This window comes from Sphingomonas sp. PP-CE-1G-424 (assembly GCF_004341085.1).
In the GTDB taxonomy this organism is placed as follows: domain Bacteria; phylum Pseudomonadota; class Alphaproteobacteria; order Sphingomonadales; family Sphingomonadaceae; genus Sphingomonas.
The window spans coordinates 56,112-99,239 of the sequence record NZ_SLXW01000008.1; the positions used below are offsets into that span (position 1 = coordinate 56,112).

54 protein-coding genes are annotated in these 43,128 nt (G+C 64.6%); 35 read left to right on the forward strand and 19 right to left on the reverse strand.

What is annotated here, in order from left to right:
* Positions 1-111: 111 nt before the first annotated feature.
* Positions 112-1,365, forward strand: coding sequence for a right-handed parallel beta-helix repeat-containing protein (locus tag C8J43_RS18755; protein WP_133032153.1), 1,254 nt, complete (start codon positions 112-114; stop codon positions 1,363-1,365).
* Positions 1,366-2,202: 837 nt separating this feature from the next.
* Here C8J43_RS18755 and C8J43_RS22590 read toward each other — a convergent pair.
* Positions 2,203-2,328 (reverse strand): hypothetical protein, encoded by a 126-nt coding sequence (locus C8J43_RS22590; RefSeq protein WP_279388847.1) that lies wholly within the window; start codon positions 2,326-2,328, stop codon positions 2,203-2,205.
* Entirely contained in the window at positions 2,325-2,909 is a 585-nt protein-coding gene (locus C8J43_RS18760; protein WP_133032154.1) for a TetR/AcrR family transcriptional regulator, read from the reverse strand. The genes C8J43_RS22590 and C8J43_RS18760 overlap by 4 nt, the downstream gene beginning before the upstream one ends.
* A gap of 106 nt (positions 2,910-3,015) precedes the next feature.
* Between C8J43_RS18760 and C8J43_RS18765 the strand changes: the two genes are divergently transcribed.
* From C8J43_RS18765 to C8J43_RS18780, 4 genes are all read left to right on the forward strand, one after another.
* A complete protein-coding gene (locus C8J43_RS18765) occupies positions 3,016-3,795 on the forward strand; it encodes an SDR family oxidoreductase (RefSeq protein ID WP_133032155.1) in 780 nt (259 codons plus the stop codon).
* A 35-nt stretch (positions 3,796-3,830) separates the two neighbouring features.
* Positions 3,831-4,052 (forward strand): hypothetical protein, encoded by a 222-nt coding sequence (locus C8J43_RS18770; RefSeq protein WP_133032156.1) that lies wholly within the window; start codon positions 3,831-3,833, stop codon positions 4,050-4,052.
* Positions 4,049-5,053 (forward strand): NADP-dependent oxidoreductase, encoded by a 1,005-nt coding sequence (locus C8J43_RS18775; RefSeq protein WP_133032157.1) that lies wholly within the window; start codon positions 4,049-4,051, stop codon positions 5,051-5,053. Before C8J43_RS18770 ends, C8J43_RS18775 begins: the two co-directional genes overlap by 4 nt.
* 70 nt (positions 5,054-5,123) lie before the next feature.
* Entirely contained in the window at positions 5,124-5,978 is an 855-nt protein-coding gene (locus C8J43_RS18780; protein WP_133032158.1) for an alpha/beta hydrolase, read from the forward strand.
* A 298-nt stretch (positions 5,979-6,276) separates the two neighbouring features.
* On the opposite strand, the gene C8J43_RS18785 is transcribed toward C8J43_RS18780, so the two are convergent.
* Entirely contained in the window at positions 6,277-8,796 is a 2,520-nt protein-coding gene (locus tag C8J43_RS18785; protein ID WP_165899687.1) for a PAS domain S-box protein, read from the reverse strand.
* Positions 8,797-9,202: 406 nt separating this feature from the next.
* Between C8J43_RS18785 and C8J43_RS18790 the strand changes: the two genes are divergently transcribed.
* The 5 genes from C8J43_RS18790 (at position 9,203) to C8J43_RS18810 (ending at position 12,422) form a co-directional block, all read left to right on the forward strand.
* A complete protein-coding gene (locus C8J43_RS18790) occupies positions 9,203-9,466 on the forward strand; it encodes a hypothetical protein (RefSeq protein WP_056052519.1) in 264 nt (87 codons plus the stop codon).
* A 13-nt stretch (positions 9,467-9,479) separates the two neighbouring features.
* Positions 9,480-9,998 (forward strand): methyltransferase domain-containing protein, encoded by a 519-nt coding sequence (locus C8J43_RS18795; protein ID WP_133032159.1) that lies wholly within the window; start codon positions 9,480-9,482, stop codon positions 9,996-9,998.
* Positions 9,995-10,258 (forward strand): hypothetical protein, encoded by a 264-nt coding sequence (locus tag C8J43_RS18800; protein WP_133032160.1) that lies wholly within the window; start codon positions 9,995-9,997, stop codon positions 10,256-10,258. Before C8J43_RS18795 ends, C8J43_RS18800 begins: the two co-directional genes overlap by 4 nt.
* A gap of 45 nt (positions 10,259-10,303) precedes the next feature.
* Complete coding sequence (lysA, locus tag C8J43_RS18805; protein WP_133032161.1) at positions 10,304-11,536, forward strand: diaminopimelate decarboxylase; 1,233 nt, start codon at positions 10,304-10,306, stop codon at positions 11,534-11,536.
* A gap of 142 nt (positions 11,537-11,678) precedes the next feature.
* Positions 11,679-12,422, forward strand: a complete 744-nt coding sequence (locus C8J43_RS18810) for a dienelactone hydrolase family protein (protein ID WP_133032162.1) — start codon at positions 11,679-11,681, stop codon at positions 12,420-12,422.
* Positions 12,423-12,569: 147 nt separating this feature from the next.
* On the opposite strand, the gene C8J43_RS18815 is transcribed toward C8J43_RS18810, so the two are convergent.
* Entirely contained in the window at positions 12,570-13,085 is a 516-nt protein-coding gene (locus tag C8J43_RS18815; protein WP_056052510.1) for a MucR family transcriptional regulator, read from the reverse strand.
* Between the two features lie 376 nt (positions 13,086-13,461).
* Here C8J43_RS18815 and C8J43_RS18820 point away from each other — a divergent pair, with 376 nt between their 5' ends.
* From C8J43_RS18820 to C8J43_RS18840, 5 genes are all read left to right on the forward strand, one after another.
* A complete protein-coding gene (locus tag C8J43_RS18820; RefSeq protein ID WP_133032163.1) occupies positions 13,462-16,305 on the forward strand; it encodes a pitrilysin family protein in 2,844 nt (947 codons plus the stop codon).
* 45 nt (positions 16,306-16,350) lie between these two features.
* The gene (locus C8J43_RS18825; RefSeq protein ID WP_060525867.1) at positions 16,351-16,650 is read left to right on the forward strand and encodes a hypothetical protein; all 300 of its coding nucleotides are present in this window, start codon (positions 16,351-16,353) and stop codon (positions 16,648-16,650) included.
* Positions 16,651-16,740: 90 nt separating this feature from the next.
* A complete protein-coding gene (locus tag C8J43_RS18830; RefSeq protein WP_243645677.1) occupies positions 16,741-18,654 on the forward strand; it encodes a CocE/NonD family hydrolase in 1,914 nt (637 codons plus the stop codon).
* Positions 18,655-18,791: 137 nt separating this feature from the next.
* The gene (locus C8J43_RS18835) at positions 18,792-21,302 is read left to right on the forward strand and encodes a DegT/DnrJ/EryC1/StrS family aminotransferase (protein ID WP_133032165.1); all 2,511 of its coding nucleotides are present in this window, start codon (positions 18,792-18,794) and stop codon (positions 21,300-21,302) included.
* Positions 21,299-22,390 carry a glycosyltransferase gene (locus C8J43_RS18840; RefSeq protein WP_279388848.1) on the forward strand — a complete coding sequence of 364 codons (1,092 nt, stop codon included), beginning with the start codon at positions 21,299-21,301 and terminating at the stop codon, positions 22,388-22,390. Before C8J43_RS18835 ends, C8J43_RS18840 begins: the two co-directional genes overlap by 4 nt.
* 9 nt (positions 22,391-22,399) lie before the next feature.
* Here C8J43_RS18840 and C8J43_RS18845 read toward each other — a convergent pair whose 3' ends face one another.
* Entirely contained in the window at positions 22,400-23,104 is a 705-nt protein-coding gene (locus C8J43_RS18845) for a murein L,D-transpeptidase catalytic domain family protein (protein WP_133032166.1), read from the reverse strand.
* A 200-nt stretch (positions 23,105-23,304) separates the two neighbouring features.
* Here C8J43_RS18845 and C8J43_RS18850 point away from each other — a divergent pair, with 200 nt between their 5' ends.
* Complete coding sequence (locus C8J43_RS18850) at positions 23,305-23,910, forward strand: L,D-transpeptidase family protein (RefSeq protein WP_243645678.1); 606 nt, start codon at positions 23,305-23,307, stop codon at positions 23,908-23,910.
* A 107-nt stretch (positions 23,911-24,017) separates the two neighbouring features.
* Here C8J43_RS18850 and C8J43_RS18855 read toward each other — a convergent pair whose 3' ends face one another.
* Together C8J43_RS18855 and ykgO are read right to left on the reverse strand one after the other, a co-directional pair.
* Positions 24,018-24,632, reverse strand: a complete 615-nt coding sequence (locus C8J43_RS18855) for an HAD family phosphatase (RefSeq protein WP_133032200.1) — start codon at positions 24,630-24,632, stop codon at positions 24,018-24,020.
* Positions 24,633-24,636: 4 nt separating this feature from the next.
* Positions 24,637-24,762 carry a type B 50S ribosomal protein L36 gene (ykgO, locus tag C8J43_RS18860; RefSeq protein ID WP_003046794.1) on the reverse strand — a complete coding sequence of 42 codons (126 nt, stop codon included), beginning with the start codon at positions 24,760-24,762 and terminating at the stop codon, positions 24,637-24,639.
* 157 nt (positions 24,763-24,919) lie between these two features.
* On the opposite strand from ykgO, the gene C8J43_RS18865 reads away from it, so the two are divergent.
* From C8J43_RS18865 to C8J43_RS18885, 5 genes are all read left to right on the forward strand, one after another.
* Positions 24,920-25,534 carry a DUF4136 domain-containing protein gene (locus C8J43_RS18865; protein ID WP_060525863.1) on the forward strand — a complete coding sequence of 205 codons (615 nt, stop codon included), beginning with the start codon at positions 24,920-24,922 and terminating at the stop codon, positions 25,532-25,534.
* A complete protein-coding gene (locus C8J43_RS18870; protein ID WP_133032167.1) occupies positions 25,531-26,667 on the forward strand; it encodes a M14-type cytosolic carboxypeptidase in 1,137 nt (378 codons plus the stop codon). The genes C8J43_RS18865 and C8J43_RS18870 overlap by 4 nt, the downstream gene beginning before the upstream one ends.
* Positions 26,668-26,827: 160 nt before the next feature.
* Positions 26,828-27,514, forward strand: coding sequence for a 2,3-diphosphoglycerate-dependent phosphoglycerate mutase (gene gpmA / locus C8J43_RS18875; protein WP_056052480.1), 687 nt, complete (start codon positions 26,828-26,830; stop codon positions 27,512-27,514).
* Positions 27,515-27,693: 179 nt separating this feature from the next.
* The gene (gene purE / locus C8J43_RS18880; RefSeq protein WP_056052477.1) at positions 27,694-28,149 is read left to right on the forward strand and encodes a 5-(carboxyamino)imidazole ribonucleotide mutase; all 456 of its coding nucleotides are present in this window, start codon (positions 27,694-27,696) and stop codon (positions 28,147-28,149) included.
* A 25-nt stretch (positions 28,150-28,174) separates the two neighbouring features.
* The gene (locus tag C8J43_RS18885) at positions 28,175-29,242 is read left to right on the forward strand and encodes a 5-(carboxyamino)imidazole ribonucleotide synthase (RefSeq protein WP_133032168.1); all 1,068 of its coding nucleotides are present in this window, start codon (positions 28,175-28,177) and stop codon (positions 29,240-29,242) included.
* Positions 29,243-29,514: 272 nt separating this feature from the next.
* Here C8J43_RS18885 and C8J43_RS18890 read toward each other — a convergent pair whose 3' ends face one another.
* Genes C8J43_RS18890 through C8J43_RS18900 form a run of 3 tightly spaced genes read right to left on the reverse strand, consistent with a single transcriptional unit; the run spans position 29,515 to position 31,393 of the window.
* Positions 29,515-29,778, reverse strand: a complete 264-nt coding sequence (locus C8J43_RS18890) for an AlpA family phage regulatory protein (RefSeq protein ID WP_347812520.1) — start codon at positions 29,776-29,778, stop codon at positions 29,515-29,517.
* Positions 29,778-30,260, reverse strand: a complete 483-nt coding sequence (locus C8J43_RS18895) for a hypothetical protein (protein WP_133032170.1) — start codon at positions 30,258-30,260, stop codon at positions 29,778-29,780. The genes C8J43_RS18890 and C8J43_RS18895 overlap by 1 nt, the downstream gene beginning before the upstream one ends.
* A complete protein-coding gene (locus C8J43_RS18900) occupies positions 30,257-31,393 on the reverse strand; it encodes a phosphoadenosine phosphosulfate reductase family protein (RefSeq protein ID WP_133032171.1) in 1,137 nt (378 codons plus the stop codon). Before C8J43_RS18900 ends, C8J43_RS18895 begins: the two co-directional genes overlap by 4 nt.
* Here C8J43_RS18900 and C8J43_RS18905 point away from each other — a divergent pair.
* A complete protein-coding gene (locus C8J43_RS18905) occupies positions 31,367-31,753 on the forward strand; it encodes a hypothetical protein (RefSeq protein WP_133032172.1) in 387 nt (128 codons plus the stop codon). The genes C8J43_RS18900 and C8J43_RS18905 overlap by 27 nt on opposite strands.
* Positions 31,754-31,828: 75 nt before the next feature.
* Here C8J43_RS18905 and C8J43_RS18910 read toward each other — a convergent pair whose 3' ends face one another.
* From C8J43_RS18910 to C8J43_RS18945, 8 genes are all read right to left on the reverse strand, one after another.
* Positions 31,829-32,089, reverse strand: a complete 261-nt coding sequence (locus C8J43_RS18910; RefSeq protein ID WP_133032173.1) for a hypothetical protein — start codon at positions 32,087-32,089, stop codon at positions 31,829-31,831.
* Positions 32,089-32,355 (reverse strand): DUF2312 domain-containing protein, encoded by a 267-nt coding sequence (locus C8J43_RS18915; RefSeq protein WP_133032174.1) that lies wholly within the window; start codon positions 32,353-32,355, stop codon positions 32,089-32,091. The genes C8J43_RS18910 and C8J43_RS18915 overlap by 1 nt, the downstream gene beginning before the upstream one ends.
* A gap of 1 nt (position 32,356) precedes the next feature.
* Positions 32,357-32,605 (reverse strand): hypothetical protein, encoded by a 249-nt coding sequence (locus tag C8J43_RS18920; protein WP_133032175.1) that lies wholly within the window; start codon positions 32,603-32,605, stop codon positions 32,357-32,359.
* A complete protein-coding gene (locus C8J43_RS18925) occupies positions 32,602-32,787 on the reverse strand; it encodes a hypothetical protein (RefSeq protein WP_133032176.1) in 186 nt (61 codons plus the stop codon). The genes C8J43_RS18920 and C8J43_RS18925 overlap by 4 nt, the downstream gene beginning before the upstream one ends.
* Positions 32,784-33,251 carry a helix-turn-helix transcriptional regulator gene (locus C8J43_RS18930; RefSeq protein WP_133032177.1) on the reverse strand — a complete coding sequence of 156 codons (468 nt, stop codon included), beginning with the start codon at positions 33,249-33,251 and terminating at the stop codon, positions 32,784-32,786. The genes C8J43_RS18925 and C8J43_RS18930 overlap by 4 nt, the downstream gene beginning before the upstream one ends.
* Positions 33,248-33,445, reverse strand: coding sequence for a hypothetical protein (locus C8J43_RS18935; RefSeq protein WP_133032178.1), 198 nt, complete (start codon positions 33,443-33,445; stop codon positions 33,248-33,250). Before C8J43_RS18935 ends, C8J43_RS18930 begins: the two co-directional genes overlap by 4 nt.
* Before the next feature lie 90 nt (positions 33,446-33,535).
* Positions 33,536-34,021: a hypothetical protein gene (locus C8J43_RS18940; RefSeq protein WP_133032179.1), complete on the reverse strand. Its 486-nt coding sequence runs from the start codon at positions 34,019-34,021 to the stop codon at positions 33,536-33,538.
* Between the two features lie 250 nt (positions 34,022-34,271).
* Positions 34,272-34,538 (reverse strand): YdaS family helix-turn-helix protein, encoded by a 267-nt coding sequence (locus tag C8J43_RS18945; RefSeq protein ID WP_133032180.1) that lies wholly within the window; start codon positions 34,536-34,538, stop codon positions 34,272-34,274.
* Positions 34,539-34,622: 84 nt separating this feature from the next.
* On the opposite strand from C8J43_RS18945, the gene C8J43_RS18950 reads away from it, so the two are divergent.
* The 5 genes from C8J43_RS18950 (at position 34,623) to C8J43_RS18970 (ending at position 37,102) form a co-directional block, all read left to right on the forward strand.
* Positions 34,623-35,105, forward strand: coding sequence for a helix-turn-helix transcriptional regulator (locus C8J43_RS18950; protein ID WP_133032181.1), 483 nt, complete (start codon positions 34,623-34,625; stop codon positions 35,103-35,105).
* Positions 35,102-35,992 carry a hypothetical protein gene (locus tag C8J43_RS18955; protein ID WP_133032182.1) on the forward strand — a complete coding sequence of 297 codons (891 nt, stop codon included), beginning with the start codon at positions 35,102-35,104 and terminating at the stop codon, positions 35,990-35,992. Before C8J43_RS18950 ends, C8J43_RS18955 begins: the two co-directional genes overlap by 4 nt.
* 25 nt (positions 35,993-36,017) lie before the next feature.
* The gene (locus C8J43_RS18960) at positions 36,018-36,368 is read left to right on the forward strand and encodes a hypothetical protein (RefSeq protein ID WP_133032183.1); all 351 of its coding nucleotides are present in this window, start codon (positions 36,018-36,020) and stop codon (positions 36,366-36,368) included.
* A gap of 88 nt (positions 36,369-36,456) precedes the next feature.
* Positions 36,457-36,723 (forward strand): hypothetical protein, encoded by a 267-nt coding sequence (locus tag C8J43_RS18965; RefSeq protein ID WP_133032184.1) that lies wholly within the window; start codon positions 36,457-36,459, stop codon positions 36,721-36,723.
* On the forward strand, positions 36,695-37,102 hold the full coding sequence (locus tag C8J43_RS18970) for a hypothetical protein (protein WP_133032185.1): 408 nt from the start codon (positions 36,695-36,697) through the stop codon (positions 37,100-37,102). Before C8J43_RS18965 ends, C8J43_RS18970 begins: the two co-directional genes overlap by 29 nt.
* Positions 37,103-37,473: 371 nt before the next feature.
* Here C8J43_RS18970 and C8J43_RS18975 read toward each other — a convergent pair whose 3' ends face one another.
* The gene (locus C8J43_RS18975) at positions 37,474-37,737 is read right to left on the reverse strand and encodes a hypothetical protein (RefSeq protein WP_133032186.1); all 264 of its coding nucleotides are present in this window, start codon (positions 37,735-37,737) and stop codon (positions 37,474-37,476) included.
* Positions 37,738-38,103: 366 nt separating this feature from the next.
* Between C8J43_RS18975 and C8J43_RS18980 the strand changes: the two genes are divergently transcribed.
* The 8 genes from C8J43_RS18980 to C8J43_RS19010 form a co-directional block, all read left to right on the forward strand.
* Positions 38,104-39,771 (forward strand): AAA family ATPase, encoded by a 1,668-nt coding sequence (locus C8J43_RS18980; RefSeq protein WP_133032187.1) that lies wholly within the window; start codon positions 38,104-38,106, stop codon positions 39,769-39,771.
* A 165-nt stretch (positions 39,772-39,936) separates the two neighbouring features.
* Positions 39,937-40,341 carry a hypothetical protein gene (locus C8J43_RS18985; RefSeq protein WP_133032188.1) on the forward strand — a complete coding sequence of 135 codons (405 nt, stop codon included), beginning with the start codon at positions 39,937-39,939 and terminating at the stop codon, positions 40,339-40,341.
* Positions 40,322-40,942, forward strand: a complete 621-nt coding sequence (locus C8J43_RS18990) for a hypothetical protein (RefSeq protein ID WP_133032189.1) — start codon at positions 40,322-40,324, stop codon at positions 40,940-40,942. Before C8J43_RS18985 ends, C8J43_RS18990 begins: the two co-directional genes overlap by 20 nt.
* A 190-nt stretch (positions 40,943-41,132) precedes the next feature.
* A complete protein-coding gene (locus C8J43_RS18995) occupies positions 41,133-41,345 on the forward strand; it encodes a hypothetical protein (protein WP_133032190.1) in 213 nt (70 codons plus the stop codon).
* Positions 41,345-41,512 carry a hypothetical protein gene (locus C8J43_RS22025; protein WP_165899688.1) on the forward strand — a complete coding sequence of 56 codons (168 nt, stop codon included), beginning with the start codon at positions 41,345-41,347 and terminating at the stop codon, positions 41,510-41,512. The genes C8J43_RS18995 and C8J43_RS22025 overlap by 1 nt, the downstream gene beginning before the upstream one ends.
* Positions 41,497-42,147 (forward strand): DUF3164 family protein, encoded by a 651-nt coding sequence (locus tag C8J43_RS19000; RefSeq protein ID WP_243645679.1) that lies wholly within the window; start codon positions 41,497-41,499, stop codon positions 42,145-42,147. Before C8J43_RS22025 ends, C8J43_RS19000 begins: the two co-directional genes overlap by 16 nt.
* Positions 42,148-42,152: 5 nt before the next feature.
* Positions 42,153-42,515 (forward strand): HNH endonuclease, encoded by a 363-nt coding sequence (locus C8J43_RS19005; RefSeq protein WP_236698729.1) that lies wholly within the window; start codon positions 42,153-42,155, stop codon positions 42,513-42,515.
* Positions 42,516-42,643: 128 nt separating this feature from the next.
* Positions 42,644-43,128: hypothetical protein (locus C8J43_RS19010; protein ID WP_133032191.1), on the forward strand; the 485-nt coding region annotated here is incomplete at its 3' end.

Here is a 43,128-nt window from a genome sequence, read left to right on the forward strand (position 1 = left end):
CAGGCACCGTGACGGGCTTGTCATTTGCCGACGCTTCGACATGACCTTAGCCTCGAAAGGGAAGCTTTAAGGCCGCAACGGGTCGGCAGCGACCGCCGAAGGGACTGTGACGTGATCAGAATTTTGCCAGCTATTCTGCTCGTTGCTTCATTCCCTGCGCACGCGGCGGTCTTCTACGTTGCCCCCGATGGCAATGACCAAGCCTCCGGGGTTTCGCCGGGAACACCGTGGCAAACCGTCCAGCGCGCGCAGCAAAGTGCGCAAGCCGGCGATACGGTCTACTTTCGTGGAGGACGCTATGTCGTCACGTCAGGCGTCAACCGCTGCGCCACGCGCACGGACACCGTGAATGCGGTGATACTGGACAAAAGCGGCGGCGAAGGAAGGCCGATCCGCTACTGGGCCTATCCCGGCGAGACACCCGTGTTCGACTTCTCTGCGATGAAGGACGACTGCCGAGTCAAGGGGTTCGACGTCACCGGGAGTTGGCTTCACCTGAAGGGGCTGGAGGTCACTGGCGTCCCGCAGCAGCCGGACAATCACCTGAACCACGAGTCATGGGGCGTCTGGAACAGCGGCAGCCACAATATCTACGAACGGCTCAACCTCCACCATAATATGGGACCCGGGCTTTTCATTCAGGATGGGGGCTATAACCTGGTGCTGAACACCGACTCGCACCATAATTACGATCCCTACACCTCCAACGGCGCCGGGCAGAGCGCCGACGGCTTCGGCGCCCATATCAAGGCCGGCCACCCGGGCAACGTCTTCCGCGGTGACCGCGCATGGGCCAATTCGGATGACGGCTTCGACCTGATCAACGCCTTTTCGCCGGTGACGATCGAGCAGTGCTGGGCATGGCAGCAAGGCTATCTTCCCGGCACGCGCAGTCCTCTAGCGGCAGGCAACGGCAACGGTATCAAGGCGGGCGGTTATGGTGGACGATATACTCCGAATGCCGTCAAGCACATCGTCCGCTTCTCGGTCGCCTTCGACAACAAGGCGGCGGGATTCTACGCCAACCATCATCCGCTGGCGTTGGACTTCATCAACAACACGGCCTTTTCCAACGGTGTCCAATACGACATGCTGGGTATAGCGGCCGACGGCTATCCCATTTCGCTCGGCAATATGCGTAATAACATTGCCTATGGTACCGTCCTGACCTCACATACTGACGGGCTGAAGATGCCGCACAACTCCTGGACCTTGCCGATTCGCGTGACGCGCGCAGATTTTCAGGATGTTTCGGACCATCATTGGGACGCGCCACGGCAGGCCGATGGCAGCCTCCCGGCACTTCATAGCTTCCACCTGCGCGCCGAAAGCCCGCTGAAGGGTTTGGGCGCGTTCAACGAATAATAGCCGGCCGTGCCTGCGAGTATCGTACGCACTCGAAGCGTGGCGGCATAGTAAAGGGCTTTGCCATTCGTTCCGCGATGCAACGGCGCCCATTTGCTCCAAACAGTTCGGCAGAAACGTGTTTCCACCAGTTTGCCGCGGGCCCGTAGTCCGTCCCGGAAGCCTCCGCCTCGTTAAGCGCTCCATTCAAAATGGCGGGCGAAATCGCTGTGCAGGCAACAAGCTGCCGACGGATAAAGGGTTGGAGATCGTACCAGTTTTCGCTTCTACTCGGCTGGGGATCGTATCCAACGAGCGGGTCCCGACTAAGGCAGAGTGTCCGACCGTCTGCGCTTTTGGCCTCGGCTTTGAATCGAACACTTTCGCCGTTATCGACAAATGAGAACCCGATAGCCCCCGAACTGTCATGCCATTCGAGTCTGGCCTCTTTCGTCAGCCAACAGCCAAGATCAAGCATAGGAACGTCGCGACAGTCCTCGACAGATCGCACCACGGTAAATCGGCCAAAATGCTCTTCGCTCTTTTCGTAATGCGTTTCGCCATCGTGATAGCTCGGAGGCTCATACCCACGGCTGGAAGTCTGGCCGTATCCAACCTGCGCGCTCAGTAACGCGCTTAGGACAGCCGCACAGGTGGACAGTCGGCCGACCGCCGAAAGTGATAGCTTCTGCGCCATTGGTATCTCCCCGCCCGCTTTATTGTATTAGTGCCGGAAGGTTGATCCCATCCTAACGCTCGATCGCAGAGCTGCGTCGTTCATCTGGATCTGACCGCAATCCAGACGCGAGATCGCGACGTCCGCCTTGGGCGCAGCAGCTCGAGCCGCGGTGCGCGAGGTTAGCGACATGCACCCCGCGAGCAGGCGGGGCCATAGTCGCCGATCGGCGGATTGCGGTTGGTCGCCAGCAATGCCGCCAACTGGTCATGGCCATCGAAATCCGCCTGGTCGTTCGACACATTCACGTGTGCGCATCCTGTTCGTGATCGGCATGGACGGCGGGCTGCGTCGCTGCGATCCAAGCCCGGGTTTCGCGCAACACCTCATCCGACAAAGCGGTGTCGTCGACCGCGCGTGACAGCACGACGGCGCCGACCATCGCCGCCCACCGGCCGATTGCGGCCTGGCGGCGTTCGGCATCGCCGTCGCCCGGCAGACCGCGTGCGAAGCGGTCGATGTGCGCGTTCAGCCCGTGCGTCATGGCCGCACGCGCCTCAGGCGTCTGGTGGCGCATCAAGCCGGCGAGACTGGCCATCGGGCATCCCTGGTCGGGGTTCTCCCGGTGCAGCGGCGACAGATAGGCGTCGGTCCACGCATCGATATCGGCCATGCCGGCGCTCTCGCCCGCCAGCGTATCCGCGATCGTCGCGGCGATCAGGTCGTCCTTCGAAGCGAAGTGACCGTAGAAGCCGCCATGAGTCTGCCCAGCCGCCTTCATGACATCGGCAACCGTCACCGCCGCAAAGCCGCGGTCGCGGAACAGCCGGCTGGCCTCCTGCAGGATGCGGCGACGGTTTTCGACCATCTGCTCGCGACTGACCTTCATCGAAATAATCTCCGGCTCTCTGTTGACGTTTCATGATGGCTATCACATTTAGCTATTCATGACGTCTGTCATTAATATAGCGATCCGTTTCGAAAAGGGCAATCCGATGACCAAACCAGCCATCCTCATTACCGGCGCCTCCACCGGCATCGGGGCGACCTATGCCGATCGTTTCGCCCGCCGCGGCCATGACCTCGTTCTGGTCGCGCGCGATGCCGCCCGTCTCGATGCCCTAGCCGCGAAGTTGAACGGCGAGACCGGCGTCGCGGTGGACGTCCTGCCAGCCGACCTGACGAACCTCGACCAGATGGCCGTCGTGGAGGCGCGGCTGCGCGACGACGACCGCATCGGCATCCTCATCAACAATGCCGGCGCGGGGCTGGGGGGCAGTTTCGTCGATCAGCCGACCGAGGCCGTCGATCGCCTGATCGCGCTGAACACCACTTCGGTCGCGCGGCTCGCGAGCGCAGTGGCACCGCGGCTTGCTGCACGCGGCGATGGCGCGATCATCAACATCGGTTCGGCGGTAGGGCTGGCACCCGAATATGGCATGACCGTCTACGGCGCGACCAAGGCGTTCGTGCTGTTCCTGTCGCAGGGACTGGCGCTCGAACTGGGGCCGAAGGGCGTCTACGTCCAGGCGGTCCTGCCAGCGGCGACGCGCACCGAGCTTTGGGGCCGCGCCGGTGCCGACGAGGCATCGCTGCCGCCGATGATGGAGGTGGGCGAAATGGTCGACGCGGCGCTCGCTGGCTACGATGCGCGTGAAGCCGTGACGATCCCGCCGCTGCACGATGGCGATCTTTGGGACGCGTTCCAGACTGCGCGACGGGCGATGTTGCCGGGCTTCGGGGATATCCATCCCGCACCGCGCTACGCCGCGTAATCGCCTCGAACGCCTCCACACGAAAGATCCGCACCATGTCGGAATCTCGCCTCTTCTCGTCCTATGATCCGGACTGCGTCACGCTCGTCAATCGCTTCGTCCTGGCGCCGCCGACCCGCAACCGCGCCGGTGCCGGTCTGGTGTCGACCGACCTAGCGCCTCTTGCGCAGATCGATCCGCAGACGCTCTATGGCGGCGGCGCCAAGGGCTATACCGATCATCCCGTTGCGGCGGCCAACCGGGAGTGCGCAGCATGAAGGCATATCAGCTCGAACGGTACGGCAAGGGGCAACGGCTGATCCTGGTCGAACGGCCCGATCCGGTACCCGCATCCGACGAGGTGCTGGTCGAGATCCACGCCACCGCGATCAACCAGCTCGACGGCAAGATCCGCGACGGCGCGTTCAAGCCGATCCTGCCCTACAAGCCACCGTTCGTCCTCGGGCATGATCTCGCCGGCATCGTCACGGCGGTCGGGGCGGGCGTGCGTCGCTTCAAGGTCGGCGATGCGGTCTATGGCCGCCCGCGCGACGGGCAGATCGGCACCTTTGCCGAGCGCATCGCGATCCACGAAGCGGATCTGGCCACCAAGCCCGCCGGCCTGTCGATGGCGGAGGCGGCGTCCATACCGCTCGTCGGCTTGACCGCATGGCAGGTGCTGGTCGAGCGCACCGGCCTGAAACGCGGCCAGAAGATCCTGATCCACGCGGGCTCAGGGGGTGTTGGCACGATCGCGATCCAGCTCGCCAAGCATCTTGGCGCGACTGTCGCGACGACCGCGAGCGCTGCCAATGCCGATCTGGTCAGGCGCCTCGGCGCGGACATCGTCATCGACTACAAGACGCAGGACTTTTCCGAGCCGCTGTCCGGCTACGACGTCGTCCTCAACAGCCTGGACGCGAAGACGCTCGAAAAGTCGCTCAAGGTGTTGAAACCGGGCGGCAAGCTGATCTCGATATCGGGACCGCCGGACCCGGCATTCGCCAAGGCGCAGGGATTGAACCCGGTCATACGGCTCGTCCTGCGCCTGATGAGTGCGAAAATCCGGCGCAAGGCGAAGCGGCAGGGCGTCGCCTATTCGTTCCTGTTCATGCATGCCGATGGCGAGCAGTTGGGCGAGCTTGGCGCGCTGATCGAGCAGGGTTCGATCCAGGCCGTCGTCGATCGCATTTTCCCGTTCGAAAGCCTCAACGACGCGGTGGATTATGTCGATTCCGGCCGCGCCAAGGGCAAGGTGGTCGTGACGGTCCGCCCGTGACGGCCCGCCTGCGATGGACGTCGATCCCCACCCAGCCCATGCTCCCGACTAAAAAACCAAGGACTCCACGATGACCAAGACGCGATCGGCCCGGGGTGCGTGGGCGAGCGTCGCCACGCGAGCGGTAGTGGCTGCGGGTACCCGCTTTGCCTATCGGCAGATTGGCGGGGGAGGCGGCGTTCCCCTCGTGCTGCTCAACCACTGGGGTGCCAACCTCGACAATTTCGATCCTTCGATCGTCGAGGCGCTGGCCGCCGACCGGCCGGTATTCGCGTTCGATTACCGCGGTGTCGGCGCGTCGGGCGGCGAGGCACCGCTCACGGTCTCGGCCATGGCGGACGACATGCTCGCGGCGATCGACGTGCTCGGGCTCGATACGATCGACCTGATGGGCTTCTCGCTGGGCGGCTTCGTCGCGCAGGATATGGTGCTGAAGCGCCCGGCGCTTGTCCGCCGGCTGATCCTCACCGGCACCGGGCCGGCGGGTGGTACCGGCATCGATAAGGTCGGCTCGGTATCGTGGCCGCTGATCGTCAAGGGCATGCTGACGTTCCGCGATCCGAAGATGTTCCTGTTCTTCACCGCGAGCAAGCCCAGCCGTCGCGCGGCACAGGCGTTCCTCGCGCGTCTGAAATCCCGCAAGGCCGACCGCGATACCGCCGTCACGCCGAAAGTCTTCCTGCGCCAGCTGAAGGCGATCACGGCCTGGGGAGCGCAGTCCGCGCAGGATCTGGGTGCCATCCGCCAACCGGTACTCGTCGCCAATGGAGACCACGACATCATGGTCCCGAGCGAGAACTCGCGGGATCTCGCGCGCCGCATCCCGGATGCCGAACTCGTCCTTTACCCTGACGCCGGGCACGGCGGGATCTTCCAGTATCACGAACTGTTCGCCGATCGGGCGATCGCGTTCCTCGATACTTGAGCTTTCTTCGCGACGATCGCGGAGGGCGGAAGCTGCGCAGCTGACCTTCCCAATTCATCATCTTTTGTCGTTTGAAGTATTGTGCAGCTACATCGCCGAGAGCGACGAGAAATTACGAAGGATGAATACGATGCGATCGTGGAACTATCAGAAAATGAGGGATTTTTGATCCATCAGGAAATATTAAAGTCGCTGAAAAACCAGGTTGCTATCAATTAACTGTTACCCGCGTCGTATGGCGGTGCATCGTCACCGCGCCGGTATACGAGCGTCACATTTCAGTCCCACCCCGCGGGGATCAGTCGGTGCCGATCATGCTGCGGATCCGCTTTTCGAAGTCGGCGATGCTGAACGGTTTGGTGAGGACCTCCATGCCCTCGACGAGGTGGCCCGCGCCGACGGCGGCGTTGGCGGCATAGCCGGTGACGAAGAGGATCTTGAGGTCGGGCCGGACCGCGCGACCCGCATCGGCGACCTGGCGACCGTTCAGTCCGCCCGGCAGGCCGACGTCGGTGACCAGCAGGTCGATCCGTTCATCGGAGCGAAGCAGCTTCACCCCCGCAGGGCCGGTCGGGGCTTGCAGCACGCGGTAACCGGCTTCGGACAGGACCTCGGTGACCAGATCCCGGATCGCGGTCTCGTCCTCGACGACGAGAACAGTCTCGCCCGGCAATGCCCGGATGACGCCGCTCTCGTCGGGCGCTCGGTCAGCGACCGCCACCTCGCCGTCGTGGCGGGGGAGATAGAGACACATGACCGTGCCACGCCCGACCTCCGAGCAGATCCGCACCTGTCCGCCCGACTGGCGGACGAAGCCATAGATCATCGAGAGGCCGAGACCCGTACCTTCGCCGATCGGCTTGGTCGTGAAGAACGGCTCGAAGACGCGTTCGATGGTCTCCGGCGTCATCCCGGTGCCGGTGTCGGTGACGTACAGCGCGACATAGTCGCCTTCGTGGAGCTCCTGATCCGCCGCCGCCTGTGCGTCGAGCCACGTGTTCTGCGTCGCGATCGTCAACCGCCCGCCATGCGGCATCGCGTCGCGCGCATTGATGCACAGGTTGAGAAGCGCGTTCTCCAGCTGCGGCGCGTCGACCAGAACCGGCCAGAGACCGGTGGTGGAGACGATCTTCACCTCGATCTCGGGGCCCAGCGTGCGATCGATGATCTCCGCCATCCCGGCGATCAGGCGATCGGCATCGGTCGGCGTCGGTGCCAGCGTCTGTCGGCGCGAGAAGGCGAGCAACCGCTGGGTCAGCGCCGCGGCCCGGCTCGCACCGGTCTGGGCCATCGCGACGTAGCGATCGAGCTTGTCGTATTCGCCCTTCGCGACGCGTAGCGCGAGCAGTTCCAATCCCCCGGTCACCGCGGTCAGCAGGTTGTTGAAGTCGTGCGCCAAGCCGCCGGTCAACTGGCCGACCGCCTCCATCTTCTGGCTCTGGCGCAGCGCTTCCTCGGCGCGCATCAGATCGGCGGTGCGCTCGGATACGCGCTGTTCCAACGTCTCGTTCAAGCGGCGCAGTTCGTTCAGCGCGCGGTCTCGCTCCGCGGCGACCTTGCGGCGTTCCTCGACGTCGATGAGCACCCCGGGGAAGCTCGTCGGCGTGCCGTCCGGTGCGTGATCGACGCGACCATTCGCCTCGAGCCAGTGATATTCGCCGTTGGCGCGCCGCGTCCGATATTGATGCGCGTACCCGCCGCCGCGGGCGATCGCGTCGCCGATCGCCTCGGCCAGACCGGCTTGATCGTCGGGATGAACGGTGGCGACGATCTGCGTGAGGCTCAGGCCCTCGCGGCCCATCGCCGGATCCAGGCCGAACGCACGCGCGAAGGGTTCGTCGACGGTGAAGCGGTCGCTTGGCAGATCCCAGACCCAGGTCCCGATGATCGCGCCCGCCGCAAGCGCAAGCTGCACCCGCTGCGCATCGACCAGCGCCGCCGCCTCGCTGTCCCGCAACGCCTGTTCCGCGCGCCGGCGTTCGGTTTCGTCGCGGGCGATCTTGATGAAGCCGCGCGGCTTTCCCTGTGCGTCGTAGGGCAGGGGATGGACCGATCCCGTGAGGAACACGCGCGATCCGTCGCGACGGACGTGCCAGCGTTCGTCGTGCGCCGAATTCTGGCGAGCGGCGCTGCCCAATGCGGGGAGCTTCGGGCCGGTGACGTCGTCCTCGTCCGCCAGGATCATGGCGGACGGCTGGCCGATCGCCTCGTCGGCCGACCAGCCGAGCACGACCTCGGCGCCTGCCGACCAGGTGGTGATGATGCCGACCGGGTCGGTGGTGAAGATCACGTGATCCTTGGCCCCTTCGATCACCAGTCGGAGCCGCTCTTCGCTCTGTCGCAGCGCCGCGTCGGCAAGGACCCGCTCGGTCGTCTCGTTGGTGAACACGAACAGGCCCGCGATCGCGCCTCGCGCGTCCAGGATGCGCGAGTAGGAGAAACTGAACCAGGTGTCGGCACGCCCGCGATCGGTATCCAGCTTCCACGGGAGATCGACGAACCGCTGGCTCCGCCCTGCGAACGCTTCGTCGATGATCGGCTTGGCCTGCTCCCAGGCATCGGGCCAGACGGTTTTGAACGGCGATCCCATGGCCCAGTCGAGCCGCGGCCCGAGCAGCGGAAAATAGGCGTCGTTGAAGAAGAAGATCAGGTCGTCCTCGCCCCACGCCAGGATCATCGATTCCGGCGAGTTGAGGATCGTGCTGAGATTGGACTTCAGAATGTCCGACCAGCCTTCCGGCGGTCCGAGCGGATGACTCGTCCAGTCGCGACCGAGGATCAGGCGGGCCGCCTCGCCGCCCCCGGCGAGAAACGCCATTTGGGGTGGTAAGGTATTGGCAGCAGGGCTTACTTCGGCATTCATCGCCGCAATCCGTAGCGATCGTCCGGCCGTTTGGAAATCGGCATTACGGCATTCGACGACACCGCTGATTATCGGGTCGACGGTCGTTTCGGACGAACGCGACGCGTTCGGGGCGGGGGGCGAGGGGGATGGCGGGCTCTCGTCGTCGAGCGCCCCGCCAGCCGGCGATGGTGCGCGACGAACGCCGCGAACACCCGATCGCGCGCGTGATGCGGCGAGGACAACCGAAACCGCGACCGACCGAGCGGACACTATGCCTGCACTATGCGATCGGCGCGGATCGATCTCGAATCCCTATGCCGTGCCTCGTAGATGTTGGGGGCGGGCACGACGCTCGCGTCACGAAAGGCAGCAGGGCGACATGTCGTCTGAACCCATATCGGAGCCCGATCCAACCGGGCTCGTCATCTTCGTAGGCCAGGATCGCGCCGGACACTGGCTCGTCCAGGACAGCAGGCGAACGCTCGAAGGCCGCTTCATCTCCTACGCCGCCGCGATGCACTATGCGCAGGCCGAGCGGGATATCTACCATGCGAGCGTCGAGGTTGCCGCGATGCCGCTTACGCCACTCGTGTCGTTCGCCCCGGTCGGTCGCGACGAGCGCGCGCTGCCCCGTGCGGCATGACGGAGAGATGGTGATGAACGTTCATGCTCTGCCGGTCCGGTCGCGTAACGCGATCACGACGGGAAAGGGGACCGCGGCGTCGCATCCCGCGGCGAAGACGACGCACCACGATCCACGCTGGCCGCAGGTCGCCGCCGCACTGTCGGCATTGCGCGCCGCCGGGCGGCATGCGGTCCGTATCGTCGATGCCGAGTGCGGCGCCGGCACGCTGCTGCTGCACGCGGCGCATCATGCGCGGATGCTCGGCTTTACCGCGATCGAGGTGCGCGGGATCGATCGATCGACCAGCGCGATCGGTCGCGCGCGGGCCGCCGCGAACCGCGCCCCGGACGCTGCGATCGGCGCGTCTTTCGAGGTGGCGGACATCGTGACCGCGTTGCAGGCCGAGCACGACCTGCCCGCGGACATCGTCCTGTGCCACGGCGGTGCCGCGCACGATCGCCGGCCTCAGGCGGTTGTCGCGCTGCGGAAAGCCGCGCGGGTCGTCATCGACGACCGGGCGGCGTCCTGCGCGCGGAGTGTCGCGGCATGACCAGGCGCGATATCCTCTGGCGTGCGATCGGCGTCGTGCTGACCGTCGGCGCCTGTAGCGTGGCGGCAGCGACGAACGGCGCGGCGCTGGCGATGCTGGTGTTTCCGATCGCGCTGCTCGGATTGACGCTGACGATCAACGGCAAGCGCGTCGTCGTCGCCCTCCGCGCCGAACGGCATGGCCATTGTCATACCGCCGAAGCGATCCACGCCGTCCGTCTGCGTCGCACCCGCCGGCGGCGCGAACCGCCGCATTCCTGACGACGGCGCTCCGCCGTATTCCTGACCGCCAAACTGCGAGGCATCATGGGCTATTTCGAACCACGGGGCGGCGTGCTGTGCGCCGAAGACGTACCGCTGCCGGCGATCGCCGAGGGGGTCGGCACGCCCGTCCACGTCTATTCCGCCGCCGCGCTGCGTGATGCCGCAGACCGGTTCAGAACGGCACTGTCGATCCTTCCCCGCGTGCGCGTCGCGTTTGCGGTCAAGGCGAACCCGAACGGCGCGGTGCTGCAATTGCTGTCCGGGTGCGGCTTCGGCGCCGACATCGTCTCGGGCGGCGAGATGCGGCGGGCGCTGGATGCCGGGATCGCGGCGGCGGACATCGTCTTTTCCGGCGTCGGCAAGACCGATCGCGAGCTTGCCGATGCGCTCGCGGCGGGAGTCGGCCAGTTCAATCTCGAACTGGAGGAGGAGGGCCAGGTGCTCGGGGCGCTGGCTCTTGCGCGGGGGATGCGGGCGACAGCGGTGCTCCGGGTCAATCCCGATGTCGACGGCGGCACGCATGCCAAGATCTCGACCGGGCGGCGCGGGAACAAGTTCGGCGTCGCGATCGCCGATGTGCCGGCGATCTACGACCGGCTGTCGCGCATCGACGGTCTCGACCTGGTCGGGGTCGCGCTCCACATCGGCAGCCAGCTTCGCGATCTCGCGCCGCTCGAAGTCGCGTACGCCCGCATCGGTGCGCTGGTGGCGGACCTGCGCGCACGGGGGCACGCGATCGGCCGCGTCGATCTCGGCGGTGGTCTCGGCATCCCCTATCGTTCCGACGACATCGTCCCGACGCTCGACGACTATGCGGCCATGGTGGCCCGCGTCACGCGCGACTGGGACGTTGAACTGACGTTCGAGCCGGGCCGGGTCGTCGCCGGGCTCGCCGGGGTGCTCATGACGCGCGTGATCTGGGTGAAGCCGGGCGCGGACGAGCCGTTCGTCATCGTCGACGCGGCGATGAACGACCTCGCGCGACCGGCGCTGTACGATGCCTTCCACCGGTTCGAGGCGGTCGTCCCCGACGGCGCGCGGATGGTCGCGACCATCGCCGGCCCGGTCTGCGAAAGCGGCGACGTGTTCGCGGTCGCCCGTGACATCGATCGCGTCGGTCGCGGCGATCTCGCCGTGCTGCATGCCACCGGCGCCTATGGTGCGGCGATGGCGTCGACCTATAATTGCCGCGCGCTGAGCCCCCAGGTGCTGGTCGACGGCGATCGCTACGAGATCGTCGCCGATCGGTATCTTCCCGACGAGTTCGCGGCCTAGCGGATCACGGCGAGCATCGGGCGGCTGTATTGCCGGTACGAACGGTATCGGGCTACGGACGCGGGGGATTCGACCGGCATTTCGGGTGGGCGGTCGGATCGCGACCAGGGCGTTTGCCCGGTACCGATATGAGGAAGAACGGATGATCCTGCACGGCGACGAGATCCAGGATGTCACGATGCCCGGCGGCGGTTCGATGCGGATGCACGTGTTCCGGCCCGCGGGCGAGCGACGCTTTCCCGGCATTCTTCTATATTCGGAGATCTATCAGGTCACCGCGCCGATCCGCCGGCTGGCGGCGATGGTCGCCGGCAACGGCTATGTCGTGGCGGTGCCCGAAGTCTATCACGAGTATGAGCCGGCGGGCACGGTGTTGCGCTACGATCCGGCGGGCACCGATCGCGGCAATGCGCTGAAGATCGCCAAGCCGGTTGCCGCGTTCGATGCCGATGCGGCGGCGGGCGTCACCGCGCTGCTGGCGAACCCCGCGTGCAACGGCAGGATCGGGACGTTCGGGGTCTGCCTCGGCGGGCATCTCGCCTATCGCGCCGCGCTCGATCCGCGCGTGTCGGCGGCGGCGTGCTTCTATCCGACCGACATCCATTCGGGCACGCTGGGCGCGGGTCGCTCGGATGACAGTCTCATGCGCATGGCCGAGTTGAAGGCGCAGGCAATGTTCGTGTGGGGGCGGCAGGATCCGCATGTGCCCTTTGCCGGTCGCGAACGGATCCGCGCGCGGCTCGAAGAGGTCGGTGCGACCTATGCGTGGCATGAGTTGAACGCCCAGCACGCATTCCTGCGGGACGAGGGGCCGCGCTACGATCCCGCGCTGTTCCTTCAGGCGATGACGCTGACGCTGGACTTCTACCGCGGCGCCCTGGCGTGATGCGGTGACCTGGCGATAGCGGCCTGCCGACAGGGCAGGCCGCTATCGGACCAAGCGCGTGCGGCGTTAAAATGTCGACCCGCGTGGCCGCGCAGCCATCGCCGCGGGCCGACAGTCGGGGGAAGACGACCTTCCCCCGACCGTGCTTCAGCCCTCGTTGCCGAGCGTCTTCTTGGCGGCATCGAGTGCTGCCTTGCCGGTCTTGCGAACCGTCGTTGCCGCCGAACCGGCAGCCTTCTCGACGGTCGAACCCGCCTTGCGACCGAGGCCGATCGACTTGGCCATCGCGCGACGCGCTTCCGAATAGGTTGCTGCTACCATCGGATAATCGGGCTTCAGGTTGAAGCGCTCGCGATACTGTTCCGGAGTCAGGCCGTTGGTCGAAAGGTGACGACGCAGCGTCTTGTACTTCTTGCCGTCGAGCATCGAGATGATGTGGTCGGGCGAAGCAAGCGACTTGCGCGCCGATACTGCGGGCTCTGCGGTCGAAACCGGCGCAGCCTCAGGCTCTGCGTCACCCGCATCGACGAGCTTGGCGACAGCGGCGTGCATCGCAAGCAGAAAAGCCGGAACGTCGTCTGCCGCGGTCCGCGTGTTCGGGTTCGCGAGCCATGCCGCGGTCAGTTCGGCGGCGAGTTCGACGGTATTGAGTGTATCGGTCACGAGATATCCTTGAAGTGATAATGGCCCCTGTGCGGCGCGCCTACAATGTTCATCTATAAATTGGCAATCCTTACAATGCGCAAATGTTGGATAAAGTTTCGATCAGCCTGATCGAGTGCTATTCGTCCTGATTTCGGACGGTCGACCGAAGAATGGCTCGGATCATCGAAAAGCGGTGCCGGCGATAAGATGAAAAATCTATCATGCGGTCTTTAAGTCGAACGGCGTCATGCCGGAGGCCGTAGATTCTGTTATGCAGAATGCGGCGATCCCGTCGCGGCGAATTTCGACGTATCGCCGGCCTGTCATTTCTGTTGCTCAAACCCGCTGGGCACTTATGGTGAGGTGACAATTAAGGCGAGGATCATTGACGCATATGGTTTCGAAAAAGACGGTTCTTGCCGGTGTCGCCGCAACAGCGTTTCTGTCGGCCGCGCCGGGTTGGGCACAAGCTCCCGCAGCCCGTGCGCTTCCCGCCGCAAAGCCTGCGCCTGTCGCCGATCTCGTCAAGTCGGTCGATATCCCCTACCAGCAGTTCACGCTGAAGAACGGCCTGCGCGTCGTCGTGCACACCGACCGCAAGGCGCCGGTGGTGGCGGTGTCGGTCTGGTACAATGTCGGGTCGAAGTTCGAGCCCAAGGGCAAGACCGGGTTCGCGCATCTGTTCGAACATCTGATGTTCAACGGCTCGGAGAACGCGCCCGGCGATTTCTTCGAGCCGCTGAAACAGGTCGGCGCGACCGACTTCAACGGCACCACCTATTACGATCGCACCAATTACTTCGAGACGGTGCCGACCGCGGCGCTCGATCGCGCGCTGTTCCTCGAATCGGACCGCATGGGCTATCTGACCGGCGCGATCACGCAGGGCGTGCTCGACGAGCAGCGCGGCGTCGTCCAGAACGAAAAGCGCCAGGGCGACAACCAGCCCTACGGCCTGACCCAGTACAAGACCACCGAGGGGCTGTTCCCCACGGATCACCCGTATGGCCACACCACGATCGGTTCGATGGCGGATCTCGATGCGGCGTCGCTGCAGACGGTGAAGGATTGGTTCAAGGAGCATTACGGCCCGAACAACGCGGTGCTGGTGCTCGCCGGCGACGTCGATGCCGCAACCGCCAAGCGTCTCGCGGAGAAGTATTTCGGCGGCATCCCGAAGGGCCCCCAGAGCATCGTCCCGCCTGCGCCGATCCCGACCTTGCCGGCCCCTGTCAGCGAGACGATCAAGGACCGTGTCGCGGCGGTGATGATCAGCCGCAACTGGGTGGTGCCCGGCCTGAACGACAAGGACGGCACCGCGCTGGAGGTTGCGGCGGGCGTGCTCGGCGGCCTCGCCAGCAGCCGGTTCGATACCGCGCTGGTCAAGAAGGAGAAGCTGGTCACGCGGATTTCGGCGAGCAACAGCAGCTTCAGCCAGCTCGGCATGTTCGAGATCGAGGCGATCGTCCGGCAGGGCGTCGACCCTGCGCTGGTGTCGAAGCGGATCGACGAGATCCTCGCGGATTTCCTGAAGAACGGCCCGACCGCGGACGAGGTCAGCCGCGTCGCGACGACGACCGCGGCCCGGACGATGGAAGGGCTGGAATCGGTCGGCGGGTTCGGCGGCAAGGCAGTGACGCTGGCTGAGGGCGCGCTCTATTCGAACGATCCCGGCTATTACAAGAAACAGCTGTTGCAGCTGGCGGCCGAGACGCCGGCCAGCGTAAAGGCCGCGGCGGCGAAGTGGCTGTCGCGCCCCGCCTATTCGCTGGCCGTCGTGCCCGGGCCGCGCGATGCCTATGCCAACGCGGTCGTGCCGCCCAAGGCCAACGTCATCCCTGCACCCGAGGCGCCGCCGAAGGGGACGCGGGGGCCGTTGCCGGGCGTCGGCACGGTCGCCGGCCTGAGCTTCCCGACCGTCGAGCGGACCCGCCTCGCGAACGGTATCGAGGTGGTCTACGCGCAGCGCACCGCGGTGCCGGTGACGCAGGCGGTGTTGAGCTTCGATGCGGGCACCGCGGCGGACGTCGCGGGCAAGCTCGGCACGCAGCAGCTGACGCTGGCGATGATGGACGAGGGCACGCCGACGCGCGATTCGGTCGCGCTGGCCGAAGCCAAGGAGCGGCTGGGCGCGGATATCGGTTCGGGCGCATCGAGCGATCGGACCTTCCTGTCGTTGCAGGTGCCGAGTGCGAACCTCGCGCCGGCGATCGACCTGTTCGCGGACATCGCGCAGAACCCGGCGTTCGCCGATGCCGAGGTCGCGCGCGTCAAGAACCAGCAGCTCGCGCAGATCGCGCAGGAGCTGACCAGCCCGGGCGGGATCTATGCCCGCGTCATGCCGCCGCTGATCCAGGGGCCGACATCGCCCTATGCCAAGGCGATCGGCAGCGGCGATCCGAAGGCGGTCGCGGCGCTGACCCGATCGGACCTGATCGCGTTCCAGCACGCATGGCTGCGGCCCGACAAAGCGAAGATCTTCGTCGTCAGCGATCGTCCGCTCGCCGAGGTGAAGGCGGCGCTCGACGGTCGGTTCGGCACGTGGAGGCCGACCGGCGCGGCGGGCGCCAAGGTCTTTCCGGCGACCGTCACGCCGTCGGGGCCGAAGATCGTGCTGGTCGATCGGCCGGACAGCCCGCAATCGGCGATCTTCGCCGGCATCCCGACCGGCCTGAAGGGCACGCAGGACCTGTTGCCGATCGTCACCGCCAACGATGCGCTCGGCGGCAGCTTCCTCGGTCGCGTCAACATGGATCTGCGCGAGAGCAAGCATTGGTCCTACGGCGTGTCGGGGCGGTTCCAGCAGGTCGAGCACGCCGCACCCTACATCCTGTCGGCACCGGTGCAGGCGGACCAGACCGGCCCGTCGATCGCCGCACTGCGCAGCGATATCGGCGCGTTTCTCGGCAAGGAGCCGATGACGCAGGCCGAGTTCGACCGTGCGATCAACGGTGCGATCCGTTCGCTGTCGGGCAATTTCGAGACCTCCGACGCGGTGTTGAGCGCGATGCAGCAGAACGACCTGCTCAAGCGTCCCGACGATTACTACGCGACGATCACGCAGCGCTATCAGGGACTTAACCTGCCGCAACTCAACACCGCGATCCAGCAGGCGATCGATCCGAAGAAGACGATCTGGGTTGTGGTCGGCGATGCGAAGACGGTGCGACCGCAGCTTGACAGCATCGGCCTGCCGGTCGAGGTCATCTCCGCGGCGTCGGTTGCCGGCGCCAATTAATTGCAGAGCCCAGACGTCCTGGGTGGTGCTTCAGGAGAGAGTGCAATGGCAAACGTCGATGGCAGCTGGGATTGCGTGGTCAAATCGCCGCTGGGCGATCAGAAGATGACGCTGACCGTCAACAGCGCCGGCAGCACCTTCACCGGTGCGGTATCGGGCGCGATGGGTGGCATGGACGTGACGGGTGATGTCGATGGCGACACGATCACCTGGAAGCAGAGCATGACCGTGCCGATGCCGATGACGCTCGACTGCAAGGCGACCGTCGAGGACGACGTCCTCAAGGGCAGCGTCGCCGCCGGCGCGTTCGGCAGCTTCCCGCTGACCGGTACGCGGACGGCCTGATCGTTTAGAATATTACGAGAGGAGGCTCGTCTTTCCGTAACGGGGAGGCGGGCCTTTTTCTTTTTCGGTCCGGGAGGGAAGGAAGAAGAAATGATATCGATGCCCCGTCTGCTTACCGCGTGCGCGCTGGCTGCGCTCGCCGTCGCTACGGCCGCCCCCGCGACCGCACAGAATTACGACGAACGCCCCGCCAAGATGGCGCCGCGCGACGTCGGCTACGACTATGTCCGCAAGGTCGTCGAGATCCCGATGCGCGACGGGGTCAAGCTGCACACCGTCATCATCGTGCCCAAGGGCGCGAAGGACGCGGGCATCCTGATGACGCGCACGCCCTATGACGCGGACGGCCAGACCAAGGTCGACAGCGGCACCTATGCGGGCATCCTCGAGCATGGCGACGGCGCGGGCGACGTGATCGCCGCGGCGCGCTATATCCGCGTGATCCAGGACGTCCGCGGGATGCACGGATCGCAGGGCATCTACATGATGAACCCGGCGCGCGCCGGGACTGCACAGAACCCGACCAAGACCGATGATTCGACCGACACCTACGACACGATCGACTGGCTGGTGAAGCACGTCCCCGAATCGAACGGGCGGGTTGGCATCAGCGGGATCAGCTATGACGGCTTCCTGCCGCTGATGGCGCTGATCAACCCGCATCCCGCGCTCAAGGTCTCGGTACCGATGAACCCGATGGTCGATGGCTGGCGCGGCGACGACTGGTTCCACAACGGCGCGTTCCGCGAGGGCATGATGCCGTACGTGCTCGGCCAGGAAGCGACCAAGGATGCCGGCACGCCGTGGATTACCGACACCGCCGACGACTATGATTATTACCTCAAGGGTGGCTCGGCGGGGGCGATCGGCAAGGCGCAGGGGCTCGAGCAGCTCGGCTTCTGGCGCAAGATCACGCAGCATCCGGCGTATGATTCGTTCTGGTCGAGCCAGGCGATGGACACCGTGCTCGCCGGCCAGCCGCTGAAGGTGCCGACGCTGATCGTCGGCGGGTTGTGGGATCAGGAGGATATCTACGGCGCGCCTGCGGTCTACCGCGCGCTGGAGCCCAAGGACACCGCCAACGACATGGTCTATCTGTCGATGGGCCCCTGGTATCACGGGCAGGAGGTGCGCGACGGCAGCGCGCTGGGCGCGATCAAATGGGATGCCGACACCGCCAAATGGTGGCGCTGGCACGTCCTCGCGCCGTTCCTCGCGCATTACCTGAAGAGCGACCAACCGGCAATGGACGTCGCGCCGGTGACGATGTTCCAGTCGGGGCGCAACGAGTGGCAGCGGCTCGACAAATGGCCGACCGCGCAGACCGCGGGCACGCCGCTGTACCTCAAGCCCGGCGGTGCGCTCGGTTTCCAGGCCACCGGCGGCGCGGCAGCGACGGCGGACTATATCTCCGACCCGGCGACACCCGTCAGCTACCGCGTGCGCCCGACCGTTCCGACCTATGCTACCGGATCGACCTGGAAACAGTGGCTGGTCGACGATCAGCGTGCGGTCTCGGGGCGTCCCGATGTGCTGACCTTCACCACCGAAGCGTTGACCACGCCGACGACGATCGCCGGCGTGCCCGAAGTGAACCTGACCGCTTCGACGACCGGTACCGACAGCGACTGGGTAGTGAAGCTGATCGACGTGTATCCCGACGTGACGCCTGGCGACAAGACGATGGCGGGGTATCAATTGTCGGTGGCGATGGACATTTTCCGCGGGCGGTATCGCGAGGATCTGGCGGTGGCAAAGCCGATCGCCGCGAACGTGCCGCTCAAATACAAATTCGCGCTGCCGACCACCAACCATGTGTTCCTGCCGGGGCATAAGATCATGGTGCAGGTCCAGTCGAGCTGGTTCCCGCTGTACGATCGCAACCCGCAGACGTTCGTCCCGAACATCTTCTTCGCGCAACCAAAGGATTACGTGAAGGCGACGCAGAAGATCACTGTCTCGGGTGCCGACGAAAGCTATATCAGCCTGCCGCTGGTGCGCTGAAACTGCTGCACCACCCCGGACGCAATCCGGGGTGGTGTAAGGAAAGAACTGTCTTGCCCCTCTTGGCGTTTGCCCGCGTAACTGGTTCTTAGGAGGCGATGGGTCATAGACCTGTCGCACAACAGACCGGACCGCCGATGAAACGCCTCCCCCTGATCGCGCCCAATCCGCCGCGGCTGAGTGACCATCTCGATGCGCTGCGCCGCGTCGAGGCGTCGGGCGTGTTCAGCAACAACGGTCCCGAGGTTCGCGCGTTCGAGGCTGGCGTGACCGAACAGCTGTATGGCGGCCACGGCGCGTGCCTGGCGGTCGGCAATGCCACGCTGGGGCTCATGCTCGCGATCCGTCACGCGTCGGGGATGCGGACGGGCGGGCTGAACCCGAAGCAGGGTACGCTGGCGCTGATGCCGGCGCTCACCTTCGCTGCGACCGCGCAGGCGGCGGCGTGGGCGGGGCTGACGCCGCTGATCTGCGATATCGATCCCGACGATTGGGGTGCGTGTGCGATCGAGGAGGAGCGGATGCTCCAACGTCACGGCGAGCGGATCGGCGTGATGGTGCCCTATGCGACGTTCGGCAACGCGATCGACCTCGACCGCTACGTCCATTTCCAGCGGCGCTACGGCGTCGGGGTGGTGATCGATGCGGCATCGTCGCTGGGGACACTCGACGATGCCGGGCTCGGCTTCGGTGCGCGCGCGCCGTTCGCGGTGGTGCATTCGATGCATGCGACCAAGACGTTCGCGGTGGGCGAGGGCGGGCTGATCCATAGCGGCGACATCGACCTGATCGCGACATTGCGGTCGATGGGGAATTTTGGGTTCGAGGGCAGCCGCAGCGCGACGCTGCCGGGGATCAACGCCAAGCTGCCCGAGATCACCGCGATCATCGCGCAGGCCAAGCTCGCCGAGATCGACGCGATCGCCGACCACCGTGCGGTGCTCGACGAGACCTACCGCGCGACGCTGCCCGGTTTCCAGTTCCAGGCGGTGACGGGCCGGCGGCGTTCGATGCAGTTCATGCCGGTGCTGCTTCCCGAGCATATCGCGCACCACCGCGACGCGATCGTCGAGGCGATCGAGGCGGACGGGGTCGGCTGCGGCCGCTATTTCAGCCCGCATCTTGGCGAGCAGCCCTGGTTCCAGGCGACCGCGATGATCGAGCCCACCCCGGTCGCGGACAGGATCGCCGGGCGGATGCTGTCGCTGCCGATCACCGATGCGATGTCGGTTGCAGACGCGCGGCGCGCTGCCGAAACACTTGCGAACGCCTGCGCGGCGATCGTCCGACCGCGCGATCGGCGCACGTCGGTACGCGGCGGCGCCGGCGCGATCGCCTCGGTGATCGTGATCGGTGGTGGCCCCGCGGGGACGGCGATGCTGACCTCTGCAACCAAGCGCGGCCTGCTCCCCGATCTCGCGGCCTCCGGGCTGATGGTGATCGAGCGCGGCAATGCGATCGGCGGCGGGCGGCTCGGGCGCTATGCGATCACCTCGGATTCGACCGCGCAGACTTTCCTGACCGCGGTCCGCGACAACGTGCATCCCGAACTCGCGCGGCTGGTCGATCATCCCGCCGGCCGCGCGGTCGCGGCGCACGAGGGCGCGCTCGGCGTGCCGCTGACCGAGGTCGGGCCGCTGTTGCGCGCGACCGGCGACCGGCTCACCGATATCGTCCGCGCGCACGGCGGCACGGTTCTGACCGGGCATGAGGCGCTGGGCGCGAAACGGGTCGGCGATGGCCTGTGGAACGTCGAGCTTCGCCGGCTGGCCGACGGCCACGTCTTCGAACAGCTGGCGCGCAACGTCGTCGTCGCGACCGGTGGTCATCAGCCGCTCGAACGGCTCGCGTCGCAGAGCGTGGCAGGCGCACCGTTGATCGAACTCGCGGCCGGGCGGCTGCTGCAGTCCGACGACGTCCTGACGATCGGCGGGTTCGAGAAGATCGCGGACCTGCTGACCGGCCGGCGCGCGCCGAAGATCGCGGTGATCGGCGGCTCGACCAGCGCGCTGACGACGATCGCGCTGCTGCTGAAAAGCCAGCCGGCGCTGCCGTTCGGCGCGGGCGCGATCACGCTGCTCCACCGTCGGCCGCTGCGGCCCTTCTATCATTCGGTCGAGGCGGCGCATGCCGAGGGCTTCACCGATTTCGGCCCCGACGACATCTGCCCGGTATCGGGGTTCGTCTACCGGCTGGCGGGGTTCCGGCTCGAGGCGCGCGATCTGGTCCTGCGGATGCTGGAGATCGATGGCCGCAAACCCGATCCGCGCGTCGCACTGCACCGGATCACGGGCGACGACGACGCGGCGGCGCGCGCGCATATCGAAGACGCGGACCTGGTGATCGCGGCGCTCGGCTATCGCCCCATCGGCATGCCGATCGTCGGCCAGGACGGCGCGGCGATCGCGTTGGCGGCGGACGACGGCAGGCCGATGGTCGATCGCGATTGCCGGATCGTCGATGCGGAGGGCGCGCCGGTCGCCGGTCTCTACGGACTCGGGCTGGCGGCAGGTTTCGTGCCGTGGGGTCCGCTCGGCGGCGAATCGAGCTTCTCGGGGCAGGCGAACGGGCTCTGGCTCTGGCAGAACGATGTCGGACTGATGATCGTCGAGCAGGTCCTGCCGTCCAGGGCCCGGGCGGCGGCGTGACCGCGGCCGATGCCGCTCCGCTGGTGAGCGTGGTCGTGGCGGCCTATAACGGCGCCGCGCTGATCGAGGAGACGCTGGCCAGCGTCACGGCGCAGACCCTCACCAATTTCGAGCTGATCGTGGTCGACGATTGTTCGACCGACGACACGCGCGCGGTGGTGAGCGCGTGGCCCGATCCGCGCGTGCGGCTGGTGACGATGGCGAAGAACGGTGGCCCGGTGAGGACCCGCAACCGCGGTTTCGCCGAGGCCCGCGGACGGTACATCGCCGCGCTCGATCATGACGACATCTGCCGCCCCGATCGCTTCGCGCGGCAGGTCGCCTATTTCGAGGCGCATCCCGACACCGTGTTGTTGGGAACGTCCGCCGAGATCCTGTGCGACGGGAAGGTCACGCCGTCGCGCTACGCACCGACGACCACGCCGGCATTGGTCGCGTGGCTGACCTGTATCGAGAACCCGCTGGTCTGGTCGTCGACGATGATGCGGACCGATGTCGCGCGGCGGCTCGATCCGATTACCCGGCCCGATCTGCTGTTTGCCGAGGATTTCGACCTGTATCAGCGGATCGGCCATTTCGGCGCGATCGCCCGGCTCGATGCGCCGCTGGTGCTGTACCGGGTCCATCCGGGCGGCGTGTCGAAGCGGTTCGAGGATACCATGGAGGCGTCGGCGGTCCGCGTGCTGACCGAGCGCTACGCCCGGTTGTTCGACGACCGTGCCGAAACGATCGCGCGGCTGATGGTGTCGCACAACATGGCCAAGCGGCCGGTGGCGGATCGCGCGACGCTCGCGATCCTGGGCAGCGCGCTGAGCGTGATCCAAGCCGACTTCCTGGCGACGCATCGGTGCGATTCGCACGACATCAGCCTGATCCGCTGGGAGACCGCACGGCGTTGGGGCGATATCGGTCGGGTAGGGCTGCGCGCGGGGACGATCCGGCTGGCCGATGTGCTCGCCGTGCGGCCCGACCATCTCGGCCTCGGCTATGCCAGCCTGGAGGCGTTGTTGTGGTCGGGGCTGATCGGCGGTGCGCGTCGTGCGCGTCACCGGATGGAGCAGAGCCGGATGGTCCAGACCGCCGTCTAGCGCCCGGTATCAGACCTTGGCGGCGTAGATCATCCGACCGGCACCGAGGCGCGCGAAGACCTGGTCGAGATCGCGTTCGCCGACCGCGAAACAGCCCTGGCTGCGACCGAGCATGCCGTGCGTCTCGATCATGTCCTTGTTCGCGTACCATGCCGAGTGCACGACGATCGCGCGATCGAGCGCGTTGTCGTTGGTCGGGTCGAGCCCGATCAGGCGCTGCGAGCGGCCATGCTTGCCGACATAATAGTCGTCGGTCACGAACGCGCCCTCGGACGAGGCGTTCGAGCCGAAGCGGTTCGAGAAGCGCTCCAGATAGCCGGTATGCGCAGGGTCCGACCCGCTGCCGTGCGCGACCAGCAACGACGTGCTGCGCCCGCTGGCGAGATCGATGAAGTGGAACCGTGGCTTGCCCGACGGCGCCGCGAAGTCCGCGATCGCGATGCGGTCGTGATGCTGGATGCGGCTGCCGTGACGGCTCAGCGACGCCATCGCCTGGCGCAGCAAATCGGGACGAACCACCTTCGGCGACGTCAGCGCGACCGTGGTGCGCGGCAGTGGTGGCTGCATTATCGGCTTTAGATCACGCGCGGTGAGCGGGCGTCCGAGACGCGTCGTTGCGGAGACGGCACCCGGCACCGCCAGAGCCCCCGCCAATACCAGACCATTCTTCAGAAGCGCGCGTCGCTCGCGCACAGGACCTTGCTCGTCGTGCATCGATTTTCCCGAAATTGCCCCGTTTCTTGGACTATCGTATAGCCGATTTTCAGTGAATATTCTGCAACCATTTCCACTGGTTGTGGGTCCGTTCCCTCTGACTACCCCGGCTTGGGGTCGGTTCGTCGACTCCCTCGTCTCGCGGCACGATTCGAAGAATCGCGCGTTGAGCGGGATATCGGGATTCGAGAACGGGTGTGATGATGATCGGGATGATGCGGCCAGTGACGGCAATCGGGCTGGCCGTCGCGCTGTTCGCGAGCGCAAGTCCTGCGCTGGCGGCGTCGGCCGGCGCACTCGCCGCGATGCCGATCGAGCAGGCCGCGACCGAACTGTCGCCGAACCAGTTCGTCTGGAAGGACAATGGCGCGAGCGAGCCGGTCAGCATCGTCATCAGCCTGCTGGAGCAGCGCGCGTTCGTCTATCGCGGGTCCTCGATGATCGCGGCGACGACCATCTCCAGCGGCAAGGATGGCAAGGACACGCCGCTCGGCACCTATCCGATCCTGCAGAAGAACGCGGTCCACAAATCGAGCCTGTACGACGATGCGTCGATGCCGTTCATGCAGCGGCTGACCTGGGATGGCATCGCGATTCACGCGGGGCGCAACCCGGGCTTCCCCGCGTCGCACGGCTGCATTCGCGTGCCGCTCGGCTTTGCGAAACAGCTGTTCGGGGTGACCACGCTGGGGACGACCGTGACGGTGACGGACGATTTCGAGGGCGGCGCGATGCCGGAGGCACCCGTGGTGGATCAGGAGACCGCGGTGGCCAACCTGCGCCAGTCGATCTCGCTGGATCAGTGATCCGGCGATAGGCGAGGGCGGCTTTCCCTCCCTTGTTCTCCCGCGGAGGCGGGAGCCCAGACTGGGTCCCCGCCTTCGCGGGGAAACAAACTTTGGCCAGGTAACGGCTAAGCCGCGATCGGGAGCCCAAGCTCGACCAATCGCGCGCGGAAATCCGCTGCGTTCGTAAACAGCACCGATTCGATCCCCAGCGCCTGCGCGCCCGCCACGTTCGCCGCATTGTCGTCGACGAACACAGCCTCCTCCGCCGCCAGCCCGAATCGGTCGAGCGACAGCCGATAGATCGCCGCATCCGGCTTCACCATCTTCTCCTCGCCCGACACGACGATATCGCGGAACCGGTCGAACAGCTGCGCTTCACGCGTGCGGAAGGGTGGCCAGAACTCGTGGCTGAAGTTCGTGATCGCGAACAGCGGTACGCCGGCTGCGTCCAGCTCCTCGACGATCTCCTGCATGCCGGCGATTCGCGCGCCGATGCTCTCGTTGAATCGCGGCCCCCAAGCAGCGATCAGGTCGGCATGCTGCGGATACAGCGCGGCCAGCTCCGCCGAGGTGTCGGCGAAGTCGCGGCCAGCATCGTGCTGGAAGTGCCAGTCGATCGTCACGACGTCGCGCAGGAACGCGTCGAGCGCCCGATCGTCGTCGATCAGGCGCTCGTACAGGATCCTCGGATCCCAGTCGTAAAGAACGCGACCGACGTCGAAAATGACGGCGGTCTTCAGGGGTTTAGCCCTGGCGTGCCTTGAAGCGACGGTTGGTCTTGTTGATGACGTAGGTACGGCCACGACGACGGATCACGCGGTTATCGCGGTGACGATCCTTGAGCGACTTCAGGGAATTGCGGATCTTCATGATCGATTCGCTTCTTTTCAATTCTAGGTGTGCGGAAAGACGGGATCGCCTAATGGCGGGGTGTGTCCAAGTCAAGCAACGGACACACTCCTACCATCCGGGAACCCACTCGGCTGGTCGGAGCGTTACTATAGCGCAACATTCTAAGGAAGTCCCGATGGCGGTTCGTTCGATCCTGGTCCTGGCGCTGGCAAGCGCATCCCTCACCGCGTGTGCGACCGGCCCGTCGCTGCCGCCGACCGAGGTTTTGCGCTATCACCTCGGCGAGCCGATCGACCGCGGGACGATCGCGGTCCAGCCGCTCACCGGCGGCGGACCCGCCAGCCTCGAGTTCAAGACCTACGCGGCTGCCGTACAGGGCGAACTGCTGAAGGCCGGCTATAGTGTGCCGGCACCGGGCGCGAAGCCGTTGCTGGTCGCGACCGTGGGCTTCACCCGCACCACGCAGGCGGGGCCGCCCAAGCCCGCGCCGTTCAGCATCGGTCTCGGCGGCGGAGGCTTCAGCGGCGGTCGTGGCGGTGGCGGTGTCGGGCTCGGCGGCGGTGTCGGCTTCCCGATCGGTGGCGGTGGGCGTACTGCGATCCTGGTCTCCGAACTGTCGGTGACGATCAAGCGCAGCGCCGACCAGTCGCCGGTCTGGGAAGGCCGAGCGCAGACCTTCGCCGATGCACGCAAGGCCGACGCGACGACCGATATCCAGGCCGGGAAGCTCGCCCGCGCCTTGTTCATGGGGTTCCCCGGTGAGTCCGGTCGCACTATTCAGGTGAAATGACCGTACAGACCATGAGCCCCGTCACCATCAATGCAGCCTTCGATGGCGGCAACATTCGTGTTGTCGCCATCGAGGGAGACCGAATCGACCTGGAGATCGTCACCGATTTCCAGTCCGATTTCTTCCAGTGGTTCTATTTCCGCGTGGCGGGGGCTGCTGGACGGACGCTGACCTACCGTATCCTAAATGCGGGCAAGTCGGCCTATCCGTTCGGCTGGCCGGGCTACAAGACGCGTGCCAGCACCGATCGCCAGGCGTGGCGGATGATCGAGACACGCTATGACAATGGCGTGCTCGAATTCGACTTCACCGCCGATACCGATCTCGCCTGGTTCGCGTATTTCGCGCCGTACACGATGGAAATGCACGAGGCTCTGGTGGCGCGCACCGCGTTGCTGCCGGGCGTTGCGCACCGCGAACTCGGCCAGTCGCTCGACGGGCAGGCGATCGATTGCTTCACGATCGGCTCGGGTCCGAAGCAGGTCTGGATCTACGGTCGCCAGCACCCCGGCGAATCGATGACCGAATGGTGGATGGAAGGCGCGCTGGAGCGGCTGACCGATTCGGCCGATCCGATCACTGCCGCGCTGCTGGCGAAGGCGACCTTCAACGTCGTCCCCAACATGAACCCGGACGGCACGCGCCGCGGTCATCTGCGCACCAATGCGGTCGGGGTGAACCTCAACCGCGAATGGCACACGCCGACGCTGGAGAAGAGCCCCGAGGTCCTGTGCGTGCGCAACGCGATGGACCTGACCGGCGTCGACGTCGCGATGGACATCCACGGCGACGAGGCGATCCCCGCGAACTTCATCGCCGGTTTCGAAGGCATCCCCTCCTGGACCGACGCGCACGGCGAGAAATTCTACGAATACGGCCGTCGTCTCGCCGCGCACACGCCCGATTTCCAGACCGAGAAGGGCTATCCCAAGTCCGCACCGGGGACGGCGAACCTGTCGATGTCGACCAACCAGCTCGCCGAGCGCTTCGGCGCGGTGTCGATGACGCTGGAGATGCCATTCAAGGATCACGACGCCAACGCCGATCCCGAGTTCGGTTGGTCGCCTGAGCGCTCGAAACGGCTTGCGCATGCGATGCTGGAGACGCTCGCCGGTATGATCGACGAAATCTGACCGCCCGCATCGCCCTCGCCCTGCCGTCATCCTGACGAAAGTCAGGACCCAGGGTAACAGGACGCCGTCCGTCTTGGCTCTGGATCCTGACTTTCGTCAGGATGACGTATAGGGGGGGCACCGCACTTTTCCGTTCAGTCCCGCCATCGCAGGAGCCCGAATGCCGACCCTAGTCCTGATCCGCCACGGCCAGTCCACCTGGAACCTCGAAAACCGCTTCACCGGCTGGTGGGACGTCGACATGACCGCCAAGGGTGAGGCCGAGGCCAAGGCCGCCGGCGAGCTGATGGCCGCCAAGGGCCTCGACTTCGACCAGACCTTCGTCAGCCTCCAGACCCGTGCGATCAAGACGCTCAACATCGCGCTGGAGGCGATGGGCCGGCTCTGGCTCCCGGTCGAGAAGGACTGGCGTCTCAACGAGCGCCACTATGGCGGCCTTACCGGCCTCGACAAGGCCGAGACCGCGGCCAAGCACGGCGACGCGCAGGTCCATATCTGGCGCCGCAGCTTCGACGTCCCGCCGCCCGTGCTCGACGACGGCAGCGAGTTCGACCTGTCCAAGGACCGGCGTTATGACGGCATCGCGATCCCCAGAACCGAGAGCCTCAAGGACACGATCGCGCGCGTTCTTCCTTACTGGGACGAGCGGATCGCCCCGGCGCTGAAGGACGGCCAGCGTATTCTGATTTCGGCTCACGGCAACTCGCTCCGCGCGCTGGTGAAGCACCTGTCGAACATTCCCGACGACGAGATTACGAGCCTGGAGATCCCGACCGGCCAGCCGATCGTCTACGAACTCGACGCCGACCTGAACGCAACGGACCGCTACTACCTCAGCGAGCGCTGAGCTACGCGCGCCGTTATCCTGACGAAAGTCAGGATCCAGAGCCAAGGACGTCGAGGTTCGTGGCTCCTGGGTCGAGCCCAGGATGACGGAGTCGGGCGACGGTTGCCCTAGCCCCCCCACGTCGCTAGGCACGGCGCTCCTTGAATCAGGGGGCGATCGTGGCTCTAGTCGGCATCATCATGGGCAGCACCTCCGATTGGGAGACGATGCGCCACGCCGCCGAGACGCTCGACGCGCTCGACGTCGCCTACGAAACCAAGGTCGTCTCCGCGCACCGCACGCCCCAACGCCTCTACGATTACGCGACGACCGCCGCCGATCGCGGCCTCAAGGTTGTGATCGCAGGCGCCGGCGGCGCGGCGCACCTCCCCGGCATGGCCGCCTCGATGACGCACCTCCCGGTACTCGGCGTGCCCGTCGAATCGAAGGCGCTGAAGGGCATGGATAGCCTGCTCTCGATCGTCCAGATGCCCGGTGGCATCCCGGTCGGCACGCTCGCGATCGGCAAGCCCGGCGCGATCAACGCCGGCCTTCTGGCGGCCGCCATCCTAGCGACGTCCGACGACGCACTGGCCGAGCGCCTCAAAGCCTGGCGCGCCGCACAGACCGACGCCGTCGCGACCGACCCCATCTGAGCACGATAGCCTGAAAGACGCTGACATGACGCCGCTTCCTCCCGGATCGACCATCGGCATCCTCGGCGGCGGCCAGCTCGGCCGCATGCTCGCGACCGCCGCGGCCCAGCTCGGCTATCACACGCACGTCCTCGCGCCCGACCAGGAGAGCGTCGCCGCACAGTCCGCCTCGACCATGACGCGCGCCGACTATCACAACCGCATCGTGCTCGCCGACTTCGCCGACGCCTGCGACGTCATCACCTACGAGTTCGAGAACATCGCGGTCGAGCCCGTGGAATGGCTCGCAGACCGCGTCCCCGTCCACCCAAGCCCGCGCGCGCTCCGCGTCGCACAGGAGCGGATCGGCGAAAAACGCTTCGTGGAGAGCGTCGGCGGCCGTCCGGCGCCTTGGGCGGCAGTCGACAGTCTCGAAAGCCTGCAGGCGGGCCTGAAAGCGATCGGCACCCCCGCCATCCTCAAGACCGCGCGGTTCGGCTATGACGGTAAGGGCCAGGTCAAGATCGACACTCCGGATGGCGCACAAGCCGCCTGGGACACGATCGGCGGCCCCGCGGTGCTCGAAGCCTTCGTCCCGTTCGAGCACGAGTTCTCGATCCTGATCGCCCGCGGCCTCGACGGCAGCATCGCGCGCTACGATTCGCCGCTCAACGTCCACCGCGATGCGATCCTTCGCCACTCGACCGTCCCCGCACCCGCCGCGGTGCTGGCCCAAGCCCATGATGCAGCAGCGCTGGCCGAACGGATCGCGGACGAACTCGACTATGTCGGCGTGCTGGCGTGCGAGTTCTTCGTTGGCGCCGACGGCCCGGTGTTCAACGAGATGGCGCCGCGGGTGCACAATTCCGGCCACTGGACGATCGAAGGCGCCGAATGCTCGCAATTCGAAAACCATATCCGTGCGATCTGTGGGTTGCCACTAGGCGCGACGACGCTGACCGGGCGTGAAGCGACGATGGAAAATTTGATCGGCGACGACGCGGATCGCTGGAAGGAGTTGCTGGCCGAGCCCGGCGCGCACCTGCACCTGTACGGCAAGGGCACCGCGCGGCCGGGGCGCAAGATGGGCCATGTCACGCGGATCGTCCGCTAACGCTGAGTTCGCTCTAGAACCTGTTCCTTTCGTTCGCCCTGAGCGAAGTCGAAGGGTGTGCCCAAAACAAAGGTGCTTCGACTTCGCTCAGCACGAACGGAACTGGGGTCCGAACTCACGGCTTTGCGGGTGAACCCGCAGCTTACATCACTAGGTGAGAAAATGGTGCCCGGAGACGGCATCGATTGAACATAGCTAAAGCCCCGTAATTACGTAGAAAATTGATTTTGATTTCCTCGGATGCCCCCAAGGATGCCCCCTCGCCGGGGCCGTCATTCGTCGGGGTGGGACCCCAAGCGCGCGCTTGCCCACGCTTCGAAATCGGTTTCCCACCACCCGACGCAGTGCGGCGTGAGCGCCACTGACTTGGGGAATTTGCCTTCCCGGACCCGCCTGCGAATCGTCGATTCGCTCAGGCCAGTTGATGCGACCATGTCGTTCAGGCGGAGAAACCGGCCGCGGGCGCTGGGCACGCCGCGACGTTTGCTACCCGCCATTGTGCGATCCCGTGTCGGGGTTACGTTCGTGGCGGGCATCAGCGGTCACCTTTCGACGGGCTGGGAAGCATGGGGAGGAGGGGGGGCATCGTTCCGATGCGGTAAGCCTCGGCGATCTGCGGCCGCATCCAGTCGCCGACGCTCTGACCAGCGCCGGGAAGCACGATGTTCGCGAGGAACTCGTCCTCGAAAATGCTGATGCCACTTTCGACGGCTTCGAGCTTTGCCTTGATGACGAGGGCTAGGGCGCGCCAGCGCTGGCGAACCGCCTGGTCCCATTCCTTCGCCGCGGCGTCGGCCGTGCGCGCCCCGCGGCTATGGTGGGTGAACCGACGATCGTCGCGGGCGGGCATCGCCAGGACGAACTTCACGTGCCGGCCTTCCATGCGGAAGCCGACCATCGCCGCGTTGTCCTGCCAGCCATAGAGGAACTGGTCGGCACCATAGCGAGTAAGCGTGCGCTCGATCTCGTCCCGTGAAGCGCTAGCGCTCACGCTGGTGTTGGCCGCGAACTGCGTCATGCTGCTTCCTTGAGGCGCTGCTCGTCAAACAGTTCAGCGATGCGATCGCGGACTGCAGACGGGGTTTGGTAGGGGGTCTCGAGCTGGTGCATCGCGAGGATCCTCGCGCGAACGTCAGCGATCACGACGGCTTCTTCGATCGTGGGGACGCGCTGCGGCCAGCCTTTTACGTATCGAAGGTTTGCTGGCAGCGAAGCTTCTAGCTGCCGGCGGCGGGTGCCGAGGATCTTCCCCTGCGCGTGATCGGCGGCGAGCGATGCCGGCAGGATTTCGCGAGCGACATCCCCCAGCCATCGATCGGGCTGAAAGCTGAAGGTCGTGACTGCTTCTCGATCGACCAGATGAAACAGCGCGCCCCGATTGCCTGGCGCGTGCGCGGCGACGCGAACATCGTTCTCGGATCCTAACACGCAAAATGCGCAGCCGTGGCGGGTGCTGCCGAGGCCGTAGCTCTCCGGCAGCGGAAGGCTATGACGCTCGCAATACGCGTAGACCTCGTCCTCGCGCACATCGACGCCCGGGTTCCACGTCAAGATATTGGCGCCGCGCTTGCGGGTCCAGCAGGCAGCCTCGGGCTTCGAGACCGGGGTAAGGCGACGCTTGATACTCTCTTCGCGGCGGATCCCGACAACAGAGACGATGCGATCGGTAGGGAATTGGCGAAGCAGCTCGGGCAGAATGACCTGGGTCTTCATTTCCGACGTGCAGAATCGATTGTTCGCCGAGGACCAGGGCGCGGTGAGATGGTAGGTCAGCAGCTGCTCATAGCGCCGGCATCCCAGCTCGAACCGACGATCCCACTTTGACAGCATGTCATAGCTGCGGTTGCGCACCACGATCAGCGGGACGCCAAGACGCGCGGCGCCGGCCTCGACCGTTGCGGGCGTGGATTGCCACTCGATCCGGCCGAGATCTGCATGGATAGCGACGCGCCGATCGCGCGGGTGGCCGAGGTCATCGAGCAGTGCCGATGTCGCGTAGCTAATCGAGATGCTGTCTTTTCCGCCGGACAGGCTGAAAGCGACCGGTGCGCCGCCCGCGATGGCCGTCCGAACGTCGTCCGACAGCAATAGCTCGCTGAAACCGGTGGTGAAGAGGGCGAGCTGATGGCGCTCGTCGGCCGCGCGCCGCATCAGACGAGCGGACCATTGATGTGGGCCCGTTCGACGGGGACAGCGCAGCGCGCGGCTTGCCATTCAGCGAAAGCCGCCGCGTGCGTGGGGCACAGGTCTTTGTCGGCCGCTGGCGACAGCGTGCACCGCGTGCAGATCGGCGCGTCGCAGGTGCCGCTGCGCCTGGTCGACGTCTTCCAGTCGCAGGCCAGTGTAGCCGGCCGGCCGCAAGCGCACCGCTGCCGGCGGCGCGTACCGCAGACGATCGCCGAGCCTCCGCCTGGCAGGGTGACGCGTTCGCAGGCCATGGCTAGCCCCGAGGCCGATCTGCCAGGCGCGTGCGGCGGGCTGCTGCGTCCACGACTCTGCGCTGCCAATTGAAGAACGCGAACACGGCCAAGCCGAGGAGTCCCGCCCCTATGAGGCCGAGCGCGACACCCACCAGGATCCAGAAAATCACTGGCCCGGTGCCTTTCCGGCTTCGAAGCTGCTGCGCAGCTCGAGGAGCCGATCGGCGGCGTGACGCTCCCAATCTTCGCCGTGCTCGAGCGCTAGCGAAATGAGGAAGTGTAGCGCTGCCGCGCGCTCATCTTCGTACCGCACCGGGATTTCGAAGCCGACTTCTCGAAGCGCCATCGAGATCGGGTGCAAGCGGAAGTGAGGCGAGCCGAGAACGTCCGTGAGCGCTGGCGTCATGTCCTTGGGATAGTCGGCCATCAGATCATCCCCAGCGCTTGGAGATAGACCTCGAGGATTGCTTCCTCCTCCTGGTACTCTTCCTTCTTCTTCTTACGGATCGACAGGATTTTGCGGATTGCCTTCGGGTCGTATCCACGCCCCTTGGCCTCCGCCATCACGTCCGCGATGTCGTCGGCAATGCCCTTCTTCTCTTCCTCGAGGCGTTCGGCGCGCTCGATCAGAAGGCGCAGTTCGTCTGCGGCGACAGCGCCACCGCCCATGCCGTGCTGGCGTTCTTCAGCCATGTCAGAATCCGATCGTTGCGAGGAGCGCGGCCGCGGCGGCTGCGGGGTTGATCGCGAACATGATCGCGGATCCGACGAACGCGCCGGCACACGCCAGCATGCCAATGTGCTTTGCCGTCAGGCGATCGGGATCACTCGGCACGTAGGGCGCGCAGACGTCGCAGTCGCAATCGTATCGATGGATATCGACGAGGCGCAGGTGGGGTGCGCGCAGACGGTATGCGCGCTCGATCTTCGCTGGACGGCTCATGACCTGTTCTCCGGACGGGAAAGGATGGCGACGCGGAGCTTCTCGAGGCTCCACGCCAACGGAATGAAGGCGATGGCGATGACGGCGGTGAGTGCGCGGCTGGTCGCGCCGCATACGATCAGAGCGAATGCCAAGCCGCCGATGGCAGCGAGGATCGCGTGGACGGTGCGGAGGCCATTCATGCCGCCTGCGCCGCGGTTGCGATCGACGTGTCGCCGGCGCTGTGCTTTGCGGCTTCAGCGACAGCTATCCAGTGCGCCAAGACGCGCAGGTCGACGCCGAGGACATCGTTCAGCACCAGGGCGGTGCGATCCGAAATTGCTACGGCATCGGCCTCGATGTCGATCAACCACGCCGCGCGCCGTTGGGCGCAGACACCTGGATCGGTCTCCAGCTGCAGCGCGACCTGCTCGACCGTCAGGCCAAGTTCCTCGCGCCGAAGGCGGATGCACGTTCCGGGACTCACCGGCGCATCGTCGCCGGCCGCCACGTCGACGCGATCGATCGCGTCGAGGAGCTGACGCATAGCCAAGGGCAGGTTGCGATCGCTCGGTTCGCTAAGCGCCTGCATCGCCGGTACCAGTTCGCGCAGCTTGGCGGACAGGTTCGAGAGGGCTTGGCTTCGTGGGCCTGGGTTCAGCGTCATGCCGGCACCAGGTTGTCGTTGTCGGCGCCGATCGGCGCCTGCGCGGCAACGTCGATCAGGTCGATCGCGTCACACAGGAATCGGGCAGCGTTGACCAGGCGCACGTCGCGCGGTCCGCTCAGCGATACGATCGCGTCGTACTGCACATTAAGGGAATGGGAGATGTCGGTGAGGGCTTGGCGTGGTTCGGGCATAGCGAATGATCCAGGCAGCAGTTTACCGCCCCGCCGATCGTGTGATCGGCGGGCGGCGGTGGTTGCGATGATGTCGGCAGGGAGGCGGCGTCAGCCGTCGGGCGGGTCGATCGGGCCTTCGCGCGCGTGACGAATGCGCTTCTTCAAGCTGGCGGATAGCGGCGCGATGGCGCTGTCCGCGTGCTCTAGTTCACGCAGGGCGGTTTCCATCGTTTGGACGGTAGCGCCCGGATGCATAGCCTCGACGACAAGAGGCGTGGCCTCGCAAGATTCCTTCAGCCATGACTGAGCCAGCTGACCGTAAGCATGCTCCTCGGCAAATCGTTCTGCGGCGCTAGACTCGATCATGAGCCCGATCGTTTCGGACAGCGGATACCCAGCATGGCCTGCCGCACGCCATTCGAGATCGAGCGCGAGTAGGTCGCGTACCGTCAACTGTCCTGGCTTGGCCGGATCAGACATGTTGTGAAGATAGCCTGCGTCGCGGCCGGTTGCGGTCGCAGCGCGGTCCTTGAGCGTGCCCAGGACAACCTTCAGCGTGTTTTCGATCGTGACCGGATCGCGCAGCTTGGTCATGCCTGCCACTTTCCGAAAAGTGGCGCCGATCGGCAAAGACGACCGGCGCCCGAGGTGTCATGCGGTTTGGGTGGCAGCAGACTGGGGGCACACACACCGAGGTCGGGAGACCCGGTGAGCGCGTTCCGACCGGTCTGCCAGCGGCCGAAAGGGTGGAATGGTGACGTCGACGACATACAGGGGAGGAAATGCCGTCGACGCTCGCCGCCAACGTGGCGGCCGAGAGAAACTAATAGCTGCGGGACCGGCATCAGCGCACCGGCCGCAGGTTGGCGGGAACAGTTTGGTGAGAGACGTCGCCGGCCAATCGGTAAATGTCTGGGCGAAGCTGTTCTTTCGAGACACCGGTTGCCGCTTCAACGGCAAGCACGCTCTCCGCCCAAAGTGGCTTGTTATCGCGCAGGAGGCCATAGACCGACGTCTGGCTTTTCCCGACCAATCGCGCGAACGCGGACTGCGAGCCGACCTTGCGAACGGCTTCAGCTAACGGCGTACCAAGATTGGCTTCGATCCCCATGACGATCAGCTATTGGTATTTGCATAGATCGGTCAAGCGAAACTTGCGGATAGCTACCTATTGGCGTTCCGATAGGACTACGGAATGAATGTGGGCGACCGAATTAGGCAGCGGCTGACCGATCTAGGCATGAGCCAATCGGAACTAGCGCGGCGAGTCGGCATCAACCAAAGCACCGTCGCAGCGCTTTTGACCGGGCGATCGCGTTCGTCAGGCCACTTGCATTCGATTGCCCGATCGCTTGCGACGACCACTGCCTTTCTGGTTGGTGAAACTGACGACCCGGATGAAAACGCGCCTCCTCCCCCGCCCAAGCCAGTTGTCCATCACGTAATGATGGCAGTTGCGCTGCCTAGCGAGGCCGCGCTGGCACGAATGTTCTTGGGGCTACTGAAGGCTTCGAAGAACGCCGCGTCGATGGACGAGCAAGCTCAGCTTCTCGCGAAGCGTCTACCCAACGCGCTGTCGCAGCTGCGAGATATGCTTCCCGACACGGCCCCGATGGTTTCACCTCTAACAGAACGTCCTGCAGCTCTTGCCACGCCTGGTCGCGAACACCGGCGATGACAGCACACATTATCTCGCAGGGAATACAGCCCTCGCTGCACCCCGGCGTACTTCGAAAAATCGGCTCAATCATAAGTATTCAAGCTCCCATGCCGGCTAAAGCGAAGGGCAATCGGATAAGCGTTATAACAAATGGGTGTGCATGGCTGGGCTACTTCGTTCGCGTCGGGGTGTTAGCTATTGCGGCCTCAATCGTCCCGGCGGTTGCACAGACGCAGGCTCAGCAGGACCGGATCGACCGCGTCTCTCGTTTCGCTGTCACGTCGTCGATCTGCGGGCGGCTTGGCATGACGGTTGATCCGCGGCTCGGCGACAAAGTAGAGGAGGCGTTCAATGCCGAAGCGTCGTCCTGGTCGCTCGGTCGTGACACGTTCGAGCGTCTTAAGCAGGCCTCGATCGACCGGGCAGTTAAGTCGTCTGCGATTGATCTCGAGACGGCTTCGGCGAACGCAAAAACCGAAGCAGAGCTGAGGAGGTTGCGGACCATGTTCGTCGCCTATGGCCGCATGTGCGTAGAAGCGACGACCGACCCGATCTTCTCTCGGCTCATTACTGCGCCCGCCGGGTTCGATCCGCAGACGGCTGCAACCGCATTCGCCGACAGCATGCTGGAGGGCGGCGGCCTCGCCAGCTGGCAGACACCAGCAATTCGGGCACGTGGCGACATGATGATGTCGGCCGGCACCTGCCGGAAGCGCATCGGGAAGGACCGTTCGGATGCGCTGGCAGCGAGGTTCGGTCGATCGGAAGAAGCACGAACACGCGAATACTATCTGAAGTCGTTCGATATTGGACTCAACGACACGGAAATGAACTTCACCCTAGCGCAGTGCAACCGGCTGATCTCGCGCAACCGCCTCGAGATCGAAAAGGTGGGAACGAAATGATTGAGGCCATGACCAGGACAGCATCTTGACCGTTCCGATATCGCTGAAGTCCGATTTCGACAGCACGCGCGGCATGTTGAAGCGGACGACGCCGTTTGATGCGGATCAGCTCGTCGGCAACGCCATAGTTTTCCTAGACTCTATCCGGCAATACATCGTGCCAGCAGATAGCTTCGATCGTGCATTTGATGCCGTCGCTGTCCATGCTCGCGACTTCCGAACCGTGATGGCTCGAGAGGGCTTTCCGTCGCGACGAGACCAGGCGTCTGTCGAGCAGGCTCGGCAGCTTGTGCTGCTCGCCCTCGATCGTCTCGATGATGCGCTGACCGAAGCGAAGCCGAACGATATGGCTAGGGCAATGGGGATGGACTGGTGACGAGGCAGACCGAAACCGCCGCGCTGACGGAGCGAGGACAGGGGCTCATGCTGGCATATCTTGATCGAGAAGCCAGGAACGTCGGGTCGTGACCGACAACCAGTCAACGCCCCCCGATTCCGAAGGGGCCACCGATGAAATCGGCTATGTGAAGTTCAGCTCGGGGGATCTGCTGTTCATGCTGACCCGTTTGGCCGTCATTACTGGCAACGTCATCACCGCTGTTTCTGTAATGGCAGGGGGCGACACGACGAACGCCGCTCGCCTCGCGTCTGAAGCCGGAGCAAAGCTCGACGGTATGCTCGAGGAAATTGCGAACAAGCTTCGTGAAGCGTTGGCCGACCATGATAGTTGAGGAGCGTCTGCGGCTCCAGCTTGAGGAGGTCTCTCGTCAGCGTGCTGAGCATCGTGAGGACGTCGAGAGGTTGCGCGGTGGCAGCGGCGGTGGCACATCAGGCGGCGTGACCGACGATTGGAAGGAAGGCGTCAACGGGCAGCTCAAGCAGCTTCACGAAGACGTGCGTCGATTGACTGGGTGGATCATCGCAGGAGCGATCGCGCCGTTCGTCGCGATTATCGGTCTCTACGCGTTCACCAGTCTCAAGTCAGATAACGTCGCCAACAGGATCGTCGGTGTCGAAACTCGCATGACGACCCTGCAAGTCGAGCAGGCGAAGCAGGGCGGGAAACTTGATATTTTGCTCGAACGGGTGGAGCGACCGGCGAAGCGATAGCGACAGGGCAGGTTATCTCCACTGCCCTTCGAACGCGAACCGATCGGCCGCAACCTCCAACGCAGCGAGCCGATCGCGACGATGTTGCTCCCGCCGGGCGCGATCTATGACGGCCTGGCTGAGCCGCTCTTACCCAGGATGCGGCCGGCGCTGTTTCTTGGCGAGCGACCGCATCGCGTGGAAATAGCCTGCAACCTGATTCTCCCATTCGCTCGCCACGCGACTCCAAGTGGCGAGCCGACGTCGTGGAGGACAGCGAAAAAAAAACAGGGGTATCGGCGGGGTACATGGCCCCAAGGGCATGTCGAAAACGCCGCAATCCCGCGGCTTTCGGAAGGCTGCGGCGGAGGGGATATCCGCCGCATGAACACCTATTCGGCAAGAACCAAGCGCGCTCGTTCGTCGTGTTGCTTTTCGCCGAGCGCCGCAAAGACTGCCGCTTGATCTAAATGGCTGCGCCGCTCGCCAGCGGTTTTGGCGCGCGCCGCGACAGTCAGCTCAATCTCGGTAAGCAGTTCGTAGTTGATATGGTGGGGCAAAGTGGGCTCCATCGTTCGCGTCGAATTGGTGTTGCCGTAGCCACGATCAGATTGCCGAAAAGACGAGGGTCCGAGATGATTTTTTGCATCGATCATGGATGTATCGCGTTCGCGACGCCCTGCGGGTATCGCCGGGGTAAATCGCCCGTCTAGCACGTCGACAACGGCGCATTTTCGCGGTGTGCGGAAGCCTGCGGCGGAGGGTGCGTCCGCCGCGGAGCGGCCGGAATAGGGAGGAAAGCGGACGTTCAGCGCCAGACTGCGCGCCCTTTACCGTAGCCGGGAAACTTGCCCTCGAACTTGTCCATGAAATCCGCCGCAACCGCATGGCTGGAACAGCATCAGTTCTGTCTCTTGCAGGTACGGCGGCATACTCGCTTTGTCTGTCTTTTTATGGAGTCGCAGACCAGCTGTTGAGAGGACGCTTCGCCTCTGGCACCGTTAGCTAGGGAAGGGGCACATATGATTGATCGACTAGTACTGAAATTCGGCGCGGGGTCGGGAGAGCCACCTTTGGAATTAGCCCCAACGGCCATTACCGTGTTCGTGGGTCCTAATAATTCAGGAAAAAGTAAGGCGATTGCCGAGATTGCTGCGCAGTGCACAAACGGCACTTCTAATCATTCCGACGTCATTCTTGATAAGATAAACTTTTCTAATGAATATAGTGATGTAGACGAATTTATAAAAGGCATAACATTGCCCAGTCCAACTGGGGAGCCAACGGACCCTAATTACATATATGTCAGGACGCGTGGCGGTGGGGCTCAAAATGTTCCTCTCGAGATAGTTAAGCACGCTTTATCAAATCCTAATGAGGCCGACGCACGGGCATATTTCGCTGAATATTATATGGGCGGTCAAACCTTAGTATTAAACGGTCGTAATCGCATTGATCTTGTCAACGATCAGGCAGGGGGTGACCTTCAGCAGAGGCCGATAACGAGTTTTCAGACTCTATTCCGGAATGATGATCTTAGGAAAGAATATAGCGATGTTGTTTACGCGAGTCTCAATGCTCATGCTGTAATCGATCCTACAAATCTTGGTAAGCTAAGACTCAGGCTTTCGCCGACCGCGTCGTCGCCGGCATTGGAGCGGGGCCTCGGAAACGATTCAGTCGCATTCCACTCATTAGCCCTCCCGATTGAGCGGGCCAGCGACGGGACAAAGGCCTTCACCGGTATACTGGCAGAGATATTCGCCGGAGACCCGCGGATCCTGCTGATGGACGAACCGGAAGCGTTTTTGCATCCTTCCTTGGCGTTCAATCTGGGGCGAGAAATTGCACAATCGCTAGCAGCAACTGCTAAGCGAATGTTTGTCTCAACGCACAGTCCTCAATTTTTGATGGGGTGCATCCAGTCAGGCGTTCCACTAAATGTCGTGAGATTGACGTATAAGGACCGCGTTCCGACAGCCAGGCTGCTGCCTAGTAGTGATATCGCTAAGCTTATGAGAAATCCCTTGCTGAGGTCTACTGGTGTAATCTCAGCACTGTTTTTTGAAAGTGTTGTAGTCACCGAAGCAGACCCCGATCGGGCTTTCTATCAGGAAGTAAACGAGCGTTTGTTAAGACTTGGTAGAGGAATACCAAATTGCATATTTTTGAACGCTCAAAATAAACAGACAATACCAACTATAATCTCACCGCTAAGGCAGTTAGGTATACCCGCGGCTGCTATATATGACGTTGACTTTGTGAAAGACGGAGGGGGGGTGGCTACCCGTTTTATGGATGCTGCCGGAATCCCTATTCTAGCTCAAAATGGTCTTACTTCTATACGTGCCGCCTTAGCGATTGCGTTACTCCGGGCAGATGGTGGGTATAAAATAAATGGTGGTATCGCGGTTTTGCCCAGCGACGAACGCGGTGCAGCGGTAGACTATTTTGATCAGTTGGACGCCTACGGTGCTTTTGTCGTCCGCGGGGGGGAGTTAGAGTCATGGTTGAAATATCTCGGTATTTCGGGCCATGGGCCTAGCTGGCTGATTGGAATGTTTGAACGCATGGGAGAAGATCCTTTGTCCGTCGACTTTATTAGTCCTGACGATAGCGACGTTTGGTCGTTTATCGATTCGGTTGCGGCCTGGCTGCGTAATCCGGACCGGAAGGGCATACCAGTGTAGCCAAGTTAGTGATGCTTTCGCCTGCAACATTCTGTGCGTCAGTGGCACATCCGGGTATTGGCTCATAGTCGTGACAATACCCGGATTTGGCGCGTCGACTACGCGCTAGGTCCTAGCCGAAACTTGAAATTTTCTCTATGTTCCTAGCGGGGATCCGGGGGAACGATGGGCGTATATTCAGAGGTGTTACCGGCGCGAGCGAGCCGAAAGCAGCAGGCGCTCGATTTCATATCCGACTATATCCTCGAGCACGGTCGCAGTCCCGCAATGCGTGAGATCGCACTGGCGCTGGACGTTAGCGACACCCGGGCGAAGGCGTTGGTGAAGAAGCTGGCGTTCGAGAAGATGATCGAACGCGCGGCCGGCGCGCAACGCGCGATCACCGTGCCCGGGTTGCTCGAGCGGCAGCTGCTCGATCGGATGCGCCAGATGGGCGTCGTCTTGAACGAGGACTTCGCTGGCGCCGATCGCGTGCTGCCGTTACCACAAGGTCATCTCCCGCTCGTCGCGATCCTCGAGCATATCCCTGACGTCGACGCCGGGGATCCTCATGCCATACCTACCTACTGACGAAGCGCCTTCGCTTGCTGAAGCGCTCGAACGCGAGCGGCAGCGCGTCGCGCACCTGGTGCTCGGCGAACCGCGTCCGAAACCCAAGGGTGCGAACCGGCTTAAGAAGGGCAAGGCGCCGGCGATCGTCACGCTCGAGCCCGGCATAGAGGAGCGCGTGCTGCTGCGTGAGCGCTGGTCGCACAAGACGAACGGCACGGCCGAGACGCACGAGCACGCCGCGGTACAGGCGCGACGGGAGGGTGCGCTCGCCCGCCTCGTCGCGACCGGCGCGATCGACGCGCACCAGCTCGCCGCGGCCGATCAGATCGCGGAAGCGTACCATTCCATCACGGCCGAAGTTGCGGTGCGCACTGCGAACTTGGAACCGCGCAGCTCCGGTGGCGGTCCGCACAGCGCTTCGCACGCGCCAATCGCTGCCGTGATTCGGGAGCGCGCATACGCACGTTGGCGCGACGCAGTTGCTCCGCATGCCCTCATGCTGCTCGCGATCATTGTCGACGACATGGCGTTGACGACGGCCGCGCGGGACTGGCGGCTTTCCAACCGACGGGCGCGATCGATCCTGGTCTCGGCGCTGGACAGCTGGAAGCGCTGCTAGGGGTGACCTTTGGGGAACTTCCCACAAGGACACCTGCCCAAACGGTCACGTAACTCGCAAATCGACCCCGCCACAGTTGCATCTGCTCGGCTTCGCTCACCCCCCTCGAGCACGCCGGCCCGCAGGGAGATCTGCAATGCGTCATGATCGATCAGGAACGGATGCACGGCCTGCCCAGCCGAACTCGAATTTGGCCGATCAGCTCGAACGCATCACACCGCGGTTCGATGAGCTGACCCAACGAGCGCGGCTGGGCATTGATTCCACCGACGACTACAACGAGCTCGAGGAACTGGCGCAGGGAATCGCTCGCGACGTCGTCGCGCCGTTCCGTGGCACCGCCGGACGCGCTGCCCGTCCACCCCTCTATCTCAGTGCCGACGGCACCAAGGCAGGCTGGTAATGGCTATCCCGCGCGAGGCTATTCGGCGTGCCGTCGACGCCGGACATCCGGACACCGCGCTGATCGGCGTGCCGGTCAGCTTGATGCGCGAGATCCTGAGGTTCCTACCAGTGGAGACGATCGTCGCGATCACCGCGCCGACCGCGCCGCAGTGCACGCCGGCATGACCACCAAGCCGCACCCCGCCGCGATCGATGTCGCCGGCACCCCGTACCTTCGGGACGCCAAGGGCAGCCTGGTTCCGCTCGCCGCGGTCAAGCCGGTCGACCTGCTCATGGACGAGACGGTGCGCGCTATCCTTGCCGACGCGCGCGAACTGTCCGCCCTCGTCGCCGCGTTCAAGGTCCGGACGTTCGAGCGCGTCGGTGCCTTCCAGGCGCTGCTGGCGCAGGAGTACGGCACGACGGTCGGCGGGAAAAAGGGCAACATCACTCTGCTCACCTTCGACGGGCGCGAGCGGGCTCAGGTGCAGGTCGCCGACCTCCTCGAGTTCGGTCCGGAGCTGCAGGCCGCCAAGGTGCTGATCGACGAATGCCTGATGGGCTGGGCAGGCGGCACGCCGGTCGAGCTGCAGGCTGTGGTCAACGGCGTCTTCCAGGTCGACAAGGAAGGCCAGATCAACCGGGCCGAGCTGTTCCGCCTGCTCCGGCTGGACATCACCGACGTCCGCTGGCTGCGCGCCATGGAGGCGATCAAGGACTCGATCCGCGTCATCGGTTCGCGCACCTACGTCCGCTTCTACGACCGCCCCGCGCACGACGCGCCGTGGCATCCGGTCACCATCGATCTAGCGTCCGCCTGAGCGCCGTGGGTAAGCTCAAGGCGATCGGCAGCACGCTGACCAGGCTGAAGCCGACCATGGGCTCCCTTGCCCCCGTCGAGCGCAGCGCCGACGCCGATCGCCGCCTCTTCAAGCCCTGGCACAAGTGGTACAAGTCGGCGCGCTGGCGTGCCCTGCGCGTGCTGGTGTTCACTCGGGACCTCTACACCTGCCAGTGGCCCGGCTGCGGCTTCACGACGGCCGACACGTCGCGCCTGGTCGCCGACCATTGCGAACCGCACCGCGGCGACGAGCGCCTCTTCTGGCTGTTCGCCAACCTGCAGACGCTCTGCAAGCCGTGCCATGACAAGCACAAGCAGCGTGCCGAGCGGGCTGCCTTCCTAGCCTGACTCCGCGGGGCAGGGGGTGGGTCGACCCCTGGCCGGGGCCGACCCCCTGGACCCCTATGGCTCCCACGCGGAGATTATTTCCTCCTGGGTGTCCCCGGGTGCGTACTTTCGTGGCGGAGTGCTGATCGATGGCAGTCCGCAAAACATCTGAAGAGTGGTCGCGCATTGAGCACGAATACTTGTCGGGTGACGATTCGATCAGGGAAATAGCTGATCGGCACGAGATTTCCGAAGCGGCTATTCGCAAACGCGCGAAGCTGAAGGGCTGGGAACGGCCGGTTCGCACGCGCCAACCGGTGCGCACTTTGCTTCCCGCGCCGCGTATCGCGATCGCGGATCCCGTTGAGGTCCGCGAGCCGATCGACGCCGGCAAGATCGCCGAGAACGCCCGCCAGCTGGTCGCGCGCATGCTCGACGAGCTGGACGCGATCACGAGCTTCCAGGGCGAACTCGAGGAGTCGATCGAGATCGTCACCGCCAACGACGAGAACGACGCTCGGCGCGACGCGATGATGAAAGCGGTGTCGCTGCCGGCGCGATCGCAGATCGTGAAGAACCTCGCTGCGTCGCTGAAGGTCATCAACGAGACGGCCGCGCCGACGAAGGGCAAGAA

Bases quoted from the DNA above. Each gene is read 5' to 3' on its own strand.
- C8J43_RS18760 (WP_133032154.1), bottom strand. From the start codon at position 2,909: ATGAAGGTCAGTCGCGAGCAGATGGTCGAAAACCGTCGCCGCATCCTG.
- C8J43_RS18765 (WP_133032155.1), top strand. From the start codon at position 3,016: ATGACCAAACCAGCCATCCTCATTACCGGCGCCTCCACCGGCATCGGG.
- C8J43_RS18770 (WP_133032156.1), top strand. From the start codon at position 3,831: ATGTCGGAATCTCGCCTCTTCTCGTCCTATGATCCGGACTGCGTCACG.
- C8J43_RS18775 (WP_133032157.1), top strand. From the start codon at position 4,049: ATGAAGGCATATCAGCTCGAACGGTACGGCAAGGGGCAACGGCTGATC.
- C8J43_RS18780 (WP_133032158.1), top strand. From the start codon at position 5,124: ATGACCAAGACGCGATCGGCCCGGGGTGCGTGGGCGAGCGTCGCCACG.
- C8J43_RS18785 (WP_165899687.1), bottom strand. From the start codon at position 8,796: ATGGCGTTTCTCGCCGGGGGCGGCGAGGCGGCCCGCCTGATCCTCGGT.
- C8J43_RS18790 (WP_056052519.1), top strand. From the start codon at position 9,203: ATGTCGTCTGAACCCATATCGGAGCCCGATCCAACCGGGCTCGTCATC.
- C8J43_RS18795 (WP_133032159.1), top strand. From the start codon at position 9,480: ATGAACGTTCATGCTCTGCCGGTCCGGTCGCGTAACGCGATCACGACG.
- C8J43_RS18800 (WP_133032160.1), top strand. From the start codon at position 9,995: ATGACCAGGCGCGATATCCTCTGGCGTGCGATCGGCGTCGTGCTGACC.
- lysA (WP_133032161.1), top strand. From the start codon at position 10,304: ATGGGCTATTTCGAACCACGGGGCGGCGTGCTGTGCGCCGAAGACGTA.
- C8J43_RS18810 (WP_133032162.1), top strand. From the start codon at position 11,679: ATGATCCTGCACGGCGACGAGATCCAGGATGTCACGATGCCCGGCGGC.
- C8J43_RS18820 (WP_133032163.1), top strand. From the start codon at position 13,462: ATGGTTTCGAAAAAGACGGTTCTTGCCGGTGTCGCCGCAACAGCGTTT.
- C8J43_RS18825 (WP_060525867.1), top strand. From the start codon at position 16,351: ATGGCAAACGTCGATGGCAGCTGGGATTGCGTGGTCAAATCGCCGCTG.
- C8J43_RS18830 (WP_243645677.1), top strand. From the start codon at position 16,741: ATGATATCGATGCCCCGTCTGCTTACCGCGTGCGCGCTGGCTGCGCTC.
- C8J43_RS18835 (WP_133032165.1), top strand. From the start codon at position 18,792: ATGAAACGCCTCCCCCTGATCGCGCCCAATCCGCCGCGGCTGAGTGAC.
- C8J43_RS18845 (WP_133032166.1), bottom strand. From the start codon at position 23,104: ATGCACGACGAGCAAGGTCCTGTGCGCGAGCGACGCGCGCTTCTGAAG.
- C8J43_RS18850 (WP_243645678.1), top strand. From the start codon at position 23,305: ATGATGATCGGGATGATGCGGCCAGTGACGGCAATCGGGCTGGCCGTC.
- ykgO (WP_003046794.1), bottom strand. From the start codon at position 24,762: ATGAAGATCCGCAATTCCCTGAAGTCGCTCAAGGATCGTCACCGCGAT.
- C8J43_RS18865 (WP_060525863.1), top strand. From the start codon at position 24,920: ATGGCGGTTCGTTCGATCCTGGTCCTGGCGCTGGCAAGCGCATCCCTC.
- C8J43_RS18870 (WP_133032167.1), top strand. From the start codon at position 25,531: ATGACCGTACAGACCATGAGCCCCGTCACCATCAATGCAGCCTTCGAT.
- gpmA (WP_056052480.1), top strand. From the start codon at position 26,828: ATGCCGACCCTAGTCCTGATCCGCCACGGCCAGTCCACCTGGAACCTC.
- purE (WP_056052477.1), top strand. From the start codon at position 27,694: ATGGGCAGCACCTCCGATTGGGAGACGATGCGCCACGCCGCCGAGACG.
- C8J43_RS18885 (WP_133032168.1), top strand. From the start codon at position 28,175: ATGACGCCGCTTCCTCCCGGATCGACCATCGGCATCCTCGGCGGCGGC.
- C8J43_RS18890 (WP_347812520.1), bottom strand. From the start codon at position 29,778: ATGCCCGCCACGAACGTAACCCCGACACGGGATCGCACAATGGCGGGT.
- C8J43_RS18895 (WP_133032170.1), bottom strand. From the start codon at position 30,260: ATGACGCAGTTCGCGGCCAACACCAGCGTGAGCGCTAGCGCTTCACGG.
- C8J43_RS18905 (WP_133032172.1), top strand. From the start codon at position 31,367: ATGGCGCTCGTCGGCCGCGCGCCGCATCAGACGAGCGGACCATTGATG.
- C8J43_RS18900 (WP_133032171.1), bottom strand. From the start codon at position 31,393: ATGCGGCGCGCGGCCGACGAGCGCCATCAGCTCGCCCTCTTCACCACC.
- C8J43_RS18910 (WP_133032173.1), bottom strand. From the start codon at position 32,089: ATGGCCGACTATCCCAAGGACATGACGCCAGCGCTCACGGACGTTCTC.
- C8J43_RS18915 (WP_133032174.1), bottom strand. From the start codon at position 32,355: ATGGCTGAAGAACGCCAGCACGGCATGGGCGGTGGCGCTGTCGCCGCA.
- C8J43_RS18920 (WP_133032175.1), bottom strand. From the start codon at position 32,605: ATGAGCCGTCCAGCGAAGATCGAGCGCGCATACCGTCTGCGCGCACCC.
- C8J43_RS18925 (WP_133032176.1), bottom strand. From the start codon at position 32,787: ATGAATGGCCTCCGCACCGTCCACGCGATCCTCGCTGCCATCGGCGGC.
- C8J43_RS18930 (WP_133032177.1), bottom strand. From the start codon at position 33,251: ATGACGCTGAACCCAGGCCCACGAAGCCAAGCCCTCTCGAACCTGTCC.
- C8J43_RS18935 (WP_133032178.1), bottom strand. From the start codon at position 33,445: ATGCCCGAACCACGCCAAGCCCTCACCGACATCTCCCATTCCCTTAAT.
- C8J43_RS18940 (WP_133032179.1), bottom strand. From the start codon at position 34,021: ATGACCAAGCTGCGCGATCCGGTCACGATCGAAAACACGCTGAAGGTT.
- C8J43_RS18945 (WP_133032180.1), bottom strand. From the start codon at position 34,538: ATGGGGATCGAAGCCAATCTTGGTACGCCGTTAGCTGAAGCCGTTCGC.
- C8J43_RS18950 (WP_133032181.1), top strand. From the start codon at position 34,623: ATGAATGTGGGCGACCGAATTAGGCAGCGGCTGACCGATCTAGGCATG.
- C8J43_RS18955 (WP_133032182.1), top strand. From the start codon at position 35,102: ATGACAGCACACATTATCTCGCAGGGAATACAGCCCTCGCTGCACCCC.
- C8J43_RS18975 (WP_133032186.1), bottom strand. From the start codon at position 37,737: ATGATCGATGCAAAAAATCATCTCGGACCCTCGTCTTTTCGGCAATCT.
- C8J43_RS18980 (WP_133032187.1), top strand. From the start codon at position 38,104: ATGATTGATCGACTAGTACTGAAATTCGGCGCGGGGTCGGGAGAGCCA.
- C8J43_RS18985 (WP_133032188.1), top strand. From the start codon at position 39,937: ATGGGCGTATATTCAGAGGTGTTACCGGCGCGAGCGAGCCGAAAGCAG.
- C8J43_RS18990 (WP_133032189.1), top strand. From the start codon at position 40,322: ATGCCATACCTACCTACTGACGAAGCGCCTTCGCTTGCTGAAGCGCTC.
- C8J43_RS22025 (WP_165899688.1), top strand. From the start codon at position 41,345: ATGGCTATCCCGCGCGAGGCTATTCGGCGTGCCGTCGACGCCGGACAT.